Annotated in this window: 53 protein-coding genes (1 of these 53 only partly in view); 34 read left to right on the top strand and 19 right to left on the bottom strand. The window is 67.0% G+C overall.

The window, feature by feature from the left end; all coding sequences use genetic code 11:
• The 5 genes from rplK to HDC94_RS00250 all read left to right on the top strand — a co-directional run.
• Window positions 1-155, top strand: partial view of a 50S ribosomal protein L11 gene (rplK, locus tag HDC94_RS00270; RefSeq protein WP_179493805.1) — the end only. The gene continues 277 nt to the left of window position 1, outside the view; the window shows 155 of its 432 coding nt (coding positions 278-432); the start codon falls outside the window, past its left edge; the stop codon is at window positions 153-155.
• Window positions 156-157: 2 nt separating this feature from the next.
• A complete protein-coding gene (gene rplA / locus HDC94_RS00265; protein WP_179493803.1) occupies window positions 158-850 on the top strand; it encodes a 50S ribosomal protein L1 in 693 nt (230 codons plus the stop codon).
• Between the two features lie 84 nt (window positions 851-934).
• On the top strand, window positions 935-1,459 hold the full coding sequence (locus HDC94_RS00260; RefSeq protein ID WP_179493801.1) for a GNAT family N-acetyltransferase: 525 nt from the start codon (window positions 935-937) through the stop codon (window positions 1,457-1,459).
• A 49-nt stretch (window positions 1,460-1,508) separates the two neighbouring features.
• Window positions 1,509-2,057, top strand: a complete 549-nt coding sequence (locus HDC94_RS00255; RefSeq protein ID WP_179493799.1) for an RNA polymerase sigma factor — start codon at window positions 1,509-1,511, stop codon at window positions 2,055-2,057.
• Window positions 2,054-3,001 carry a hypothetical protein gene (locus tag HDC94_RS00250; RefSeq protein ID WP_179493797.1) on the top strand — a complete coding sequence of 316 codons (948 nt, stop codon included), beginning with the start codon at window positions 2,054-2,056 and terminating at the stop codon, window positions 2,999-3,001. The genes HDC94_RS00255 and HDC94_RS00250 overlap by 4 nt, the downstream gene beginning before the upstream one ends.
• On the opposite strand, the gene HDC94_RS00245 is transcribed toward HDC94_RS00250, so the two are convergent.
• Complete coding sequence (locus HDC94_RS00245) at window positions 3,002-3,958, bottom strand: NADP-dependent oxidoreductase (protein ID WP_179498721.1); 957 nt, start codon at window positions 3,956-3,958, stop codon at window positions 3,002-3,004. It lies immediately after the preceding gene.
• Window positions 3,959-4,059: 101 nt separating this feature from the next.
• Between HDC94_RS00245 and HDC94_RS00240 the strand changes: the two genes are divergently transcribed.
• Both HDC94_RS00240 and HDC94_RS00235 read left to right on the top strand, forming a co-directional pair.
• Window positions 4,060-4,689, top strand: a complete 630-nt coding sequence (locus tag HDC94_RS00240) for an NUDIX domain-containing protein (RefSeq protein ID WP_179493796.1) — start codon at window positions 4,060-4,062, stop codon at window positions 4,687-4,689.
• Entirely contained in the window at window positions 4,676-5,371 is a 696-nt protein-coding gene (locus tag HDC94_RS00235) for a DUF998 domain-containing protein (RefSeq protein ID WP_179493794.1), read from the top strand. The genes HDC94_RS00240 and HDC94_RS00235 overlap by 14 nt, the downstream gene beginning before the upstream one ends.
• Here HDC94_RS00235 and HDC94_RS00230 read toward each other — a convergent pair.
• The gene (locus tag HDC94_RS00230) at window positions 5,336-5,941 is read right to left on the bottom strand and encodes a YqaJ viral recombinase family protein (RefSeq protein WP_179493792.1); all 606 of its coding nucleotides are present in this window, start codon (window positions 5,939-5,941) and stop codon (window positions 5,336-5,338) included. The two genes, HDC94_RS00235 and HDC94_RS00230, sit on opposite strands and share 36 nt — an antisense overlap.
• A 64-nt stretch (window positions 5,942-6,005) precedes the next feature.
• Between HDC94_RS00230 and HDC94_RS00225 the strand changes: the two genes are divergently transcribed.
• Entirely contained in the window at window positions 6,006-6,752 is a 747-nt protein-coding gene (locus tag HDC94_RS00225) for a sugar phosphate isomerase/epimerase (RefSeq protein ID WP_179493790.1), read from the top strand.
• Window positions 6,749-7,849, top strand: a complete 1,101-nt coding sequence (locus tag HDC94_RS00220) for a Gfo/Idh/MocA family protein (RefSeq protein ID WP_179493788.1) — start codon at window positions 6,749-6,751, stop codon at window positions 7,847-7,849. The genes HDC94_RS00225 and HDC94_RS00220 overlap by 4 nt, the downstream gene beginning before the upstream one ends.
• Before the next feature lie 55 nt (window positions 7,850-7,904).
• On the opposite strand, the gene HDC94_RS00215 is transcribed toward HDC94_RS00220, so the two are convergent.
• Window positions 7,905-8,576: an ABC transporter ATP-binding protein gene (locus HDC94_RS00215; RefSeq protein WP_179493786.1), complete on the bottom strand. Its 672-nt coding sequence runs from the start codon at window positions 8,574-8,576 to the stop codon at window positions 7,905-7,907.
• 28 nt (window positions 8,577-8,604) lie between these two features.
• Window positions 8,605-10,107: an ABC transporter permease gene (locus HDC94_RS00210; RefSeq protein WP_179493784.1), complete on the bottom strand. Its 1,503-nt coding sequence runs from the start codon at window positions 10,105-10,107 to the stop codon at window positions 8,605-8,607.
• 172 nt (window positions 10,108-10,279) lie between these two features.
• Between HDC94_RS00210 and HDC94_RS00205 the strand changes: the two genes are divergently transcribed.
• The 5 genes from HDC94_RS00205 to HDC94_RS00185 all read left to right on the top strand — a co-directional run bounded on the left by HDC94_RS00205 (window position 10,280) and on the right by HDC94_RS00185 (window position 14,940).
• Window positions 10,280-11,032 (top strand): response regulator transcription factor, encoded by a 753-nt coding sequence (locus HDC94_RS00205; RefSeq protein ID WP_179493782.1) that lies wholly within the window; start codon window positions 10,280-10,282, stop codon window positions 11,030-11,032.
• Entirely contained in the window at window positions 11,029-12,543 is a 1,515-nt protein-coding gene (locus HDC94_RS00200; RefSeq protein ID WP_308495580.1) for an ATP-binding protein, read from the top strand. The genes HDC94_RS00205 and HDC94_RS00200 overlap by 4 nt, the downstream gene beginning before the upstream one ends.
• A gap of 224 nt (window positions 12,544-12,767) precedes the next feature.
• Window positions 12,768-13,280 (top strand): 50S ribosomal protein L10, encoded by a 513-nt coding sequence (rplJ, locus tag HDC94_RS00195; RefSeq protein WP_179493780.1) that lies wholly within the window; start codon window positions 12,768-12,770, stop codon window positions 13,278-13,280.
• A gap of 64 nt (window positions 13,281-13,344) precedes the next feature.
• On the top strand, window positions 13,345-13,734 hold the full coding sequence (rplL, locus tag HDC94_RS00190; protein ID WP_179493778.1) for a 50S ribosomal protein L7/L12: 390 nt from the start codon (window positions 13,345-13,347) through the stop codon (window positions 13,732-13,734).
• Between the two features lie 270 nt (window positions 13,735-14,004).
• On the top strand, window positions 14,005-14,940 hold the full coding sequence (locus tag HDC94_RS00185) for a hypothetical protein (RefSeq protein WP_179493776.1): 936 nt from the start codon (window positions 14,005-14,007) through the stop codon (window positions 14,938-14,940).
• Window positions 14,941-14,980: 40 nt separating this feature from the next.
• Here the strand turns inward: HDC94_RS00185 and HDC94_RS00180 are convergent, their stop codons facing one another.
• The 8 genes from HDC94_RS00180 to HDC94_RS00145 form a co-directional block, all read right to left on the bottom strand.
• Window positions 14,981-16,732 (bottom strand): cell wall metabolism sensor histidine kinase WalK, encoded by a 1,752-nt coding sequence (locus tag HDC94_RS00180; protein WP_179493774.1) that lies wholly within the window; start codon window positions 16,730-16,732, stop codon window positions 14,981-14,983.
• Window positions 16,729-17,127, bottom strand: coding sequence for a response regulator transcription factor (locus HDC94_RS00175; RefSeq protein WP_179493772.1), 399 nt, complete (start codon window positions 17,125-17,127; stop codon window positions 16,729-16,731). Before HDC94_RS00175 ends, HDC94_RS00180 begins: the two co-directional genes overlap by 4 nt.
• Entirely contained in the window at window positions 17,124-17,267 is a 144-nt protein-coding gene (locus tag HDC94_RS00170) for a hypothetical protein (protein ID WP_179493771.1), read from the bottom strand. Before HDC94_RS00170 ends, HDC94_RS00175 begins: the two co-directional genes overlap by 4 nt.
• Complete coding sequence (locus HDC94_RS00165) at window positions 17,264-18,760, bottom strand: glycosyltransferase family 2 protein (protein WP_179493769.1); 1,497 nt, start codon at window positions 18,758-18,760, stop codon at window positions 17,264-17,266. Before HDC94_RS00165 ends, HDC94_RS00170 begins: the two co-directional genes overlap by 4 nt.
• Entirely contained in the window at window positions 18,757-19,494 is a 738-nt protein-coding gene (locus HDC94_RS00160) for a PHP domain-containing protein (protein ID WP_179493767.1), read from the bottom strand. Before HDC94_RS00160 ends, HDC94_RS00165 begins: the two co-directional genes overlap by 4 nt.
• Window positions 19,491-20,474: an ATP-grasp domain-containing protein gene (locus tag HDC94_RS00155; protein WP_179493765.1), complete on the bottom strand. Its 984-nt coding sequence runs from the start codon at window positions 20,472-20,474 to the stop codon at window positions 19,491-19,493. Before HDC94_RS00155 ends, HDC94_RS00160 begins: the two co-directional genes overlap by 4 nt.
• A complete protein-coding gene (locus tag HDC94_RS00150; protein ID WP_179493763.1) occupies window positions 20,471-21,508 on the bottom strand; it encodes a response regulator in 1,038 nt (345 codons plus the stop codon). The genes HDC94_RS00155 and HDC94_RS00150 overlap by 4 nt, the downstream gene beginning before the upstream one ends.
• A 115-nt stretch (window positions 21,509-21,623) precedes the next feature.
• A complete protein-coding gene (locus HDC94_RS00145) occupies window positions 21,624-22,619 on the bottom strand; it encodes a LacI family DNA-binding transcriptional regulator (protein ID WP_179493761.1) in 996 nt (331 codons plus the stop codon).
• A gap of 331 nt (window positions 22,620-22,950) precedes the next feature.
• Here HDC94_RS00145 and HDC94_RS00140 point away from each other — a divergent pair, with 331 nt between their 5' ends.
• The 5 genes from HDC94_RS00140 (at window position 22,951) to HDC94_RS00120 (ending at window position 30,239) form a co-directional block, all read left to right on the top strand.
• Window positions 22,951-24,273: an ABC transporter substrate-binding protein gene (locus HDC94_RS00140; RefSeq protein ID WP_179493759.1), complete on the top strand. Its 1,323-nt coding sequence runs from the start codon at window positions 22,951-22,953 to the stop codon at window positions 24,271-24,273.
• 101 nt (window positions 24,274-24,374) lie between these two features.
• Window positions 24,375-25,508, top strand: a complete 1,134-nt coding sequence (locus HDC94_RS00135) for a carbohydrate ABC transporter permease (protein ID WP_179493757.1) — start codon at window positions 24,375-24,377, stop codon at window positions 25,506-25,508.
• Window positions 25,505-26,482 (top strand): carbohydrate ABC transporter permease, encoded by a 978-nt coding sequence (locus HDC94_RS00130; protein ID WP_179493755.1) that lies wholly within the window; start codon window positions 25,505-25,507, stop codon window positions 26,480-26,482. The genes HDC94_RS00135 and HDC94_RS00130 overlap by 4 nt, the downstream gene beginning before the upstream one ends.
• Before the next feature lie 145 nt (window positions 26,483-26,627).
• Window positions 26,628-28,793, top strand: coding sequence for an adenylate/guanylate cyclase domain-containing protein (locus HDC94_RS00125; protein ID WP_179493753.1), 2,166 nt, complete (start codon window positions 26,628-26,630; stop codon window positions 28,791-28,793).
• 12 nt (window positions 28,794-28,805) lie between these two features.
• Window positions 28,806-30,239 (top strand): mechanosensitive ion channel family protein, encoded by a 1,434-nt coding sequence (locus HDC94_RS00120; RefSeq protein WP_179493751.1) that lies wholly within the window; start codon window positions 28,806-28,808, stop codon window positions 30,237-30,239.
• 27 nt (window positions 30,240-30,266) lie between these two features.
• On the opposite strand, the gene HDC94_RS00115 is transcribed toward HDC94_RS00120, so the two are convergent.
• Entirely contained in the window at window positions 30,267-30,935 is a 669-nt protein-coding gene (locus HDC94_RS00115) for a DUF305 domain-containing protein (protein ID WP_257021605.1), read from the bottom strand.
• Entirely contained in the window at window positions 30,928-31,617 is a 690-nt protein-coding gene (locus tag HDC94_RS00110; RefSeq protein WP_308495579.1) for a DUF3105 domain-containing protein, read from the bottom strand. The genes HDC94_RS00115 and HDC94_RS00110 overlap by 8 nt, the downstream gene beginning before the upstream one ends.
• A gap of 124 nt (window positions 31,618-31,741) precedes the next feature.
• Between HDC94_RS00110 and HDC94_RS00105 the strand changes: the two genes are divergently transcribed.
• The 4 genes from HDC94_RS00105 (at window position 31,742) to HDC94_RS00090 (ending at window position 36,637) form a co-directional block, all read left to right on the top strand.
• The gene (locus HDC94_RS00105; protein WP_179493745.1) at window positions 31,742-33,103 is read left to right on the top strand and encodes a cystathionine beta-synthase; all 1,362 of its coding nucleotides are present in this window, start codon (window positions 31,742-31,744) and stop codon (window positions 33,101-33,103) included.
• Between the two features lie 47 nt (window positions 33,104-33,150).
• Entirely contained in the window at window positions 33,151-34,308 is a 1,158-nt protein-coding gene (locus HDC94_RS00100) for a cystathionine gamma-synthase (RefSeq protein WP_179493743.1), read from the top strand.
• A 156-nt stretch (window positions 34,309-34,464) separates the two neighbouring features.
• A complete protein-coding gene (locus HDC94_RS00095) occupies window positions 34,465-35,745 on the top strand; it encodes an APC family permease (protein WP_179493741.1) in 1,281 nt (426 codons plus the stop codon).
• Window positions 35,738-36,637 (top strand): cyclase family protein, encoded by a 900-nt coding sequence (locus HDC94_RS00090; protein ID WP_179493739.1) that lies wholly within the window; start codon window positions 35,738-35,740, stop codon window positions 36,635-36,637. The genes HDC94_RS00095 and HDC94_RS00090 overlap by 8 nt, the downstream gene beginning before the upstream one ends.
• A 75-nt stretch (window positions 36,638-36,712) precedes the next feature.
• Here HDC94_RS00090 and HDC94_RS00085 read toward each other — a convergent pair whose 3' ends face one another.
• Window positions 36,713-37,126: a hypothetical protein gene (locus HDC94_RS00085; RefSeq protein WP_179493737.1), complete on the bottom strand. Its 414-nt coding sequence runs from the start codon at window positions 37,124-37,126 to the stop codon at window positions 36,713-36,715.
• A gap of 110 nt (window positions 37,127-37,236) precedes the next feature.
• Between HDC94_RS00085 and HDC94_RS14710 the strand changes: the two genes are divergently transcribed.
• The 11 genes from HDC94_RS14710 (at window position 37,237) to HDC94_RS00025 (ending at window position 51,251) form a co-directional block, all read left to right on the top strand.
• Complete coding sequence (locus tag HDC94_RS14710) at window positions 37,237-38,844, top strand: helix-turn-helix transcriptional regulator (RefSeq protein ID WP_218870396.1); 1,608 nt, start codon at window positions 37,237-37,239, stop codon at window positions 38,842-38,844.
• Between the two features lie 26 nt (window positions 38,845-38,870).
• The gene (locus tag HDC94_RS00070) at window positions 38,871-39,878 is read left to right on the top strand and encodes a LacI family DNA-binding transcriptional regulator (protein ID WP_179493735.1); all 1,008 of its coding nucleotides are present in this window, start codon (window positions 38,871-38,873) and stop codon (window positions 39,876-39,878) included.
• A gap of 54 nt (window positions 39,879-39,932) precedes the next feature.
• Window positions 39,933-40,640, top strand: coding sequence for an L-ribulose-5-phosphate 4-epimerase (locus tag HDC94_RS00065; protein ID WP_179493733.1), 708 nt, complete (start codon window positions 39,933-39,935; stop codon window positions 40,638-40,640).
• The gene (locus HDC94_RS00060; RefSeq protein ID WP_179493731.1) at window positions 40,637-42,244 is read left to right on the top strand and encodes a xylulokinase; all 1,608 of its coding nucleotides are present in this window, start codon (window positions 40,637-40,639) and stop codon (window positions 42,242-42,244) included. Before HDC94_RS00065 ends, HDC94_RS00060 begins: the two co-directional genes overlap by 4 nt.
• A gap of 33 nt (window positions 42,245-42,277) precedes the next feature.
• Window positions 42,278-43,795 carry an L-arabinose isomerase gene (gene araA, locus HDC94_RS00055; RefSeq protein WP_179493729.1) on the top strand — a complete coding sequence of 506 codons (1,518 nt, stop codon included), beginning with the start codon at window positions 42,278-42,280 and terminating at the stop codon, window positions 43,793-43,795.
• A 132-nt stretch (window positions 43,796-43,927) separates the two neighbouring features.
• The gene (locus tag HDC94_RS00050) at window positions 43,928-44,935 is read left to right on the top strand and encodes a LacI family DNA-binding transcriptional regulator (RefSeq protein ID WP_179493727.1); all 1,008 of its coding nucleotides are present in this window, start codon (window positions 43,928-43,930) and stop codon (window positions 44,933-44,935) included.
• Between the two features lie 148 nt (window positions 44,936-45,083).
• A complete protein-coding gene (locus HDC94_RS00045; RefSeq protein WP_179493725.1) occupies window positions 45,084-45,794 on the top strand; it encodes an L-ribulose-5-phosphate 4-epimerase in 711 nt (236 codons plus the stop codon).
• Between the two features lie 112 nt (window positions 45,795-45,906).
• On the top strand, window positions 45,907-47,028 hold the full coding sequence (gene chvE / locus HDC94_RS00040; RefSeq protein ID WP_179493723.1) for a multiple monosaccharide ABC transporter substrate-binding protein: 1,122 nt from the start codon (window positions 45,907-45,909) through the stop codon (window positions 47,026-47,028).
• Between the two features lie 122 nt (window positions 47,029-47,150).
• Window positions 47,151-48,680, top strand: coding sequence for a multiple monosaccharide ABC transporter ATP-binding protein (gene mmsA / locus HDC94_RS00035; protein ID WP_179493721.1), 1,530 nt, complete (start codon window positions 47,151-47,153; stop codon window positions 48,678-48,680).
• 32 nt (window positions 48,681-48,712) lie between these two features.
• Window positions 48,713-49,936: a multiple monosaccharide ABC transporter permease gene (mmsB, locus tag HDC94_RS00030; protein WP_179493713.1), complete on the top strand. Its 1,224-nt coding sequence runs from the start codon at window positions 48,713-48,715 to the stop codon at window positions 49,934-49,936.
• A gap of 130 nt (window positions 49,937-50,066) precedes the next feature.
• On the top strand, window positions 50,067-51,251 hold the full coding sequence (locus HDC94_RS00025) for an ROK family transcriptional regulator (RefSeq protein WP_179498717.1): 1,185 nt from the start codon (window positions 50,067-50,069) through the stop codon (window positions 51,249-51,251).
• Here the strand turns inward: HDC94_RS00025 and xylB are convergent.
• From xylB to HDC94_RS00005, 4 genes are all read right to left on the bottom strand, one after another.
• Window positions 51,223-52,599: a xylulokinase gene (gene xylB / locus HDC94_RS00020; protein ID WP_179493711.1), complete on the bottom strand. Its 1,377-nt coding sequence runs from the start codon at window positions 52,597-52,599 to the stop codon at window positions 51,223-51,225. The genes HDC94_RS00025 and xylB overlap by 29 nt on opposite strands.
• Window positions 52,600-52,714: 115 nt before the next feature.
• On the bottom strand, window positions 52,715-53,911 hold the full coding sequence (gene xylA, locus HDC94_RS00015) for a xylose isomerase (RefSeq protein WP_179493709.1): 1,197 nt from the start codon (window positions 53,909-53,911) through the stop codon (window positions 52,715-52,717).
• 48 nt (window positions 53,912-53,959) lie between these two features.
• A complete protein-coding gene (locus HDC94_RS00010; RefSeq protein WP_179498715.1) occupies window positions 53,960-54,925 on the bottom strand; it encodes an ABC transporter permease in 966 nt (321 codons plus the stop codon).
• Window positions 54,926-54,993: 68 nt separating this feature from the next.
• Window positions 54,994-56,514, bottom strand: coding sequence for a sugar ABC transporter ATP-binding protein (locus HDC94_RS00005; RefSeq protein WP_179493707.1), 1,521 nt, complete (start codon window positions 56,512-56,514; stop codon window positions 54,994-54,996).
• Between the last annotated feature and the right edge of the window lie 282 nt (window positions 56,515-56,796).

Genomic DNA, 56,796 nt, shown 5'->3' with positions numbered 1-56,796 from the left:
CCCCGCACACCGTGAAGGTTGCGAAGCTCACCAAGGACCAGGTCCGCGCTATCGCGGAGCAGAAGATGGTCGACCTCAACGCCAACGACATCGAGGGCGCAGAAAAGATCATCGCGGGCACCGCCCGTTCGATGGGAATCACGGTGGAGGCGTAATCATGGCACGCAAGTCAAAGGCATACCGCGCCGCCGCGGACAAGATCGAAGAGGGCAAGTTCTACACGCCCACCGAGGCCGTTGCGGTCGCGAAGGAGACGGGGTCGAAGAAGTTCGACTCGACCGTCGAGGTTGCGCTCAAGCTCGGTGTCGACCCCCGCAAGGCAGACCAGATGGTTCGTGGAACCGTCATCCTGCCGCACGGCACGGGCAAGACCGCCCGCGTCATCGTGTTCGCGACGGGCCCCGCGGCCGAGGCAGCTCTTGCTGCCGGCGCCGACGAGGTCGGTGGCGCAGAGCTCATCGAGAAGGTCGCCGGTGGCTACACCGCGTTCGACTCCGCTGTCTCGACCCCCGAGCTCATGGGCCAGGTCGGTCGTCTCGGTAAGGTGCTTGGTCCCCGCGGCCTCATGCCCAACCCGAAGACCGGCACTGTGACGCAGGACACCGCCAAGGCCGTGTCCGACATCAAGGGTGGAAAGATCGAGTTCCGCGTCGACAAGCACGCCAACGTCCACTTCGTGGTCGGCAAGGCGGGCTTCTCGGCCGACCAGCTCAGCGACAACATCAAGGCCGCGATCGACGAGGTCAACCGCGCCAAGCCGAGCTCCTCGAAGGGCCGTTACATCACGAAGGGCACCGTGTCGACGACGTTCGGCCCGGGCATCCCGCTCGACGTGAACAGCCTGGTCTAACGACGTTCTGTTCGGTGGAGGGGTCGACTTCGGTCGGCCCCTCTGCTGTTTAAGGCCCCACCGGCAGTCGTCTAGCCTGAGACGGTGTTGATACGATCCGCCGTTGCATCCGACGCTGCCCTGCTCCACGAGATCGCCGCGATCACCTTCCCCCTGGCGTGCCCGCCCGACGCGTTGCCCGAGTCGATCCAGGCCTTCATCGACGAGAACCTCTCGGAGTCGGCCTTCTCCCGGTACCTCGCCGACCCCCAGCGCGAGCTCTTCATCGCCGAGGAGCGCGGGGTGGCCATCGGCTACACGATGCTCGTGCACGGCGATCCCGGCGATGCGGATGTCGCCGCGGTCGTGACGGTTCGCCCGACGGTCGAGCTGAGCAAGGTGTACGTGCACCCCGATCATCACGGCGGGGGAGTGGCATCCGCTCTCGTCGAGCACTCGGTGAGCGCGGCACGGTCCCGGGGAGCCGCGAGTGTCTGGCTCGGCGTCAACCAGCTCAACGCCAGGGCGAACCGCTTCTACGAGAAGAGCGGCTTCGAACAGGTGGGAACGAAGAAGTTCCTCGTGGGGGAGCGCTACGAGGACGACTTCGTGAGGTTGCGCCCGCTCTAGGGAACCTTCTGGCCGCAGCCGGACAGTACGGGGTGTGAGCGATGACGACATGACCGACGAGACGGACTGGGCGGCCGCGGCGGCGGGCGACGGCGAGGCTTTCGGCCGCGTCTTCGACAGGCACCGTGATCGTGTGGTGCGCCACAGCATTCGCCTGGTGCCCACGCCCACCGATGCCGACGATGTCGTGGCGATCACCTTCCTCGAGGCCTGGCGACGCCGGGACAGGGTGCGATTCGTGGATGGCTCGGCGTTGCCGTGGCTCCTGGTGACGGCCACCAACTCCGCGCGCAATCTCAGCCGCACCGCCCGCAGGTATCGCGCGCTCCTCGCCAGGCTGCCGGCGTCGGATGCCACGCCCGACCATGCTGAGCGCTTCGACGACAGCACCGCCGTCGCCGCACTGCGATCGCTTTCGGCGGCGGACCGGCAGATCGTCACGCTCTGCATCCTCGAGGGCTTCAGTGAGCGCGAGGCGGCGGAGGCACTCGGAGTCCCGCAGGGCACCGTCAAGTCGCGCCTGTCGCGCGCCAAGAAACGTCTGGCCGAGCGCATCGCCGCGCCGGCTCTCGCACGATCAAGGGAGAGCGAATCATGAGCACAGAGCGAGACGAAGCGCTGCGACGCGAGTTGGTGTCGGTTGCGGCAGCGGCCCCGTATGCCCAGCGCACGAAGCCGCGCACGCTCGTCGCGGGTGCTGTGGCTATCGCGCTCGCCAGTGCGCTCACCGGCGGCGCCGTCTCCGCGGTCGCGCTGGGGGCTGGCGGCGAGCAGCAGGCCCCGGTGGAGATCACCTCCTCGGACATCGCCGCGGTGACGGCCCGAGGTCTGGAGCTCGTCGGTACCCACGCGGAACTGTTCGGTACACCTTTCATCGTCTCCGGCCGCGGCAATGTGGTGGTCGAGTTGGGTCCGGTGCCGGAGGGGGCCTCCTCGGTCGCGTTCTCCCTCGCGTGCGTGAGTGAGGGAACGATCGGGGTGGCCGTGAACGGTGACCCTCAGAACGCCTGGGTCACCTGCGAGGACCCGGACGGTGACGGCAGGTACGGCGGTTTCGGCACCTTCATCGACACGGTCACGGATTCCGAGAACACCATCACCCTGGAGTCCAGCGCGAACCTCGTGCTCTGGGCCTCCTGGGCGAAGCAGGCCGAGAGGCCGGCCCAGTCCCAGGCCCAGCTGGACGCCCTCGCCGACGGAGCAGTGACGGCGGAGGAGTACGACGCGGGGTTCGAACGCTTCGCGTCGTGCATGGCTGGGGCGGGGCATCCGCTCGGAAGTGTCTTCAAGGGCACCACGGTGTACAGGTATGTGATGAGTAGCGAGGCCGTCAGCACGGGCACCGACGTGCAGTGCTACGAGGCTGAGTTCATGGAGATCGACAGCGCCTGGCAGATCGCGAACGCCGACACCTCCGAGAGCACGGAGTTCCTCCGCCAGTGCCTGCGCGGCAACGGGATCGAGCCGGCATACCCGGCCGTGGAGGTCGACCGGCAGATGCGCGAGGCCGGAATCGACCCGCGGGACTGCATGGGGGTCTAACTAGCCGTCGGAGACCTTGAGCACGACCTTGCCTCGGGTGTGGCCCGTTTCGAGAGCTCGGTGGGCGTCCGCGGCATCCTCAAGGTCGAAGACCTGGTCGACGTACACCTTCACGTCGCCCGATTCGAGGAGGCGGGAGATGATCGCGAGAGTGGATCCCTCGGGGGAGACGCGGAATCCGCTCGAACGCACGCCCGCCGCCGCGGCATCCTCGGCGATCGTCGGCCAGCTGCCGGTCGGCACGTTCACGAGCAGGCCGCCGGGCTTGAGCACCTTCAGTGAGCGGGTGCCCGTGTCATCCGACACGTTGCCGATCAGGTCGATGACGACGTCGAGGTCCGCGAGGGAGTCCTCGAAGCGGGTGGTGGTGTAGTCGATGACCTCACGCGCGCCGAGCTCCCTCAGCCACTCCTCGTTGCGGGGCGATCCCGTCGCGATGACGTGCGAGCCGAAGTAGGAGGCGAACTGGATGGCGAAGTGCCCGACACCCCCGGCGCCGGCGTGGATGAGCATCCGCTGGCCCTCGTGGGCCTTGGCCACGTCGACGACAGCACCCCAGGCCGTGAGCGCCGCGAGGGGAACTCCGGCGGCCTCGACATGTGAGAGCGACTTGGGCTTGCGCGCGATACACATGCCGGGGACCGTGAGGTACTCGGCGTACGCACCGGAAAGCCTCGGCACCATGGTCATGCCGTAGACCTCGTCGCCCGGCTTGATCGGATGCGACTCATAGGACGACTCGACGACGATTCCACTGAAATCGTTGCCAAGAATGGTCGGCCAGCTGGTGATGGCGGCCGACGCGCCCTTGCCTGCCCGGGTTTTCGTGTCGATGGGGTTCACCCCCGCCGCCACGACCTTGACGAGGAACTCCGCGTTCACTCGTGTCGGGACCTCGACGTCCGCGACATGGAGCACATCGGCTCCCCCTACTGAGTCCATGATGATGGCCCGCATTGTGGTCATTTCTGGCCTCCCCGCCGTACTACTGACAGTAAAAGCGGACAACAATTCGGCATTGTTACGAACTCGTCACCGCACTGCTAACTTTTGACCTGATGAGTGAAGGTACCCTGTCGCGCGCCGAGACCCCGCCCGACCGCAACCCGAGAGTTCGTGTCAACGAGGTTCGGCTGCTCAGCGACAACTGGTACCGGCTCCACACAACGAGCTTCGACTACCTCGGCGACGACGGACGCTGGCAGACTCAGCATCGCGAGACCTACGACCGGGGCAACGGTGCCACCATCCTCCTGTACGACCGTGAGCGTCGCACAGTGCTGCTCACCCAGCAGTTCCGGTACCCCGTCTACGTCAACGGGCATCCCGACGGCGTGCTCCTCGAGACCGCAGCGGGTCTGCTCGACGATGATGACCCCGAGACGGCGATCCGTCGCGAGGCGATCGAGGAGACCGGCCACGAGATCGGCGAGGTGGAGCACGTCTTCGATGTCTTCATGAGCCCCGGGTCGGTCACCGAGCGGCTGCATTTCTACGCGGCACCGTACGACGCGAGCACCATGCGCACGGGCGGCGGCGGGCTGGCTGAGGAGGGCGAGCACATCACCGTGATCGAGCTCGATATCGACGAGGCACTGGGGATGATCGAGACCGGTGCCATAGCGGACGCGAAGACCATCATGCTCCTGCAGTGGGCGAAACTCCGGGGTCCCTTTGCCCTCGGCTGAAGCGCCAGCGGCTGACCTGCGCTGGGCCGAGTTCGCCGCCGCGGTCATCGGAAGTGCCGCGGTCAGCGTCGCGCTCACGATCATCTGGGTCGCCAGGGCCACCGTGCCCAGGGAGCTCTACGTGAGCGAGCTCGGCGCCGAGGGTGAACCCACGGCTGCTGCGTTCGAGGTCGCGCTCCTCCTCATCGTGTTCGGTGGCAGCACGGTCGCGTGGGCGGGGCGGCGGGTCCGATCATCCGTGCGAGTCCTTGCCGCGTGGACCCCGGCGGTCTCGTTGTGGATCGGATGCGCGTTCTTCCTCTTCGCCTCTCAGGTCACCTGCACCTCGGGATGCCCGCTGCCGTACGGTCCGTCGTTCACCTGGCAGGACTTCTCGCATACGCTGGCTGCCGTGATCGCGTTCGCGGCCGCGTGCTGGGCGATGCTGCAGACATCCTTCGCCCGCGAGTCGCGGGTGCTCGCCCGTCTGTCGCTCGCCACGGCCGTGCTCGTCGCCGTGATCGCCGGAACGGGCGGACTGTTCTCGCTCTTCCGCTTCCAGGTGGCGCTAGGAAGTCGCATGGAGTTCGTCGCGACGACCATCGCCATCGCGTGGCTCGTCGTGTTCGGTGTGGTGCTCGCCGTGCGGGCAGCACAGGGGACCCACCTAGCGACGCATCGCGTCGAGCAGGCGGCTCGCTAGCACCACAAGCGTGTGGATCTGGTTGTCGTCGCGCTCGACCCACTGCCAGCGCGGCTCACCAGGAAGTGGTACGAAGTCCTCGTGCTGCTCCCAGACCACGAGCGTGCGCTCGGCGCCCAGCACGTACTGCTGCCACCAGACCTGGCGCAGGTAGGAGCGGGGGATGCTGCGCCACGCGTGACCCGTGGTCTTGATCTCGGCCAGCACTACCGCGCCGTCCTGCACGGCGACCCCGTCGGGGGTGGCGAGGTGCAGCGGTTCGCCGTCCGCGTGGAAGAGGGTGGACGACGGCATGATGCCGTGGCGGGCTCGGACCCAGCGGGCGATCTCCGGCTCGCGGGCCCTGCCGTGGTCGGTGAAGGCGTTGCCGCTGAAACCGGAGCCCATGATCTTGTCGCGTGCGACGGCCATCACCGATCGCTCGCTCGAGAGGCGCGCGGCATCCGTCGCGGTCACGCCCCTGCTGCGAGCACGGATCCAGGCGACCCGGTCGTCGGCGTGCGCGACAACCCTGTCGAGGTGGGTCGTCGCCACACGCTCCCAGAGGTCGAGTTCGGGATGCGGGGTCACTCGCCCATTCTCGCTCCCCGCGCCGACACGATCACGGTGCCGCGCCAGTGCCTAGGCTGGATGCATGACCACCACACCACTGTCCGTCCAGCTGTACACCGTGCGCGAGGCTTTTGCCGCGGACCCGGCATCCGCGCTCCAGAGACTGTCGTCCATCGGCTTCACGACCGTGGAGCTCTACGGCTTCGTCGACAGGGTGGCGGAGTTCGCCGATCTCCTGCCGAAGTTCGGTCTCACGCCCTCCTCGGCACACGCTTCGCTCATCGGCAAGGACTTCGTGCCGGTCTTCGAGGCTGCGCAGGCCCTCGGTGTGACGACGGTCATCGACCCCATGGTCGCCGAAACCCGCTGGACGACGTCTGACGATGTCGTCGCGATCGCCGACGAGCTCAACGCCGTCGCCGCCATCGCGGCCGACGCGGGCATCACGGTCGGCTACCACAATCATTGGTTCGAGCCCCAGAGCGCTCTCGACGGCACAAATGCGCTCGAGGCGTTCGCCGACAACCTCGATCCGGCCGTGATCCTCGAGGTCGACACCTACTGGAGCGCCGTCGGTGGTGTCGACCCGGTCGGGCTGCTCGAGCGTCTCGGCGACCGGGTGCACTTCATCCACGTCAAGGACGGCGACATCACGCGCGACAACACCAAGCAGGTTGCCGTCGGTGGCGGCAGGATGCCCGTGCTCGAGATCCTCGCGGCTGCACCCCAGGCGACCCGCGTCGTAGAGCTCGACGACCACGCTGGCGATGTCTTCGTCGCGCTCGAGGACTCGGTGCGCTTCCTTACCGCCCACGGGGAGACGCTGTGAGCGGCACCGGCCCAGTCGGTGTCGGCATCATCGGCGCCGGCGTCATCAGCACGCAGTATCTCGACAACCTCACGACCTTCCCCGATGTGCGGGTGCTCTTCATCGCCGACCTCGACGTGACGCGCGCCCAGGCGCAGGCCGAGGCCTATGCGGTCCCCGGGTTCGGCACCACAGAAGAACTGCTCGCGCACCCGGACATCGAGATCGTCGTCAACCTGACGATTCCCGCCGTGCACGTCGCGGTCGCGCTGCAGGCGCTCGCCGCGGGCAAGAACGTCTGGACCGAGAAGCCCATCGCGCTCGATCTCGCCAGCGGAGCCGAGCTTCTCGGCGAAGCGAGCCGGCTCGGGTTGCGGGTCGCCACGGCCCCGGACACGTTCCTCGGCCCCGGGTTGCAGGCTGGCCGTCGCATGATCGCCGGCGGGCGTATCGGGACACCCCTGACCGCGCTGACCCTGTTCCAGGTGCCCGGCCCTGAGGCGTGGCATCCGAACCCCGACTTCCTCTACGCGAAGGGGGCGGGCCCGCTCTTCGACATGGGCCCGTACTACCTCACCACTCTCGTGCAGAATCTCGGCCCCGTGCGCCGCGTCGCCGCGACGGCATCGACGGCGCGCGAGACGCGTGTGGTCGGTTCGGGCCCGCGCGAGGGGGAGACGTTCGCGGTGGAGGTACCGACGCACGTGAGTGCACTCCTCGAGTTCGAGGGTGGGGCCTCGGCGCAGTGTGTGTTCAGCTTCCAGTCGCACCTCAGGAGGGCGGGCTTCGTCGAGATCGCCGGCACCGAGGGCACTCTCGTCTTTCCCGACCCGAACATGTTCGAGGGTGAGCTCGTGCTGTGGGGCGAGGGCGACGAGCCGGAGACCATCGCGGTCACGAGCGACACCGGCCGTGGAACCGGAGTGGTCGATCTCGCCCGGGCCATCCGCGCTGGGGTTCCCGAGCGCGCGTCCGGCGAGCTCGCCTTCCACGTGCTCGACATCATGGTGTCGATCGGTGCGGCGGCGGAATCCGGCACCTTCGTGGATGTCGTGAGCACGGTCGACGTGCAGCCGCCGCTCCCAGAGGATTGGGATCCGCGGGCCGCGACGCTGTAGCCCGGCAACGACGAACGCCCCGCGAGGATGTCGCGGGGCGTTCGTCGTTCGCAGGTCAGCTCCGGTCGGTGAGCGTGCCCTGCTTGATGTGCAGTCGACGCTGCGCCCGGCGGGCGACCGCGGAGTCGTGCGTCACGACGACGAGCGTGAGCCCCTGGTCGCGCCAGAGCCCCTCGAGCAGCTCCATGATGTCGTCGCGGGTCTCCTCGTCGAGGTTGCCCGTCGGCTCATCGGCCAGAAGTACCTCGGGGTTCTTGACGAGCGCACGTGCGATCGCCACACGCTGCTGCTGTCCGCCGGAGAGCTCCGCGGGGCGGTGTGACCCGCGGTCTCCCAGCCCGACGGATGCCAGCGCAGCGGCCGCGCGCTCGCGACGTTCCGCTGCCGGAACCCGCAGGGGCTCCAGAGCGGTCTCGACATTCTCCTGCGCGGTGAGGGTCGGGATCAGGTTGAACCCCTGGAAGACGAACCCGATCTGCTGGGCGCGGATGCCCGCGAGCTGGCCGTCCGGCATGCTCGAGAGCTCGTTGCCGGAGAGCCCGACCGATCCCTTCGTGGGGCGCTCGAGCGCGCCGAGGAGTTGCAGGAGCGTCGACTTGCCGCCGCCTGTTGGTCCCTGGATCGCGACGAGCTGCCCCGAGGGGATCTCGAGCGACACGTTCTTGAGGGCGTTCACCGTGCGCTTGCCCTGCTGGTAGCTCTTGCTGACGTTCGTGAGTGTGTACATGGTGTCCTTCGAATTCTGGTCGTGGGGGTCAGGCGACACTGCGGAGGGCTTCGGCCGGGCGGAGTCGTGAGGCGCGCCATCCGCCGATCGCTCCCGCGAGGAGTCCGCCGAGCACGGCGAGGGCAACGGCGATGATGATGATCGTGAACGTCACGGGTGCCTGAAGTACGACCTCGGTCGTGGCAGCGGTCGCCTGTTCGCCGAAGCTCGCAGGGGCACCGCCGCCCCCGGGGATTCCGCCGCCACCCGGGATGCCGCCACCGCCCGGTCCGCCGAAGCCGGTGCTTGCGGTGGCGCTGCCACTGAGCGTCGGCCCGATGAGGTTGACGATGAGGATGCCGAGCAGGCCAACAGCAACACCGATGACGCCACCGATGAGGCCCTGCACGAGCGACTCGCCGGCGACCTGGCCGACGATGCGCCGGTTGCTCCAGCCGATGGCCTTGAGCGTGCCGAACTCGCGGGTGCGGCGCGTGACCCCGGAGATCGTGAACAGGATCGCGATGAGGAACGCCGCGGCCAGCACGATGATCGAGAGCCAGGTCCCGAGGCTCGACACGAGGCTCGAGGCTGTCGAGAGCGAGCCGGAGACGCTGGAGGCGAGGTCGGCCTGGGTGCTGACCGTGGCATCCGGGAGCGTCTCCTCGAGGTCGGTCTGCACCTGGGTGATCGCGTCGGCAGACGAGGCCTGCACGTAGATGGACGACACCTCGTCCTCGAGCCCCGCGAGCGTCTGGGCGGTATCGAGCGGGATGTACGTGTTCGAGGCTGTCGAGGCCTCGGACGACGTGGATGCCACGACCCCGACAACCTCGAACTGCTCCCCACCGATATCCATCGTGTCCCCCACGGCCAGACCGGAACTCGTGGCGTAGGTCTCATCGACGATGACCACGTTCTCGCCGGAATCGTCGGCCGTGAAGGTGCGCCCGTCGGAGAGGGTCACTGCGGTCAGTGGACCGACGGCCGCGCCATCCACCGCGATTCCCTCGACGGTGAACGAGTCGACGTCGAACGAACTGCCGCCCGCGCCGTCGGGCCCACCCCCTGCGGGAGGCGCTCCGCCCTCGCCCGGCTCCTGGATCTGGCTGAAGTCGGGCAGCTCACCGTTGAAGGTGGTGTTGGTGAGGGAGAGGGTCGCGGTGGCCGCCGACACGTTCTCGACGGCGAGGACGCTGTCGAGCGTCGAGGCCGAGAGCGTCGGCGTGCGGAAGTCGGCCATCAGTCGGGACTGGCTGAGTGAGGTGGTGCCGTCGCTGGTCTGGCCGTCGTCTGCTCCGAAGTCGAAGCGCGGCCTGCCGCCACCCTCGGCGAGTTCCTCCTCGGTGGGGACCTCGGCGGTGCCCGTGACCGTGACGTCAGTGCCCACGCCGTAGACGGATTCGAGCACACTCGCCTGGGCGTCCTTGACGCCGGCGGAGACGGCATTGACGACGATCACGAGCGCTATGGCGAGAGCCATTCCGAGCGCGATGATGATGGTTTGCTTCCTGCGATGGGTGAGCTCGCGTATCAGGTACGTGGCGAACATGTTTCTCCTAGTGACTGGTGTCGGAATCGGGAGGGTGGTCAGATTCGAGACGCTAGGGAGGCTCGCTATGGCGTTGCCATGGGCTTTCTGTGAGTCAGTTATGAACGAGGACTCACAGCGCAGGCCCGCGCCGCTCACAGACGGCTCATAGGAAACTCCCAATACTGGAACCATGGCCGAGTCTCGACACACCCCAGCGATCACCGCCCAGCCCCGCATCACGCGTGCGGATGGCTCGCCTATCCGAGCCGTCGTCGTCGACGACGAGGAGTCGCTCACCGACCTCCTGTCGATGGCGCTGCGGTACGAGGGCTGGGACGTGCGTCACGCTGCCGACGGTCAACGGGCGATCTCGACGGTGCGCGAGTTCCGCCCGGACGTGATCGTGCTCGACATCATGCTCCCCGACATCGACGGGCTCAGCGTGCTCACCCGGCTCCGTGCGGACGGTGTGCAGACGCCCATCCTCTTCCTGACCGCAAAGGACTCCGTGGATGACAGGGTCGCTGGCCTCACGGTCGGCGGCGACGACTACGTCACCAAGCCGTTCAGCCTGGAGGAGGTCGTCGCCCGGTTGCGCGGTCTCATCCGTCGCTCCGCCCTCGCGATCGCCTCGAACGAGGGTTCCCTCCTCGAGGTCGGTGACCTGACGCTCGACGAGGACAGCTACGAGGTCCAGCGCGCCGGGCAGCCCGTAGAGCTCACCGCGACCGAGTTCGAACTCCTGCGCTTCCTCATGCGCAACCCCCGTCGTGTGCTGAGCAAGGCGCAGATTCTCGACCGGGTGTGGAGCTACGACTTCGGGGGGCGTTCGAGCGTCGTGGAGATCTACATCTCGTACCTCCGCAAGAAGATCGATTCGCTCGGCGAACCCATGATCCACACGGTGCGGGGGTTCGGTTATGTGCTGAAGCCGACACTGTGAGTGACTCGACGGTCCAGGCAACTGGGGAGGGGAGGCCCGTCCCAGCCGGGAGAAGGCTGCACCCGCTGACCCTCCGGCGCACCCTCGTGATCGGCATCGTCGCGCTGCTCGCCGCCGTCACCCTCGTGATCGGTGTGCTCAGCGTTCTCGCCCTCCAGTCCTTCCTCGTCGGTCGCCTCGACAACCAGCTCACGGCAGCAACGGACCGTTCGCTCGACGCGCTCGACGGCAATCAGGGCGGAGGTGCCGGCCAGGTGCCGCCGCCCGCATCGCAGTTCCTCGGGATCCCCGGCCAGCGTGAGGGCACGCTCGCCGCGATCGTCAGCAATGGCGTGGTCTTCAATGCCGCCGTCATCTCGGCGGACGGCAGCTTCGAGCCCGTCGCCGAGGACCAGCTTCAAGGGCTCATCGGCCTCCCCGTCGACGGTGTGCCCCGCACGGTCGATCTCGGTGATCTCGGGCGTTACCGCGTCGTGGTGGCTGCGCCCGTGGCATCCGACACCCTCCTCGTCGGGCTCCCGCTCGCCGAGGTTGACGCCACCGTTCTTCAACTCGGCCTCCTCATCACGGGAATCGGCGTGGCCGGCGTGATCCTCGCGGCCGCCGCGGGGGCGCTCGTCGTGCGCCTCGCGCTGCGGCCGCTCGGGAGGGTGGCGGATGCCGCGACCCGCGTGGCCGAGCTGCCCCTCGATCGTGGTGAGGTGGCCCTCGCGGTGCGCGTCTCCGACGAGGACGCCGATCCACGCACCGAGGTGGGCAAGGTCGGTGCGGCCTTCAACGTGATGCTCGACCACGTCTCGTCAGCGCTGTCCGCGCGACAGGCGAGCGAGAACAAGGTGCGCACCTTCGTCGCGGATGCCAGTCACGAGCTGCGCACCCCGCTCTCGTCCATCCGGGGATACGCCGAACTCACCCGGCGGTCGGGTCACCAGCTGCCCGACGACATCGTGCATGCCATCGGACGCGTCGAGTCCGAATCGGTTCGCATGACCGCTCTCGTCGAGGATCTCCTCATGCTCGCCAGGCTCGACGAGGGCACCGAACTCGATCAGCGCCCCGTCGACCTCGGGCGGCTGCTGGTCGATGCGGTGAGCGACGCGCAGGCCGCCGGTCCCGAGCACGAGTGGGAGCTGCGTGTTCCGAAGCGCCGCGTGACCGTGCCGGGGGATGCCAGCCGCCTCCACCAGGTCGTGGCGAACCTGCTCACGAACGCCCGGGTGCACACCCCGGCTGGCACGCGGATCACGGCGACCCTCGGTCGACGCTCGACGGTCGAGGGGCGCGAGGCGGTTATCGAGGTGATCGACGACGGTCCCGGGATCGACGCCGAGCTCCTGCCGAGTGTGTTCGAGCGCTTCGTGCGGGGCGACGGGTCCCGGGCGCGCGCCACGGGCAGCACCGGTCTCGGCCTCGCGATCGTGTCCGCGGTCGTGGAGGCCCACGGCGGTCGGACCGAGGTCACGAGCGAGCCAGGTTCGACGGTGTTCCGCGTCATCCTGCCGATGGATTGACCCGGTGTTTGCGCAAGACCTTCGCGTGCCGTAGCCTTGTCGTAGCCAAAGACCGCAGGTCTTCGTCGTGCGTGCAAACGCAGGTCGATCTAAATCCAGCGCAGGTGACCGAAGTTACTCCGAGAAATCGGATCCCAGCTCCGTGCTCCTGTGCTCCTGCAGAAGCCGGGGCTTTTGTTTTTCTCCGGTGGTCGAGGCCAGAAACCCACCACTAAAGGAGCACCATGGCGAACAAGGAAGCATCCGTCGCCGAGCTTACGGACAAGTTCCGTACCTCGAGCGCCGTCCTGCTCACCGAGTACCGCGGTCTCACTGTTGCGCAGCTCAAGAGCCTGCGCAAGGAACTCAGTGAGGACGCCACCTACGCCGTGGTGAAGAACACGCTGACCAAGATTGCGGCGAACGCCGCGGGGATCTCGTCGTTCGACGACGACCTCGCCGGCCCGTCCGCCATCGCCTTCGTGCACGGTGACCCTGTCACCGTCGCGAAGAAGCTGCGTGACTTTGCCAAGGCAAACCCTCTTCTGGTTGTGAAGAACGGCTACTTCGACGGTAGCCCTCTCACGGCCGACGAGGTCAAGAAGCTTGCCGATCTCGAGACTCGGGAGGTGCTCCTCGCGAAGTTTGCAGGCGCCGCCAAGGCCTCGCTGTTCGGCGCAGCGTACTTGTTCAACGCACCGCTCTCGAAGGCCGTTCGCACGGTCGAGGCGCTGCGCGAGAAGCAGTCTGCGGAGTAACGCAGACGAATAAGCACATCGCGCTCCGTCTGGAGTGCGGACGATTCAACAACAAGGAGACATCATGGCAAAGCTGACCAGCGACCAGCTGATCGAGGCATTCAAGGAGCTCACGCTCATCGAGCTCTCGGAGTTCGTCAAGAAGTTCGAGGAGACCTTCGAGGTCACCGCCGCGGCCCCCGCCGCGGTTGCCGTCGCAGCGCCCGCCGGTGCCGGTGGCGCAGCAGAAGAGGTCGAGGAGAAGGACTCGTTCGACGTCGTCCTCGAGTCGGCCGGTGACAAGAAGATCCAGGTCATCAAGGAGGTGCGTACCCTCACGAGCCTCGGTCTCGGCGAGGCGAAGGCACTCGTTGACGGCGCTCCCAGCACCGTGCTCGAGGGCGCGAACAAGGAGACCGCCGAGAAGGCCAAGGCTGCCCTCGAAGAGGCTGGCGCAACGATCACCCTCAAGTAGTCGACGCCCTTTTCAGGGCTCACTTGCAGGTACTGGGCACCACCCCGAATTGGGGTGGTGCCCAGTCTTGTTCATGCGCTTGCACAAACATGAGGCTGTCGGCATAATGGGGGACAGCCGCTTCCAGTCCCCCCGAGGAAGCGGTGGTAAATACCCGAGCGAGCCTCCCCCACCTGCACACTAGACGGCCTTACCCTCTGGCTAGCGTGCTGCGGCGAAGTTCACTGATGAAAGTGCACATCCCCCGAGATGCGACTTGACTGTGGTCCGATGCGGACCGCCGAACCGGTGGCGTTACCCGAGCGCACACCGGCACGGCGGTCCCGCGGCCCCGTCGCCATTCTCGGCCTGATCGTTGCAGTTCTCGGCTCGCTGGCCCTCTCGATGGCCAGCGTCTCGGTGGCCTCGGCGGCCGACCTCCCAGCACCGGCCGAGCCGCAGCCCGTCCTCATCCTCAACGATGACTGCACGGCAACACTCTCCCTCGTTGACCTCGTGGTCGGTCGCTCGTACGACATCTCGATCGTCGAGGCCTCCGGCGCGAAGGTGCTCGACCTCACGCTCGCCGCGACGGACACCGTGCTCGACTCCTTCGCCACGGTGCCCGCGGGAAGCCACGTTCTGACCGTCACGGATTCCGACGCCCCGGACTTCACCGCGACCCGCGCCATCGACATCGCCCCGTGCGAAGCGCCCGCAGGCACCTCCACCCAGCAGTCGGCCGAGCCGACAGTCGTCGCAACCGCTCACGAGTGTGATCTCCTCGGTGCCACCGACGTGCGAGTGGATGCCACGGGCCTCGGTTCCGGCGCGTATCCGGTGGGGGTCGCCGTGGACGGCGCCCCGGTGCCCGGCGTGGTCGACATCGAACTCACGGCCGAGTCGAGCTCCGCCGTCATCCCCGATGTGCCCAACGGCGACAGCTACGTCGTCTGGATGAAGGACTCGACCGGTGGTGTCGTCAGCGCTGACCAGGTGACCCTGCCGATCTGCGACCTGCCAACACTCAGCGAGCCGGCGGGGAGTGCCGCCGGTCCGTCCACGGGGGAGACCACCGCGGGTCTCCCGGGAAGCCTGCTGGCGGCGACGGGAAGCATGCCCGTTCCGAACGTCGTTCTCACCGGTGTCGGAGCGCTCCAGGTTGGTGCACTCATCGCCGGTACCGCGCTCCTTCGCGGGCGTGGCCGGGGAGGGCACCGCGCCTGAGGCGCAGTGCTCCGGAGCCCGGTCTCGTGACGTGCTCCGCCTAGCGCGCCGGGACGGGGAGGAGCGGCAGGCGCATCCGGAACGTGGTTCCGATGCCCTCCTCGCTCTCGACCTCCATGGCACCGTCGTGAGCAACGACGATCGCCCGGGTGATGGTGAGACCGAGACCCACGCCGGGTACCGCGTTGCGTGTGGCCGTCGAGGCCCGGAAGAACCGCCCGAAGAGCTGGTCGAGTTCATCCTCGGGGATGCCGATACCTGTGTCGGTCACGGTGATGATCGCCTCGTTGTCCTCGACAGCAAGGCCGACCGTGACCGAACCCCCCTCCGGCGTGAACTTGATCGCGTTCGACAGCAGGTTGTCAACCGCCTGTCCCAGCCGAACGGCGTCGCCGCTGACCATCGGGTTGACATCGGGGAGCGATACGCGAACGCTGATGCCCGCAGCATCCGCCGCCGGCCCTGCCGACTGGACGGCGGTCGTGACGATGTCGGCGAGCTCGACGGGGGCGGCCATGAGGGAGAGCTTGCCCGACTCGACCTGCGCGGTGAAGAGCAGGTCGCCCACGAGGCGCAGAAGGCGGTTGGCATTGCGTTCGACGACCTCGAGGTACTGCTGCTGCTCGGCGGTGAGGCCGCTCTCGTCGTCGTCCCTCAGTAGCTCGAGGTAGCCGAGGATCGAGGTCAACGGGGTGCGCAGCTCGTGCGAGATGAGCCCGACGAATTCGTCCTTGAGCCGGGACGCCTCGAGGGCCGTGGTGATATCGGTCGCCACGAAGAGGTAGCCGGCGGTCTCGCCGGCCTCGTCGACGCGGGGGGTGACCGACACCGAAACCGGCAGGGTGCTTCCGTCGGCGCGCACGTAGGTCCACTCGCGGACGTCGACGCTGCCGAGCCTTGCGTTCTCGACGAGGGCGGAGAAACCGGGGTTGAGGACGGTTTCGCCCGGTGGGTAATTGCGCTCCTTTGCGTAATCCTCGAGCTCGTCGGCGACGTGGAAGTCGAAGATGTGCATCCTGTCCTCCGCGTCGATCCTGGCGACCCCGAGCATCTGGGTGGCCCCGGGGTTCCACGCATCGATGAGTCCCTCGGTGTCGGTTCCGATCACGGACTGCTCGGTGACTGCTCCCCACAACCCGCGGTACAGGCGGTCTGCTGCGCGATACCTGTCCTCGCTCTCCTGGAGGCGCACGGCGTACTCGACGGTGTCCTGGAGCATGCGCTCCTTGTCGTCGGCGAGCTTCTTGATCGACGCGACCTGCTCCCGGCCGAGCCTGGCCAGCTCGTTGACGATCCCTGCGGCCATCGCGAAGACGATGGGCGTGAAGATTCCGCGCAGCCACTCCGACGGCGTGCTGAGGTGAACGACGCCCGTGATCGTCGGTATCGACAGGGCGATGGAGGTGCCAGCGGCGGCATACAGGATGAATCGCCTGCCCTCACCCGCCGCGAGCCAGACGACGGGAAGGATGATGAGTGACGAGAACAGCGAAGCTACTCCGCCGGTCCCGGCCCGGAAAAAGCCGAAGGCGAGCAGGTCGATCGCCGGCACGATCATGACGACGCCCGAGTAGCGGTAGTCGTCACGCCAGAGGATGGCGAGGGCGCTCGCCACACCCAGCAGGGCGATCGCGATCCAGAAGTAGGCAGGCCCGGTCACCGTGAGGTCGGGGAACAGGGCGATGGCGATGAGCGCGAGTCCCAGGCCCAGGAGTGTCGCGGACTGCTTCACCGGCGTGCTTGGCCGGTCGACGATCCTCGCGAAATACGATGCGATACGACCGGAGGTCATGCTCTCGGCTCCTTGCCCACGGCGAGCCACGCTATGAGCTCTCTCGGACTGAATGGCTTGGAGAGGAAGTGGTCGGCTCCCGCCTCGAGGCTCCTCGCGCGTTCCGACTCATCGACCGAGGCCGAGAGGAGCGCGATGCGCACATCAGCGTCGGACGCCGAGCCACGCAACACTCGGCAGACGTCGAGCCCGGTGAGTCCTGGCATCTCGATGTCGAGGATGGCGAGGTCGGGTTGATGCGCGAGGATGGCGGCGAGTGCGGCATCCCCGTCGCCGACGATGGCCACGGGCGTGAGCCCGGCCCGCCGCGCGGCGAGCGCCACGAGATCGCGGATGTCCGCATCGTCGTCGGCGATCACGACCCGGTACGGCACGGCTTCCCCAGCGGTGGTCACAGGAAGTACACCGCCCTCACGATGAGGAGAACGGCGACGACGGCAAGCGCCAGGAGGGCCTTGGGGATGAGACGGCGTTCGTGGCGTCGATCGCGCTCCAGCTCCTCCCGCAGGAAGCTGCGCGTGTACTGGTCGCTCATGCTGTCACTCTCCCGACCTTCTCCGTCTTGTCCCACCGTGCTTCGGCGTGCCTGGCCTGCTTGATGTACGAGTCGATCGTGACGGCGCAGAGGATCGGCCCGTAGCCCACGATGTAGGTGAGCAGCGGCGAGAGGATGCGACCCGCCCTGGTGCCATCGATGAGCTTCGCGATCCACGCGAAGAGCATCGACACGGCGATCCACGCGTACGCGAAGATCGTCCACCCGGTCACGAAGGCCTGGGTCGCCTGAACGCCCAGGGCTGCGGGGAGCACGTCCTCGAAGAGACCGGGGAAGAACGCCGTGATCATGACGAGGATCGACAGGATGCCGGGGAACAGCAGCGCCTCAAGCCATGCCTGTCGCGCGATCATCCCGTCGAGCTGCAACGCGAGGATGATCGAGTAGAAGTAGGTGACGGTCGCGAGACCCCACAGCCCCTGGAAGGCGATGACCGCGAGGTTGCTGCCGAGGAAGAAGAGGCCGAGCAGACCGATCGACGAGGCGACCATGACCGCGGGCAACAGCATGATGCTGAACCACGACAGGCCGAAGATGAAGCCGCCGAGGTCGTGGGCCCGCCGCGGGCGGAACCAGACCCGCTTGTAGCGGGAGGTGACCTGCACGTTGCCCCGGGCCCAGCGCAGGCGCTGCTTCCAGAGCGCCGAGATGGTTCCTGGCTCCTCGGCGAGAACGATCGCGTAGGGGTCGAAGACGACCTCGCGTCCGCTCAACTGTGTCTCGAACGTCATGACAGTGTCCTCGGCGAGGCTGCTCGTGTCGATGCGCCCCCCGAGGTCGACGAGGTTGTCGCGCGAGTGCAGTTGCGCGCCTCCCGCGAGGCAGGCCTGGGCCCCCAGCACATTCTGGGCACGACGGGATGCCGCCTGAGCGAGCACGTACTCGATGCCGATGAACCGCATGAGGTAGTTCTTCTTCGGACTGCCCTCGCGGATGTACGCACTCACCGCACCGATCTTGGGGTCGGCGAGGTGCCGGGTCATCTTGCGGAGCGAGTCCGGCAGGAAGATCACATCGGCATCCGTGATGAGGAGTGCCTGCATCCAGTCGTCCTCGAGGATGAGCCGGAGGCCGTGGTTGATGGTGTGCGCCTTGCCCTGGCCGCCCTGCTCGCGACGCAGGTGGAACACCCTGCCCGGGTACCGCTCGGCGCGTTCGCGGATCACGTCGGGCGTCTGGTCGGTGCTCGCGTCATCCACCACGTAGACGCGGAGTGCCCAGTCCGGGTAGTCCATCGCGATGAGGCGATCGATGGTGGCGCCGATCACCACACCCTCGTTCCAGGCGGGGATCACGACTGCGACGCGGGGCATGTACGGCGCCGCCTCGCGGTAGTGGTTGCGGAACGCGTGGAAGGGGATGGTGATGAACTGCAGCAGGGTGGTGAGGATCGGGATCACGCCGGTGCCGACGAGGATCACGAGGAACCACTCGAGCACGTCGTGACCCAGCACGGCCCAGTCGATCGTCATCGCAGTGCCAACGCCCCGTCGAGGATCCGGCCGACGCGCTCGTACCGCCCGACATCGCCCGCGACGTGGGAGTCGGTGGATGCCACGAGTGTGACGCCGTTCGCGAGTGCTGCCCGCACGGCTCGCGCGCCCGGGCATCCCCATTTCTCGTTGATCTCGACAAGGGTGCCCGTCGCGCTCGCGGCGGTGGACCAGCGGTCGAGCTGCTCGTCGGTGAGGTCGTCCTCGCTGAGCCCGACCTTGGGCAGGATCGAGAACCAGTGTGCGAGCTGCAGCGTGCGCGCGGTGTGGTCGAAGGTTGTCATGGCCGCGATGGATGCCACGACGAACTGCTCGAGAGCGTCGGCGGGGGAGAGTCCGGCCGCGATCCGCTCTCGCGTCGCGGTCGGGCTCCACGGGCCGTCCGTGCCGGGGAACTGGTGGTCGGCGAGCACGAGTGCATCGATGCCATCGAGCTCCGTCGGCGCGTCGATATCGCCGGCCACCGAGAGCAGCTTGGCCTCGACGCCAGTGAGGACGGTGAGTGAGGAGGGCACCGGTTCGGCGGCGACCGCCGCGACGAACTCGGGCACCCACGCCGTATCGGCGCGCACGTGCTCGGTCAGGCGCACAACCGAGAGCCCCTGGGTCGTGGCGGCGGCGATGTTCTCCGCGAGCGTGCTGTGCGCGTCATCCGAGAACGTCGAATGAACGTGGTGATCGCCCAGGAGAAGCGTGCCTCGCAGGTCGGTCATTCGTCCTCCGGACCGTGTGCTGCGTGTTCGGAGACCAGGACTTCTGCCGGGTCGAGGATGAGGTCCTCGAGGAACCTCACCGTCGCGATCTCGCGGAAGTCGAGACCACTCGGAAGCTCCTCACCGAGGGCGAGATCGAGTGCGAGCACCGGGAGGTCGACGCCGGCCGCGATCGTGAGGGGGAGCGCGCCGGGGAACCGCGGGTTGACCTCGAGGAGCGCGGGGAGTCCGTCGACGTCGCGTCGGAGCTGCACGTTCGCGACACCGTCGAGCCCGATCGCCGCGGCGACGAGTCCCGCCTGGCGCTGCAGCTCGGGGTCGCGCACGGTCTGGCCGGCGATCGAGACGCCAGAGTCGACCCTCGCGCGCGTGCGCGGGACGGCGGCGACGAGGGTGCCACCGGACGCGATGACATCGACGGAATACTCCTCGCCCGGGAGGTTGGCCTGGATGATGATCGCCTCGTCGTCGGGCATTGCCTCGAGCCCCGCGCGGTCGGCGACGAGGTGGACACCCCGGCTGCCTGCCCCGCGGCGCGGCTTGATGATGACGGGGAACGTCCAGTCGGCCGCCTTGCCCGTGGCATCCAGGATCATCGTCGTCGGCACGCGTGCGCTGCCCGCGCAGGCCTCGGCGAGGGTGAGCTTGTCGAGGCAGGTCGCGAGCGTCGAGAGGCTGGGGGCGGCGAGAACGGTCGGTGCGAGTTCGGCCCGGCGTGCCGCGAGCGGTTCGAGCTCAACATCGACGGTGGAGAAGACCACGTCGATGTCGTCCTCACGCACGATGCTGAGCACGCCGTCCACGAACTCCGGTGATCGCCCGGGTTGGACGAGCCTGCGGCGCTCAGCAGGCACGAGATAGAGGCCAGCGGCCCAGCCATCCATGTCGGCGGCGAAGACGTCGGCGCCGTGGGCGACGAGCGAACGGATGACGGCGACTCCGGCAGCGCCCCCTGCTCCCGTCACGAGCACCCGGGTCATGACGTGGCCACCCGTCGGCGAACGGGAGTGGACAGGTCGGAGGTCTCGCGGATGATCTCGAGCGGCTCGACGAGCCTGCCGCCGCCGTAGCGCGACCAGTAGCGCGCGGTCGCGACGACGAAGTCCGGTTCGAGATAGCTGCGGATTCCGACCTGCGATTCGAAGCAGGCGAGGAGCTCGAGCTTGCGCTCCCAGAAGCCGTCGATGGAGACGAATCGCGTCGGTTTGTAGTCGACTGTGGACGAGGGGCTCTGGTAGCAGGCGACAGTTCCCACGAGCCGCGTCGCGACGAGGGACGCCTCGTGCACGGCGCGGTGGTCCTGGTGTCTGTCGTGCGACGTGTGCGTGTAGACGATCGTGGGCCCGATCTCGCTGACCACGCGTTCGATCGCCTTGACGGTCGGGCCGGTGCTGGTGATCTCGGTGTCGACGAAGTCCTCGAGGAACAGGCGGGCACCGAGGAGTTCGGCCGCCCGCAGTGACTCGTTCTGCCGGTTGTCGGCTCGGCCGCCCTGGGCCCCGCGGGACAGGGTCAGGATCACCACGGTGTCCCCCGCGGCGCGATGCGAGGAGAGGATGCCGCCCACTCCGATCTCGACGTCGTCGGGGTGGGCGCCGATGGCGAGCACGACCTCACGGTGCGGCTGGCTGTGGCCGGCCCTGCCGTTCTGGGCGAGGCGGAGCACGACGGCGGTGAGCTCCGTCGAGTTGACCGGCTTGGTGAGGAACTCGTCGGCGCGGGCGCGGAGGGCGCCGACCGCGTACTCGACGGAGACGTGGGCGGTCACGACGACGACGGGGAGGTCGGGGCGGATGCCGTTCATCTTCTCGATGAACTCGAGCCCCGTCATCCCCGGCATCTCGATGTCGGTGACGACGACATCTGGGCGGAAGTCGCTCACGGCGGCGATCGCCGAGGGGGCATCGGCGACGGCGCGGACGCTGAACGGCCCGCGGCGCTCGAGAACGGTGCGCATGTACAGTGCGACGTCCGGGTCGTCATCGACGACAAGTACTCGATAGGTCTTTTCCATCGTGCAGCCTCCCCCCAGCTACCCTGCAACTCTAGGTCGGGGCCACCCTGCGGGTACAGGGCAGTTGTACCCCGCTTTCCGGTGACAGCAGCGGGACGTTCGCACAATCATGCCCTCACTGCGGCGCGCGCGTGCTCCCCCGCACGACGAGTCGGGCAGGATGTTCGATCCACCCCGGGTTCGGATCCGCCCGCTCGGCCAGCGCGAGCCGAACCGCCTCCGCTCCCTGCGCCGCCGGGTCCTGGGCAAGGGTCGTGAGCGCGAACATCTCGGCCAGCTCGTGGTCGTCGATGCCGATGACCGACAGCTGGTCGGGCACCTGGATGCCGAGCTGCCTGGCGGCGATGATCACGCCGATCGCGAGCTCGTCACTGCCCGCCGCGATCGCGGTCGGGCGCGTGCGCGGGTCGGCGAGGATCGCGAGGCCGGCCGCATAACCTCCGGGAACGGACAGTGGTGCCGTGTGCACCGCGATGCGAGGGCCGAGTCCGGCATCCGTCATCGCCTCCCTGTACCCCGCGAGGCGCCTCGTGTGCACGGCGAGTCCTGCGTCGCCCGTTGCATCGGCCCCGAGGTGCAGGATGCGCTGGTGCCCCAGGCTCGCCAGGTGCCGGGTGATGAGGGCACCAGCGGCGTGGTCGTCGATCGAGATGCCGGCAGCTCCGCCGACCGGGCCGCCGACGGAGACGAACGGCCGATCGAGGGACTGCAGCAGGGATGCCACCTCGTCACCGGACTCGATGCCGACGGCGATCACGGCCGCCACTCCCGTGTGCATCATGAGTGTCTCGAACGCTCGACGTCGCTCTAGTGGGTTGCGCGTGAGCCTGCGCAGCACGAGTTCGGCGTCGGAGAGCGCCAGGGCGGCCTCGATGCCCTCGAGCACGCTGCCGAAGTACCAGTGGTTCATGTGCGGAACGACGACTCCCACGGCACGGGACGAGGGGAAGGGCATCGATGATGACGGGGTTCCGAAATAGCCGACCTCCGCAGCGGCGGCGACGACGCGGTCGCGCGTCTCCGCGGCGACGTACCCCCGCCCGCTGAGGGCGCGGGAGGCCGTCGCCGTCGAGACATCCGCCAGGCGGGCCACGTCACTGAGGGCGCTCACGGGATGCTCACCTCTTCACGTTCCAGTCGATGGTCAGCTCTGCTCTGAGCCGACGGGCGACAGCCTAGCGACGCTGCAAGCGTTTCCACAATGACGGGAGCGCTCCCACGATTCGGGAAGGCCCGGAAATGGCTCGACGCGACGAGCACGGTTTCCGTTCGGTATCGAAATATGCCAAGCGCTTGCATAAGCCCGAACAGTGCCCTACCTTGTGTTGTGGAACACGTTCGAGTGATATGGAATGCGTTCCACTGTGTAATGCACCGAGCAATTCACACCCACCCGCGCCGCTCTTGGCGCCGGTGACGGAGGACCTCAACGAGGAGGAAGTATGAGTTTCACCCTGCACCGCCGTCTCACAGCACCGATTGCCGTCCTGGCCATTTCCGGCCTCGCCCTTTCGGCTTGCTCCACGGGCGACACCGGTGGCGGTACCGTCGGCGAGGCCGATGGTGTTGTCACCGTCTACGGCACCATCAGCGACACCGAGGCAGAGCTCCTCAACGAGTCGTGGGCCGACTGGGAGGCCGAGAACGACATCGACATCCAGTACGAGGCATCCAAGGAGTTCGAGGCCCAGATCGGCGTTCGCGCCCAGGGTGGCAACGCCCCCGACATCGCGATCTTCCCGCAGCCGGGCCTTCTCGCGGATCTCGCCACTCGCGGCTACATCCAGCCGGCACCGGAGGGTGTCGCTGCGAACGTCGCCGAGGGCTGGAGCGAGGACTGGGCCGCGTACGGCACCGTCGACGACGTGCTGTACGGCGCTCCCCTGATGGCGTCCGTCAAGGGCTTCATCTGGTACTCGCCGTCGCAGTTCAAGGAGTGGGGCGTCGAAGTTCCCACGACATGGGATGAGATGCTCGCCCTGACCAAGACCATCCAGGAGAAGACGGGCACGCAGCCCTGGTGTGCGGGCTTCGGCTCCGACGCAGCAACCGGATGGCCCGGAACAGACTGGGTCGAGGACCTCGTCCTCCGCCAGTCCGGCCCCGAGGTCTACGACCAGTGGGTCAGCCACGAGATCCCGTTCACCGACCCGGCCATCGCAGACGCCTTCGACTCCGTCGGTGAGATCCTGCTCGACCCGACCTACGTGAACGCGAGCTTCGGTGACGTCAAGACGATCAACACGACGCCGTTCGGCGACCCGGCCCGTTCGCTCGGTGCTGGAACGTGTGCCCTCCACCACCAGGCGTCGTTCTACGAGGGATTCATCACCGACCCGACGAACGGCAATGCCACTGTCGGGCCGGATGCTGACATCTGGGCCTTCATCATGCCCGGTGAGACCGCAGGTGCACCCGCAGTGACCGGTGGTGGCGAGATCGTCGCAGCCTTCTCGAACGACGAGGACACCATCAAGGTTCAGGAGTACCTCTCGAGCGCGGAGTGGGCCAACAGCCGCGTCGCTCTCGGTGGTGTGATCAGCGCCAACAAGGGTCTCGACCCGAGCAACGCCTCGAGCCCGATCCTCGAAGAGGCCATCGCCATCCTGCAGGACCCGAACACGACCTTCCGCTTCGACGCATCTGACCTGATGCCCGGAGTCGTGGGCGCGGGTTCGTTCTGGACCGGAATGGTGGACTGGATCAACGGCAAGCCGACCGCCGACGTGCTCTCGACCATCGAGGCATCCTGGCCGGCTGAATAAGCACTGACGAACGATGAGGAGGGCCGGCGGGAACCTATCCGCCGGCCCTCCTCCCCCCTTACTCTGTTCCTGAGTCCACCGTCGTACTCGAAAGGATGTGTATGTCTGGTTTCCTGCAATGGATCGGCGACCTGCCGGCCCTCGCCCAGATTCCCATCATCGTCATAGCGTTCCTCGCCGTTGTCGGCGTCGTGATCTTCTTCATCGAGATCGCGCCTCGCACCGGGAGGAAGTACACGATCATCCGCCTTGCAGTGTGCATCCTCGCCCCCACGCTGATCTTCCTGCTTCTCGGCTCCGTTTGGTGGGCAGCGGCCGTCGCCGCAGTCCTCGGCGGGGTGTTCTTCATTCTCGACTTCCGCTCGCGGCAGGGGAGCGGGTATCTCTTCCAACTCATCGGGTTCCTGAGCCCGGCGATCCTCCTCCTCCTGATCGGACTCATCTACCCCTCGATCAGCACGTTCATCGCGGCGTTCCTCAACAACCGCGGCGAGCGCTTCGTGGGCTTCGACAACTTCGTCTGGATCTTCACCCAGGAGACGGGCATCCGCACGGTCGTCAACACGGTGATCTGGGTTCTCGTGGTGCCCGTCGTCTCGACGATCTTCGGCCTCGCCTATGCGGTGTTCATCGACAAGTCGCGCGGCGAGAAGGTCTTCAAGGTGCTCGTGTTCATGCCCATGGCGATCTCGTTCGTGGGCGCGAGCATCATCTGGCGCTTCGTCTACGACGCCAACCCACCCGGTACGCCGCAGATCGGCCTGCTCAACCAGATCGTGGTCTGGCTCGGTGGCCAGCCCGTCGAGTGGCTCCAGAACTCACCGTGGAACACGTTCTTCCTCATCGTGGTGCTGATCTGGGTGCAGACCGGATTCGCGATGGTCGTGCTCTCGGCCGCGATCAAGGGCGTGCCGGTCGAGCAGATCGAGGCGGCATCCCTGGATGGCACGAACGCCTGGCAGCGCTTCATCAATGTCACGGTGCCCGGCATCCGCAGCTCCCTGATCGTCGTGCTGACGACGATCTCGATAGCCAGCCTCAAGGTGTTCGACATCGTTCGCACCATGACGGCCGGCGCCAACCAGACCAGCGTCATCGCCAATGAGATGTACACGCAGTGGAAGGGATTCGAGCCAGGACGCTCGGCGGCCTTCGCGGTGGTGCTGTTCATCCTGGTGCTGCCGATCGTCGTCTACAACGCCCGTCAGATCAAGGCACAGAGGGAGATCCGATGAGCGCCGTAACCCCCATTGACCTGCCGCTCGACAAGAGCACCGAACGTCAACTCAAGCGAGGCGAGCGTGCGGAGGAACGCACCGCGGCCGGTCGCACCAAGAAGCGACTGACCAGTCGCGGCGCCACCATCGCCGCCCTGATCATCGCGGTGCTGTGGACCACGCCGACCTTCGGATTGTTCATCTCCTCGTTCCGGCCGGCCGACCAGGTCGCCACGACGGGGTGGTGGACGGTCCTCGCCAACCCGGGCTTCACGCTGCAGAACTACCAGGACGTGCTTGCGGCCGGTAACGACCAGCTGAACCTCGCGGGCGCCTTCATCAACTCGATCGCGATCACGATCCCCGCGACCGTGTTCCCGCTGGTGATCGCCTCGCTCGCGGCCTACGCCTTCGCGTGGATCGACTTCAAGGGCAAGAACTGGATCTTCATCGGGGTCTTCGCCCTGCAGATCGTGCCCCTGCAGATGGCTCTCGTGCCGCTGCTCAGCCTCTTCAGCAAGGGACTGAACATCGGGGGAGTCCAGATCTTCGACGGGCTGAATGCTGGCGGTTCCTACGCCCAGGTCTGGATCGCGCACACGATCTTCGCCCTGCCGCTCGCGATCTTCCTGCTGCACAACTTCATCTCCGAGATCCCCGGTGAACTCATCGAGGCCGCTCGCGTCGACGGTGCAGGGCACGGGCAGATCTTCTTCAGGATCGTGCTTCCCCTCACCCTGCCGGCGATCGCGTCGTTCGCGATCTTCCAGTTCCTCTGGGTGTGGAACGACCTGCTCGTCGCTCTCGTCTTCGCCGATGGCTCGGTCGCCCCCATGACCAAGCTGCTCGCCGAGATCACGGGCAAGTACGGCCAGGAGTGGCACCTGCTCACGGCCGGAGCCTTCATCTCGATCCTGGTTCCGCTCATCGTGTTCTTCTCGCTGCAGCGCTTCTTCGTGCGCGGCCTGCTGGCGGGTTCCACGAAGGGCTGATCACACAGATCCCCTCATCAGTTCGGCGTCGGCCCCTTCGGGTCGGCGCCGAACTCGTGTGTGGCTGCCTCATTCTCCCGATGGCAGCCGGTGCCCTCGAATCGCTAAGGTGAACAACACACAGCACCGATCCGCCGGAGCAGCGATGTCCAGCACAGGAGAGTCCAGTCCCTCGTCGGAGGGTGGTTTCACCCTGCCGACGCGCACGGGACTCGGCATCCGTTCCGCGCTTCTCATCACCCTTCTTCTCGTGAGCATCACCTCCAGTGTCGTGGTGGGCTACATCGGCTTCGTCAATGGTCGGAGCTCGCTGCAGGATGCCGCGTTCGATCGCCTCACCGAGGTGCGCGACTCTCGGGCCCGCGAGATCACCGCGCTCTACGAGACCATCGAGAACAACCTGCGCATCACCGCGCGGGGGCAGAGCGTCGCGGAGGCGATGCAACTCTTCTCCGCCGGATTCGCCGAACTCGAGAACACCGAACTCACCGCTCAGGAGCGGGCGGAGCTCGAGGCGTACTTCACCGACCAGTTCGGCCCCCGGCTCTCGGAGGCCAACGGCGAGCCGGTTGATGCCTCGACCTTCATCCCCACGGGTGCAGCGCAGTCCTATCTCGCGCTCCACTACACGGCCCCGCACGAGACCTTCGACGACGCGATCAAGGTCAACGACGCTGGCGATGGCAGCGCGTGGTCCGCGACCCATGCAGAGCACCACGACTTCTTCCGCCGGCTGACACAGATCTTCCACTACGAGGACGTGCTGCTCATCGACGCGAGCGGCAACATCGTCTACACGGCCTTCAAGGGAGTGGACCTCGGCAGCAACCTCGACAACGGTCCCCTGCAGCGCACCAACCTCGCACAGGCCTACTCCGAGGCGATGACGGGCAACCTCGCGGACAACGTCGTGCTGACCGACTTCGCCCCGTATCCACCGTCGCTCGGCAAGCCGGCATCCTGGGCAGTAACGCCGGTCGTGATCGACGGGGAGATCGTGGGTGCGCTCGCCGCCGAGATGCCCATCAGCCAGATCGACTCGGTCATGGCTGGCGGAGGTGACTGGTCCGAGAGCGGCATGGGCGACTCGGGCGAGACCTACATCGTGGGCGCGAACGATCAGCTCATGCGCTCGCTCTCCCGGGTGCTCGTGGAGGACCCGGCGCGGTTCGAGCGGGAGTCCGTGGCATCCGGAACCCCGCCGGAGGTCACGGAGCAGGCGATCGCAACGGGAAGCACCCTGCTGCTGCAACCCGTGCGCACCGAGGCGGTGTCCGCGGCGGCGGCGGGAACATCCGGAACCAACCTCATGGCTGGATACCTCGGGGGCTCATCGCTGACCGCCTACGCCCCGCTCGACATCCAGGGACTCGACTGGGTGATCGTCGCCGAGCTCGACAGCGAGGAGGCTTTCGCGCCGGTCGACGACTTCACGCGCAACCTCGTGCTCTCGTCCGCCGTGATCGTGTTGCTGGTGTCCGTGCTCTCGCTCGTGATCGCGGGGGCGATCGTGCGCCCACTCCGTCGACTCCGGGACGCCGCGCGCAGGATCGCGGCGGGGGAGTCCGGCGTGCAGGTGGATGCCGGCAGCAGCTCGGAGCTCGCTGACGTCGGTGCCGCCTTCAACGACATGAGCAGGAGTCTGCAGGTGAAGGCGCAGCTGCTCGAGGAGCAGCAGAAGGAGAACGAACGCCTCCTGCTCACGCTCATGCCCGAGGCCCTCGCCAAGCGGTACAAGGAGGGCGTGCGCACGATCGCGCTCGACCATCAGGAGGTCACGGTCATGTTCGCCGACATCGTCGGGTTCGAGGCGTTCAGCAGCGACAAGAGCTCCGAGGCGGCCCTCGAGATCCTCAACGAGATCCTCCGTGCATTCGACGATGCCGCCGACTCCCTCGGTATCGAGAGGGTGCGGAGCACGAGGGCCGGCTACCTCACGAGTTGTGGTCTCATCGTGCCGCGCGTCGACAACGCTCGGCGCATGGTGGACTTCGCGATCGAGCTGCAGCGCATCCTGAACCGGATCGGCGCGAAGTACGGCACCGCCCTCGCCCTGCGTGCCGGCATCGACACCGGCGCAGTCACCAGTGGCCTGATTGGGCAGAAGCAGGTCTCGTACGACCTCTGGGGCGACGCCGTGAACCTCGCCTTCCGCGTGCAGGCGACCGAGTCCGAGAGCGGGATCTTCCTGACGCAGTCGGTGGTCGACCGCATGCCGGACACCGTCAACGTGCGGGACTGGGGCATGGTCGAGACGCCCTCGGGCCCGGAGCGGGTCTGGCGCGTCGAGCGCGCGGAGAACGACGAGTAACGGCGACGCGAGATGCAGATCTGGAACGAACCCTGGTTCTGGCCGGCAGCGGGGGTCATCGTCGGACTGCCGATCGTGCTCCTCGCGCTCACCGAGGTGCAGAGCATGCTCGAGCGGCGCCAGAACCGCGCGGCGAAGATCGTTCTGCTCCTGCGCAACTATGTTGCTCCGGTCGGAGCACTTCTTCTCCTCCTGAACCAGGCGACCTACGCCGATATCGATCTCACCTGGACGCAGGTCACCGCGACCGTCTTCGGGTTCCTGTTGATCCTCGTGCTGCTCAACAGTCTCAACTTCGCCCTCTTCGTGACCGCGCGGCAGGGCAGCTGGCGCAGCAAGGTGCCCTCGATCTTCGTCGACATCGTGCGGGTCATCCTGATCGTCGTCAGTCTCGCCATCCTCTTCTCGGTGGTCTGGAGAGCGGATGTCGGCGGCCTCTTCGCCGCTCTCGGCGTCGGCTCGATCGTCATAGGGCTCTCCCTCCAGAACGCCGTCGGTTCGGTGGTCTCCGGACTCTTCCTCCTCTTCGAGCAGCCGTTCACGCTCGGGGACTGGATCGAGGTGGACGGGCTGCGCGGTCGGATCGTCGAGGTCAACTGGCGTGCGGTGCACCTCAACGACAGCAACGGCATCCACGTCATCCCCAACGCGACCCTGGCCGGGAGCACGTTCCTCAACATCAGCCGCAGCGAGGCAGCGTTCGAGGCTGGGATCGTCGTGAAGTTCGCGACCGATGATCCTCCGCAGGACGTCATCGACGTGTGCGTCGAGGTGGCTGCGGACCTCCCGGCGGCGCTGCCCGATAACCCGGCGTCGGTGAAACCCCTCGAGAAGGCGAAGTACGAGGTCGGTATTCCGATCAGGAGCCCGGCGGACAACTACTCGACGCTCAGCGCGTTCCGCACGCGCATCTGGTACGCCGCACGCCGCGCCGGGTTGCACCTCGACGGCGACCTCACCGACAACTACAACACCCCCGACAACATCCGGGCCGCCCTCCGTCACCTCGCCCCTGCGCTGTACCTGTCGGAGGAGGACGTGGAGGCGATCGCTCCCCAGGTCACCCTCGAACGCTACGGGGAGGGCGAGACAGTCCAGCACATCGGGCAGGTGCCCAACGGCATGCGCTACGTGGTGAGCGGCTCCGCCATCCTCTCCGTCATGGCCACGACGGGGCAGGAGGTGAGCTTCGCCCTGCTGGATCGCGACGATGTGCTGGGGCTCACCGCATTGACGCGGCAGGGAGTCGCCGCTCGGGCCCGGGCCACGAGCGACCTGGCCGTTCTGTTTGTGCCCGTCGCCGTGCTCGACCTGCTCGTGAAGACGAGACCCAGGCTCGCGCGCGACGTGGGGCTCGCGATCGATCACCGAGCTTCACAGGCGGCCGCGGCCTTCGCGGCTGCCGGCGTCGACTCGCCCCAGCAGCACCGCGACTTCCTCAGCTGAATCGGTCGGTGCTGGCAGTGACCCCGCCTACTGCCGCTCGGCGAGCATCCCCTCCATGAGGTCGATCTCCGACTGCTGGGCCTTCACGATGCTCGTCGCGAGATCGCGCACGACCGTGGTGTCGGTGCGTGCGAGGACCGCCTCGGCCATCTCCACACCGCCGCGGTGATGGGCGATCATGAGCTCGAGGAACAACCGCTCGGCCTCGACTCCTGACAGGTTCGAGAGCGTATCGAGCTGGGCGTACGTCGCCATGCCCGGCATCGCCTCGCCCGGGACATGGGCTGGTTCGTCCGAGTCGTGACCGTGCTCGGACCCGTCGAGGGCCGGCCGCGTCATCCAGGTCATCGCCGGCTCACCGAACTGGGGGAGGTTCCAGGAGGCGAGCCATCCGAACATCTGGCCGGACTGCTGCGCCTGCGAGGTCGCGATGTCGTAGGCGAGCTGCCGCACCGCGGGGTCGTCCGTGCGATCGCGGATCATCATCGCCATCTCGACAGCCTGCTGGTGGTGCACCTGCATGTCACGGGCGAACCCGGCATCCGCGCTCGTCGTCGACGGGAGCGTGATGACGGGAGCGGTGAGGCGACCGGTGAGCGCCGCCAGGGCAACCAGGATCACCCCGGCCACGATGATGATGACAAGCGCGCGGCCGCGCCGCGGCGCCGGGGCGCTCACCTCAGTCGAATCAGGCAATCCGGTCGGGTCCCTCAAGGCCACCGCTGCACGCGGCGCCGGGCTCCGGCGCGTTGGGCGACTGCCAGTACTTCTGGAGGAACTGCTCGAGTCGCTCATCGTCCACACCATCGAGCTCCACCTGTGCGCCCCAGGCCGAAGCGACGACAGGCGTCTGCAGGTCGGGGTACGGCGACAGGATGATGTAGCTGGAGGGAAGGAACGTGCGCAGCTGTGCCACGCCATCGGCGTCGACCTCGTCCGGGTTGTAGGTGACCCAGACGGCGCCGTGCTCGAGAGCGTGCACGGCGTTCTCGTTCGGAACGGCCTCGCCGTACACACCGCAGTTCAGCCACGTCGCGTTGTGGTCGCCGCCAGCGGGGGGCGACATCGAGTAGGTGACGGCCGTCTCGACATGCTTGTTGCCGAGCCCCTCGAAGATCTGCTCTCCGGCGATATCTATGTCGCTCGCGTCGCCAGAGGCGACCGGGTCGGGCGCGGGCTGAGGAGTGGTGGCCGGGATGACCACGACGAAGGTCACGATGACCGCGACAACCGCAACAGCGCCGATGATCGCAGCACCGATGCCGATCCTGCGATTGCGCTTCTCCACCGCCTGCTTCTTCTTCAGGGCGGCAACCTTCGCGGCGCGCTGCGCCTCGCGTTGCTGCTTGATGGTGGGCTTGTCTGCGTTGTTGGTCACGGCATCCTCGTCGGTCGCGGGGCAAGTCTGATCCGAACCATTCTGCCGCATGGATGCTCGAAGAACGGTGAGAGGCTGCGGCCCCCGTAACACGCAGGAGCCCGCTGGTAGATTGGCCGTCACCATGAAGTTCGCAAACACGGTCATCGACCTCGTCGGAAACACCCCGCTGGTTCGCCTCAACAAGGTGACGGAGGGCATCTCGGCGACGGTGCTCGTGAAGGTGGAGTACCTCAATCCCGGCGGCTCGTCCAAGGACCGCATCGCCACGCGCATCATCGACGACGCCGAGCGCCAGGGGCTGTTGAAGCCCGGCGGCACCATCGTCGAGCCGACAAGCGGAAACACCGGCATCGGCCTCGCGCTCGTGGCCCAGCAGCGCGGATACCGTTGCATCTTCGTGCTTCCCGACAAGGTCGGCGAGGACAAGCGCAACGTTCTCCTCGCGTACGGGGCCGAGATCGTCGTGACCCCGACGGCCGTCGCTCCCGAGAGTCCAGAGTCTTACTACAGCGTGAGCGATCGCCTGGCGCGCGAGATTCCCGGTGCCTACAAGCCGAACCAGTACTCCAACATGAACGGCCCCCTCAGTCACTACGAGACGACCGGTCCCGAGATCTGGCGCGACACCGAGGGCAAGGTCACTCACTTCGTCGCCGGCGTCGGAACGGGCGGCACCATCAGCGGCGTCGGCAAGTACCTCAAGGAGCAGAACCCGAACGTCGTCGTCATCGGCGCCGACCCCGAGGGCAGCGTGTACTCGGGGGGCACCGGGCGGCCGTACCTCGTCGAGGGCGTCGGCGAGGACTTCTGGCCGACCGCCTACGACGGCAGCGTCGTCGACGAGATCATCGCGTCATCGGATGCCGAGTCCTTCGAGTTCACTCGCAGGCTTGCCCGTGAGGAGGGGCTCCTCGTCGGCGGCTCCAGTGGCCTCGCCGTGGCATCCGGACTCAAGGCGGCCGCGAAGCTGGGCCCCGACGATGTCATGGTCATCCTCCTGCCGGATGGCGGGCGCGGCTACCTCGGCAAGGTCTTCAGCGACAAGTGGATGCGCTCCTACGGGTTCCTGCCCGCCGAGGAGGACCGTTCGGTCGCCGACCTCGTGGGCACGAAGGACCCGGATCTCGCGGGGCTCGTGCACGTGCATCCGAGCGACACGGTGCGCCACACGATCGACAAGATGCGCCAGTTCGACATCTCGCAGATGCCCGTGCTCACCGCGGAGCCGCCCGTCGTCATGGGCGAGGTCGTCGGGTCGATCGACGAGCGCACCCTCATCGACGCGGTGTTCAGTGGTCGCGCGCAGCTCACCGACGCCCTCGAGGAATTCGTGGGCCCCCCGCTCGGTTTGATCGGCATGCAGGATTCCATCGCTGCGGTACGCGATGCGCTCGCGCAGTCCGATGCACTACTCGTGACGAGCGACGGAAAGCCTGCAGCAGTGGTGACCCGTCACGACCTGCTCGCCTTCCTCAGCGCCTGACGGCGCCCCACCCCACGCATCACCAGCGCTTCAACAGAGAGAACCCCGTGACCGACTCCGAGTACCAGTTCGCCACCCGCGCCATCCGTGCAGGGCAGGACTTCGACCCCACCACGGGTTCCGTCGTGCCGCCGGTCTACATGACCTCGACGTTCGTGCAGGACGGCATCGGAGGGTTCCGGGGCGGCTACGAGTATGCCCGTGGGGGCAACCCCACGCGCGACTCGCTGCAGGAGCTCCTCGCCTCGCTCGAGGGTGGCGCGAAGGCGTTCAGCTTCGCGTCGGGACTCGCAGCGGAGGACACCCTGCTGCGCGCCATCCTGAAGCCCGGCGACCACATCGTCATGGGCAACGACGTCTACGGCGGCACCCACCGTCTCGTCAGCCGCGTCCTCGTGCCGTGGGGTGTGTCGATCTCCACGGTCGAGATGAGCGACCTCGACGCGGTGCGTCACGCGATCCGTCCGGATGCCACGAAGATCATCTGGGTCGAGACCCCCTCGAACCCGCTCATGAAGATCACCGACATCGCCGCGCTCGCTGAGCTCGGTCACGAGTTCGGCGCGACGGTCGTGGTGGACAACACGTTCGCCTCCCCCTACCTCCAGCGCCCGCTCGAACTCGGCGCCGACGTCGTCGTGCACTCGACAACGAAGTACCTCGGCGGCCACTCCGACGTGCTCGGTGGTGCCGTCGTGCTGAACGATGCAGAGCTCATCGAGAAGGTCGGATTCCTGCAGTTCGGCGTTGGTGCCGTCTCCGGCCCGATGGATGCCTGGCTCACCGTTCGCGGAATCAAGACGCTCGCCGTGCGCATGGATCGGCACTCGTCGAACGCTGCCGCCATCGCGGAGCGCCTGGTCGGGCATCCGAAGCTCGAGACCGTGTACTACCCGGGCCTTCCCAGCCACCCCGGACACGAGCTTGCCGCTCGTCAGATGAAGTCGTTCGGCGGCATGATCTCGGTCGGCGTTGCCGGTGGCCCCGCCTCGGCGAAGACGTTTGCAGAGTCCACGACCCTCTTCCAGCTCGCCGAGTCGCTCGGGGGTGTCGAGTCACTCATCGGCTACCCGTCGGAGATGACGCACGCCTCCGTCAAGGGCACCGCGCTCGAGGTCCCCGAGAACATCGTGCGCCTCTCGGTGGGCATCGAGGATGCCGACGACCTCATCGACGACGTGCTCGGAGCGCTCGACCGGCTCTAGCCCGCTCTCCTCAACCGTGAGTTGCCGACTTCGGACCGTGTTGGGCGACTGCGACTGGCCGAAGTGGGCGACTCACGGCGAGCGCTGGCGGGTTGTTGCGGGAGGGTGGCAGAAAACCGCTAGACCGCGTGATCCTGCCACTGCCACTCTGGAGCCATGACCACCACCGCTGCCCCCGAGGTGTCGACGCACACGGGCCGCCTGGGACTCGTGCAGGCATCCGCGCTGTACATCGCCGCGGTGCTGGGCACGGGCATCCTCGTGCTGCCCGGGCTCGCGTCGCAGGCTGCGGGACCCGCGTCGATTCTCGCCGTCGCGGCCGTGTTCGTGCTCTCCATCCCCCTCGCCGGCACCTTCGCCGCGCTCGCCGCCCGGTACCCGGATGCCGGCGGTGTCGCGACGTTCGCACGCCTCGCCCTCGGGGACACAGCCGCGCGTATGGCCGGCTACTGGTTCCTGTTCGGGGTGCAGTTCGGCGCCCCCGTCGTGGCGACCCTGGGCGCTGAGTATCTCGCGGCCGCCCTGGGTGCCGACCGTTCCGTGGTGTGGATGATCGCCCTCGCGTTCCTCCTTGTGCCCCTCGGCGTTGCCTTCTTCGGCCTGCGCGTCAGCGGAAAGCTCCAGCTCGGACTCACCGGACTGCTGGTGCTCGTCGTCGTCGGGGTCGTCTCGGTGACCGCCTCCGAGGTGCGCGCCGTGAACTTCGAGCCCTTCCTGCCGCACGGCTGGGCCGGGGTCGCGACGGCCGTGAGCCTCTTCGTCTGGGCCTTCGCCGGCTGGGAGGCCGTCACTCACATCGCGGGCGAGTTCCGCAACCCACGCCGCACGATCCCGCTCGCGACGGCCATCGCGGTTGTGGTGGTGGGTGCTGCCTATCTCGCGCTGCAGATCGTGACGGTGGGAGTCCTCGGGTCAGACGACGAGTTCAGCGTCGTTCCGCTCATCGACCTCGTGGCGGTGAGCGTGCCCGATGTGGGGCCCGCGGTCGTGGCGGCGATCGCCGCGGTGGTTGCGGTGGGCGTGTTGAACGCGTACGTTCCGGCGTTCGCCAACCTCGCGGCATCCCTCGGTCGTGACGGCCACCTTCCCGGGTGGCTCGCGAAGGGCGCCGAACCCGGCTCGGTTCCGCGGCGAGCACTCGTGCTCGTCTCGATCATCACGCTCACCTACTTCGCCATCGCGGCATCACAGGGCTTCGACCTCACGCCCTTCATCCTCATCCACACGTCGTCGATGGTTGCCGTTTATGCGGTCGGTTCCCTCGCCGCGGTCCGCCTGCTCGATCGGTTCACCCCGGGATGGTGGATGGCGCTCGCCTCCGTCGTGCTCACCCTCGGGCTGCTCGTGCTCGCCGGCACCCACCTGCTCGTGCCCGCCGCGCTCGGGGTCGTGGCCATCGCCGTGACCGTCATCAAGAAACGGAAGAACAATGCCTGACTACCGCGCCCACCTCGACGCCTCGATCGCCTTCGTCAACGGGGGTTCGCTGAGTGTCGAGGGGTTCCGTCTCGACCTGCCCTCCGCCGACCTCGATGAGGCCGCCATCGAGCGCCTGCTCGTGCAGCACCTCGGGCTGACGCTCGTCGGCTCGGTCGACCTGCGCAACCTCAGCATCGTCGAGGAGGCCCACCGCGGGTCGCGGGATGTGCCGCGAGCCGGTGAGCGCGAACGACGGGTCGTCGATCTGAGCCATGTCATCCGTGCTGGCCTCGTCACGTACCCGGGCCTGCCAGAGCCGACGATCACGCCGTTCCTCACGCGCGAGGCGTCCAAGGCGAACTATGCGCCGGGCACCGAGTTCGCGATGGATGTCATGACCCTCATCGGCAACACGGGCACCTACCTCGACAGCCCGTGGCACCGCTACGAGGGTGGCACCGATCTCGCGGGGCTCGAGCTCGCAACGCTCGTCGACCTCCGCGCCGAGGTGTTCCACGTGCGGGACTCCACCGAGCGCGGCGTGCCCGCGAGCGTGTTCTTCGAGCGCGACGTGCGTGGCGCGGCCGTCCTCATCGACACCGGCTGGGACCGTCACTTCGGTACGCCCGCCTACGCGGTGGATGCCCCGTTCCTCGCGCCCGACGCTGTCGACTACCTCATCGGCGAGGGTGCCACCCTCGTGGGGATCGACTCGCTCAACATCGACGACACCCGCGACACGAAGGAACGACCCGCGCACACGCGACTGCTCGCGGCGGGCATCCACGTGGTCGAGCACCTCACCCGGCTCGACGAACTCCCGCCGAGCGGTGCGCGATTCACGGCGGCACCACCCGCGATCGAGGAGTTCGGGACCTTCCCCGTGCGGGCGTACGCGATCGTGGGGTAGCGGCTACTCGAACTGCGCGGCTACTCGAACTGCGCGGCTACTCGAACTGCGCGGTGCTATTCGAACTGCGCGGTGCTACTCGAATTGCTCCCAGTCCGGGCACCCGTCCGTGATGAAGGTCACGGCCTCGGGGATGTCGGTGAGGAACACGTAGCCCCCCTGGTCGGCGAAGGCAACCGCGCCATCCGCGTCCACGATCGACCAGGTGCACCCTGCTGGCACCTCAACGGGCTCGCCCGTCAGCTGGTACCCGCCGTACGGAGCCTCGGTGCCGATCGCGTAGCTTCCGGTGCCGGGGAGCACGACCATGCCCGCGTCGGCGGGCGTGTCCTCCATCGTTTCGTCCGTCGACTCCTCGGTCGTGGACCCGGCACCGGAGTCTGAGGGCGGCGCATCCGTACCGGCGTCGGGAGCGCACCCGGCGAGCGCGGCGAGAAGCAGGAGCACCGATGCGGCAGCGAGGGCCGGGCGAGCGGTTCGAGCGGACATGACGACCCTTCGACGAATGCGGACGGACTCCTCTGACGGTACGGCGGGGCGATCCTCCGGCGCATGGCGGAATCGTCGTATTCGCTGTACTCCCGCAGTACGCTGACCGGGTGCAGCGAGAAGCGCGCCTCGACAACGCCCTCCGGGTGCTCCTGGGCCAGCGCCCGGCCGTCACCCCGCCGAGCGATGACCCCTTCGCGCTGGCGCTTGAGGCCTTCTCCCTCCTGTGCGGCGATCACTTCGAGCCCGGCGCGGAGGCCGCGGCCCTGCCGCTCGCCCTCGCGGTTGATCCGGATGCCCGTGCCCTCGCCCGCGTCGTGGCCGGTTTCGCGATCGCCTGCTGGCCCAGTGCGTCCGACTCCTTCGCTGACCCGCTTCGTGATGCGCTCGAGGACACGGAACAGCTGTCCCCCGATGTCGGCCCTGTGCTCCTCGGGCTGCTCGCCGAGGCAGCGCTCGCCTGTGCCCGCCTCGAGATGGCCGCAGCGTTCTCCGAGCGTGCGGGCGAGTCTCCCCGGTCGTTGTTCGGCTCGCACGAGCATCCGTACCTCACCTTCATGCGCACGTCGCGCGCGCGGGTTCTTGCTTTCCGAGGTGACATCACGGGAGCGGAACGGTGGGCAGCGGAGGCGATCGAGCACGCGATCACGCCGACCGAGGTGTTCCTCGCGAGAGGAACCGCGGCGCTCGTCCGCGGCAACGCCGACCAACGCCGCGACGCCCAGGACCTCGTCGCCGAGGTGTCGCGGAGCGGTCTCGATCCGGTCGGCATCGTGGCCCGCGGATGCTACGTGCTCGCCTCGTACGGGGCGATCGCCATCGGTGACCTTGACACGGCCGCGCGGCTCATGCTGGTCGCCGGGGACGACGCCGACCTGAGCCAGCTCCGGATCATCGACCGCATCCTGGGGCTCGAGATGCTCGTCGCGCTCGCCGCCGCCGCGGGGGACCGGGTGGCCGCCGAGGCGTGGCAGACGCGCGCCGCGGTGCTGCGGTCGCATCCCATCGCCGATTCCACCGTTCTGAGGATCGACAGCCGCGTGGCCTTCGTGCGGGGCGACGGGGCTGCGGCGATCGCAGCAGCGGAGCTCGCGATCGAGCGGGCACGCTCCGAGGGCCGGGCCGTCGAGGAGGCCGAGGCCCAGATCCTCCTCGGCAGGGCGCGCATTCTCGAGGACCGTCGCAGCGAGGCGGCGCGCGGGCTCGCCGATGCGGCATCGTCAGCCGAGAGCTCTGGCTACCTGGCCGTGCGGCGGGCCGCCACCCGGGAGCTCCGTCGCGTCGGGCGACGTCTGCCGCCCGGCCCGTCGAGCGGATGGCAGGGCCTCTCCGATCGCGAGCGGGAGGTGGCCGCCCTCCTCGTCACCGGCGCATCCAATGCCGACCTTGCGAGAACCCTGTTCCTCTCAGAACACACCGTCCGGATGCACGTCTCGCGTGTGCTCCAAGCGTTCGGTGTCGCGACCAGGGCCGGCGTCGCCGCCGCCCTCGGCGGTACGACGGACGTGTCGCCGCCGCCGTTGACCGCCCGCCAGCGTGAGGTGGTCGCTGGACTGGTCGCCGGGTGCAGCAATCGAGAACTCGCCGAGCGGCTCGGGATCGCGGAGGCGACAGTGGAGAAGCACGTCAGCGCGATCCTCGAACGCTGGGGGGTGGCATCCCGCGCGGGAATCGTGGGGATGGCGGTCTCGGCAGGAGTCACGGACGTGGGGGACTGAGGCCCCGAACCACTAGTGTCGGGGGAATGGCGACGGCAGGAGGCGGGCAGAAGCCCAACATCCGACAGGTGGCCATGCTCGCTGGCGTGTCGCACATGACGGTCTCCCGGGTCATCAACGACCACCCGAGCATCGCCCCTGCCACTCGAGAGCGCGTGCTCACGGTCATGCGCGAGCTCAACTACCAGCCCAACAGTGCTGCCCGCGCGCTCGCGAGCCGCAAGACCAACCGCATCGGCGTCATCGTCGACAGCGTCGTGGAGTTCGGGCCGGGAAGCACCGTCCGCGCAATCGAGGAGGCCGCCCACGAGCGCGGGTACACGGTGAGCACGATCGCCGTCGACCAGCGGGTGTCGGCGGCCGACGCCCTCGTGACGCTCGGCGCGATCGGCGTGGATGCGCTGTGCCTCATCACCCCGCGGTCCGAGTCGGTCGAGCTTCTGCGCGAGGGGTCGCTCGAGGTTCCCACGCTCGTGGTCAAGCCGGAGCCCGAGGCCGACTTCTTCACCGTGGCGGTGGATCAGCGGCGGGGTGCGCGGCTCGCGGTGGAACATCTCGTGGAGCTCGGGCACCGCGACATCCTGCACCTGGCAGGCCCGCTCGACTGGCTGGATGCCCGTGCGCGTGAGCAGGAATGGCGCGACTGCCTCGCCAGGGCTGGTCTCCCGGCGAGACCAGTGGTGGTCGGCGACTGGACGTCGGACTCCGGTTACGCGTTCGGACGCGGCCTGGGGGCACCCGAGTTCACGGCAGTCTTCGCCGCGAACGACCAGATGGCGCTCGGCCTCATCCACGCGCTGCACGAGTCGGGCGTTCGTGTGCCGCAGGATGTCAGCGTCGTGGGCTTCGACGACCTGCCCGATGCGCGCCACTTCCTTCCGCCCCTCACCACCGTTCGACAGGACTTCCGCGCCCTCGGTGCGCTCAGCGTCGAGACCCTGCTCGCGGACCTCGGGGCGCGGGATGCTCCCACTCGGGCCCTCATCGAGCCAGAACTGGTTGTGCGTGCCTCGACATCACCGCCCGGCGCCTAACACCGGCACGGCACTGCTTGCCCGAGCACGATGTGACCGGTAACATCAAGCAACGTGAGCACCTTCAGCCTCGAGGTAGAGGCATCCATCTCCGCCGTCCGCCGCGATGTGGCCGAACTGCACGGCGAACTCGTCCGCAACAATCTCGTGGTCTGGACCGGCGGCAACGTCTCCGGTCGCGTCCCGGGCGCCGACCTCTTCGTCATCAAGCCGTCCGGCGTGAGCTACGACGACCTCGCCCCGGAGAACATGATCCTGTGCGATCTCGACGGCTCCGTCATCCCCGGGACTCCGGGCTCTGAGCGATCACCCTCGAGCGACACGGCGGCCCACGCGTACGTCTACCGCACCATGCCGGAGGTCGGCGGGGTCGTCCACACGCACTCGACCTACGCGGTCGCGTGGGCCGCGCGGGGCGAGGAGATCCCCTGCGTCATCACGGCCATGGCCGACGAGTTCGGCGGGCCCATCCCCGTCGGTCCGTTCGCGATCATCGGTGACGACTCCATCGGTCGCGGCATCGTTGAGACCCTCACGGGCCACCGCTCGCGCGCCGTGCTCATGCAGAACCACGGCCCCTTCACGATCGGGGTGTCCGCGAAGGATGCCGTGAAGGCCGCCGTCATGGTCGAGGATGTCGCGCGCACCGTGCACCTCGCGATGCAGGCCGGCCCCGTCATCCCCCTTCCCCAGGAGGCCATCGACCGCCTGTACGACCGCTATCAGAATGTCTACGGACAGGGAGAGGACGAGCGCCGATGAACGCCGCTGTCGACACCGCATCAGGGGCCGAGGCCATCCGGGACGGGCGCACGTCGCTCGGTATCGAGTTGGGGTCGACCCGTATCAAGGCCTGCCTCGTAGGGGAGGACCCGTCGGTCATCCTGGCGGTGGGCGAGCACGAGTGGGAGAACCAGCTCGTGGACGGCCGGTGGACGTACTCGATCGAGTCGATCTGGGCCGGACTGCAGGCCGCCTACGAGGCGCTCGCGACCGACGCGGAGCTGCGCTTCGGCCTGCGCCCCGTGACCTTCGGTGCGATCGGCGTCTCCGCGATGATGCACGGCTACCTCGCCTTCGACGCCGACGGCGAGCTGCTCGTGCCGTTCCGCACGTGGCGCAACACGTCGACTGGCCCGGCCGCGTCAGAGCTCACGAGAGTCTTTGGCGCCAACATCCCGCTCCGCTGGTCGGTCGCGCACGTCTACCAGGCGGTGCTGGACCAGGAGCCCCACGTGCCCGAGATCCGGTCCCTCACCACACTGGCGGGCTACGTGCACTGGAAGCTCACGGGCGAACTCGTCCTCGGCGTCGGCGACGCGTCCGGAATGTTCCCCATCGACGACGCGACGCGCGGATACGACGCCGGGATGCTGGCGAGCTTCGACGAGCTCGTCGCCGACAAGGCGCCGCAGCTCACGCTCGCCGAGGTGCTGCCCGCGGTGTTGCCCGCTGGCGCGAAGGCCGGCACCCTGACACAGGACGGTGCGGCCCTGCTCGACCCCACCGGCACGCTTCAGCCCGGCATCGTGCTCTGCCCACCGGAGGGCGACGCGGGAACCGGCATGGTCGCGACGAACGCGGTCGCTCCCCGCGCCGGCAACGTGAGCGCGGGTACGAGCATCTTCGCGATGGTTGTGCTTGAACGACCGCTCGCGCACGTGCACGAGGAGCTCGACCTTGTCACCACCCCGGCCGGTGACCCCGTCGCCATGGTGCACTGCAACAACGGCGCGAGCGAGCTCGCAGCCTGGGTCTCGATGTTCCGCCGATTCGCGGATGCCGCCGGCGCAAGCCTCACGGCGGACCAGACCTACGCCGCACTCTTCGGAGAGGCGCTCGAGGGTGACGCCGACGCGGGCGGACTCCTCGCCTACAACCAGCTCGCGGGCGAACCGATCGCGGGCCTCGCCGAGGGTCGACCCCTCGTCGTGCGCGGGGATGACAGCCGCTTCACGCTCGCCAACTTCATGCGCGCCCAGCTCTACGGGGTCTTCGCCACGCTGAGTCTCGGCATGTCAGTGCTCGACGAGGAGGGTGTCGCCCTCGATCGCATGTTCGCGCACGGTGGCATCTTCCGCACCGCGGGCGTTGCACAACGCTTCCTCGCCGCAGCACTCAAGGCTCCCGTCTCCGTCGCGGACACCGCGTCGGAGGGTGGAGCGTGGGGCATCGCCGTGCTCGCCGCGTACACGGCATCGGGTGCTCGGCAATCGCTGCCTGACTACCTCCGCGACCACGTGTTCCGCGGCGCGAGCCTGCACGTCGTCGAGCCGTACTCCGACGATGTGGACGGATTCGCCACCTACATCGACCGATACCGCGCGGGCCTCGCCATCGAGCGTGCCGCGATCGAAGCACTCTGAAACCCCACACCGCAGAAACCAGAAGGACACCCCATGACGAGCATCATCCCCGACCTCAAGACCAAGACCGTCTGGTTCCTCACCGGTAGCCAGGACCTCTACGGCGAGGAGACCCTGCGCCAGGTCGCCGAGCAGTCGCAGGAGGTCGCTCGCGTGCTGGGCGAGTCCTCCGAGATCCCCGTGACCATCGAGTGGAAGCCTGTGCTCAAGTCGAGCGACGCCATCCGTCGCGCGATGCTCGAGGCGAACTCCAACGACGACGTCATCGGCGTCATCACCTGGGCGCACACGTTCAGCCCGTCCAAGATGTGGATCCACGGTCTGAGCGCGCTCGACAAGCCACTGCTCCACCTCCACACGCAGGCGAACGTCGCGCTGCCCTGGGCCGACATCGACTTCGACTTCATGAACCTCAACCAGGCGGCGCACGGTGACCGTGAGCACGCCTACATCCTGAGCCGCATGAATGTTGCCCGCAAGACCGTCGTCGGTCACGTGAGCAACCCTGCCGTCATCAAGCAGGTCGCCGACTGGACTCGCGCGGCAGCCGGATGGGATGCCGCGCAGAACATGAAGCTCGCGCGTTTCGGCGACAACATGCGCTTCGTTGCCGTCACCGAGGGTGACAAGACCGAGGCCGAGATCCGCTTCGGCGTGCAGGTCAACACGTGGGGCGTGAACGAGCTCGCAGAGGCTGTGCACGCGGCATCCGATGCCAAGATCGACGCCCTCGTCGACGTGTACCTCGCCGAGTACGACGTGGTGCCGGAACTGCTCAAGGATGGCGCCCGCCACGAGTCCCTTCGGTACGGCGCTGCGATCGAGCTGGGCCTTCGCAGCTTCCTCGAGGCCGGCGGATTCACCGCCTTCACGACGAGCTTCGAGGACCTCGGCGCACTCCGCCAGCTGCCTGGTCTCGCGGTGCAGCGCCTCATGGCCGACGGCTACGGCTTCGGCGCGGAGGGCGACTGGAAGACCGCCGTGCTCGTGCGCATCGCCAACGTTATGGGTGCCGGCCTTCCGGGTGGGGCGAGCCTTATGGAGGACTACACCTACCACCTCACACCGGGCGAGGAGAAGATCCTCGGTGCCCACATGCTCGAGGTGAGCCCGTCACTGACGACCAGCAAGCCGAGCCTCGAGATCCACCCGCTCGGCATCGGCGGCAAGGAGGACCCTGTACGCCTGGTCTTCACGGCCGACAGTGGCCCGGCCGTCGTCGTGGCCATGAGCGATATGCGCGACCGCTTCCGCCTCGTGGCCAACGTCGTGGAGAACGTGCCGCTGGACGCCCCGATGCCCAAGCTGCCGGTGGGCCGCGCGGTGTGGAAGCCCGCCCCCGATTTCGCCACGAGTGCAGCGGCATGGCTGACCGCCGGTGCTGCCCACCACACCGTCATGACCACGGCCGTGGGCGTCGACGTGTTCCGCGACTTCGCTGAGATCGCCGGTGCCGAGCTTCTCGTCATCGACGAGGACACGACGCTGCGCGACTTCCAGCGCGAGGTCAAGTGGAACGCGGCCTACTACCGCCTGGCACAGGGACTGTAGGTCCGCACAGCCCTCAGCGAGTCGCAGCTGGGAGCGAGGGCAGAAATGGCCCTCGCTCCCATCGTCGGCGCGCCATAATGAATGTGAACGTACACACGGTCACGCGAACGCAGCCCGAGCAATGGAGCGCACATGGAGCCAGAGAAGGTCCGCGCGCCCAACATCCGTGATGTGGCGAGGCTTGCGGGGGTCAGCTACCAGACCGTCTCGCGCGTGCTCAACGAGCATCCGAGCATCCGCGAATCCACGAAGCAGCGCGTGCTCGACGTCATTCGCGAGATCGGATACCGGCCCAACCAGGCGGCCCGTGCACTGGTGACGAGCCGCTCGCGGACGATCGGCGTGCTCACGGCCCAGACTGTCAACTACGGGCCCCAGACGAGCGTCACGGCGATCGAGCAGGCGGCCCGCGAGGCGGGCTACCGCATCACGATCACGAGCATCGCCTCACGCGAGTACCCCTCCATCAAGGCAGCGCTCGACCACCTGCTCACGCAGTCGGTCGAGGCGCTCGTCGTGATCGCCCCGCAGGTGCGCGTGCTCGAGGCGATCCGCGAGATGGAGATCAACGTGCCCTACGTCACGCTCCAGAACGCGGACCTTGGCGCCCACAGCATGTCGATCGACCAGGTGGCTGGCGCCCGCATGGCCACGCGCCACCTCATCGACCTCGGTCACACCGAGATCATGCACATTTCCGGCCCCCAGGACTGGATCGAGGCCGAGGCGAGGATGCAGGGCTACCTGGAGGCCGTGAACGAGCGAGACCTGCGCACCCGGGCTCCCATCCTCGGTGACTGGACCGCGCACTTCGGCTACTACGCGGGTCTCGAGCTCCTGAGGTTCCGCGACTTCACCGCGCTCTTCGCGAGCAACGACCAGATGGCGCTCGGCTTCATCCACGCCTGCCTCGAGTCCGGGCTGAGCGTCCCCGGCGACATCAGTGTCGTCGGCTTCGACGATATTCCGGAGGCCGCACACTTCTACCCGCCGTTGACGACGGTGCGCCAGAACTTCGCCGAGATCGGTCGCCGAGCCGTGTCGCTGCTCCTCTCGGAGCTCCAGGGCGACCCCGTCGATCACGCCCAGATCGAGCCGGAACTGGTCGTTCGCCGGTCGACCGCGGCGCCCCGTTTCTGACCGTCACCGTTTCGTGACCTGACCTGGTCGACGTTCGCTTGACAAATGTGACCGTTTCGCGTGTAGTGTGATCTCCGGCATGCGAAACGGTCACATCGCTTCACATGCTGGCATCACGAATAATCGGAACCTTTGACGATGGAGTCGCATGAGCGCGTTCAGCCCCGAAATCGAGGTCGCCATTGCGCGCACTCGTGACGAGGTCGCTGCCCTCCACGCCGAGCTCGTGCGCAACGGACTCGTCACCTGGACCGGCGGCAACGTCTCTGGTCGTGTTCCCGGAGCCGATGTCTTCGTGATCAAGCCCTCCGGCGTCAGCTACGACGAGCTCCGTCCGGAGAACATGATCGTCTGCACGCTCGACGGTGAGATCGTCCAGGACACTCCCGGCAGTGAGCGCGCCCCCTCGAGCGACACCGCGGCCCACGCCTACGTCTACCGTCACATGCCCCACGTGGGCGGGGTGGTCCACACCCACTCGTCCTACGCCACAGCATGGGCGGCGCGCGGCGAGGCGATCCCGTGCGTCATCACGGCCATGGCCGATGAGTTCGGCGGCGAGATCCCGGTCGGGCCCTTCGCGATCATCGGCGACGACTCGATCGGTCGTGGCATCGTCGAGACCCTCAGCGGACACCGGTCGCGCGCCGTACTCATGCAGAACCACGGCCCGTTCACGATCGGCAACAGCCCGCGGGACGCCGTGAAGGCGGCCGTCATGGTCGAGGATGTCGCGCGCACTGTGCACCTCGCACGCCAGGGTGGCGAACTCCTCCCCATTCCCCAGGACGCCATCGACTCGCTTTTCGACAGGTACCAGAACGTCTACGGCCAGGTCCCCCAGGAGGCCTTGTCGTGACCCCACAGGACTCCCCGGGCCTCGCCCCGGTCAGAGACCCGGCCTTCATGGACGAGGCCGGGAAATTTGCACCACCAACGACAACGATGTCCATCAATTGAAAGGAAACACAGTGAAGAAGAGAGCACTTCTTTCGCTCGTAGCTAGCGGAGCCCTGGTACTTGGCCTTGCGGCCTGCGCCCCGGCCGGCGGCGACAGCGGATCCGGTGGCGGCGAAGGCGGCCTCATCGGCGTTGCCATGCCCACCAAGTCGTCGGAGCGTTGGATCGCTGACGGCAACGCAGTGAAGGCCACGCTCGAGGAGCAGGGCTTCACCGTCGACCTGCAGTACGCAGAGGACGACATCCCCACGCAGGTCAGCCAGATCGAGAACATGATCACCAAGGGCGCCAAGGCCCTCATCGTCGCCTCGATCGACGGAACCACGCTCTCGGAGGTCCTCCAGACCGCCGCGGACGCTGACATCCCCGTCATTGCCTACGACCGTCTCATCCGTGACTCCGAGAACGTCGACTACTACGCGACGTTCGACAACTTCCTCGTTGGCCAGCAGCAGGCATGGACCGTTCTCAACGGCCTTGGCCTGACCGAGCTCGACGGCACCCCGATCGAGGGCGCGCCCGCCGGCCCGTTCAACATCGAGCTGTTCGCCGGTTCGCTGGACGACAACAACGCGTTCTTCTTCTTCGACGGTGCGATGGACGTTCTCCAGCCGCTCATCGATGACGGAACGCTCGTCGTGAAGTCGGGACAGACCACCATCGAGCAGGCTGCAACGCTCCGCTGGGATGGCGAGACCGCCCAGAGCCGCATGGAGGACCTCCTCACGGCCAACTACTCGGACGGCAGCAAGGTCAACGCCGTGCTCAGCCCGTACGACGGCATCTCCCGTGGAATCATCTCCGCTCTCACCGACGCCGGCTACACGGTCGGTGCCGAGTGGCCGATCATCTCCGGCCAGGACGCCGAGGTCGACTCGGTCAAGGCGATCCTCTCGGGCGAGCAGTACGCGACCATCTTCAAGGACACGCGTGAGCTGGCCAAGGTTGCTGCAGGCATGGCCGTCGCGATCCTCAACGGCGAAGAGCCCGAGGTGAACGACACCGAGACGTACGACAACGGCGTCAAGGTCGTTCCGTCCTACCTCCTCCCGCCGGTTCCGGTTGTCAAGGACAACGTCGTCGAGGCGCTCGTCGACACCGGCTACTGGACCGAGGCCGACCTGGGCCTGTAACCCCCGGTCGTCTCATCTGAGACACACCCCGCTGGTGGTGGGGGAGGCCACGGCTTCCCCCACCACCAGCACCCCAGTACGCTCCCCCTACCAAGTCCCTCAGCAAGGAAGACGGCACAGACGTGACAACGAACATCCTGGAGATGCGGTCGATCACCAAGACCTTCCCCGGTGTCAAGGCACTGTCGGACGTGACCCTCGAGGTGGCACGCGGCGAGATTCACGCCATCTGCGGCGAGAACGGTGCAGGCAAGTCCACCCTCATGAAGGTTCTGTCCGGTGTGTACCCGCACGGAACCTACGAAGGCGACATCGTCTTCGAGAACGAGGTCATGGCCTTCCGTGACATCCGTGATTCCGAGGCCAAGGGCATCGTGATCATCCACCAGGAGCTGGCACTCAGCCCCTACCTCTCGATTGCCGAGAACATCTTCCTCAACAACGAGGTGAAGGGCCGCTTCGGTCTCATCGACTGGAACAAGGCCAACCAGGAAGCCAACGCCCTGCTCGCGCGGGTCGGCCTCCGCGAGAACCCCACCACGCGCATCATGGACATCGGCGTCGGCAAGCAGCAGCTCGTCGAGATCGCCAAGGCCCTCTCCAAGCGCGTGAAGCTGCTCATCCTCGATGAGCCCACCGCTGCCCTCAACGATGAGGACTCCGACCACCTGCTCGACCTGATCCTGCACCTCAAGGAGCAGGGCATCACGTCGATCATCATCAGCCACAAGCTCAACGAGATCAAGAAGATCGCCGACTCGGTCACGGTCATCCGCGACGGCAAGACTATCGAGACGATTGCCAAGACCGATGTCACCGAAGAGCGCATCATCAAGGACATGGTCGGTCGCGACCTCGAGCACCGCTACCCCGATCACACGCCGCACATCGGCGACGAGATCCTGCGTGTCGAGGACTGGACAGCCCACCACCCGCAGGATGTCACGCGCGTCGTGGTCGACAAGGTCAACCTCAACGTGCGTCGCGGTGAGATCGTCGGCATCGCCGGCCTCATGGGCGCTGGCCGCACCGAGTTCGCGATGAGCCTCTTCGGGCGCAGCTACGGCACGCGCATCACGGGCAAGGTCTTCAAGAACGGCCAGGAGATCAACACGAAGACGGTCTCCGAGGCGATCCGCAATGGACTCGCGTACGCCACGGAGGATCGCAAGACGTACGGCCTCAATCTCATCGAGGACATCAAGCGCAACATCTCGGCTGCCGCCCTCGGCAAGCTCTCGCGTCTCGGTCTCGTCAACGACAACGAGGAATTCAAGGTCGCGAACGAGTACCGCAAGAGCATGAACATCAAGTCGCCGACGGTGCTGGCCAAGACGGGCAAGCTCTCCGGTGGTAACCAGCAGAAGGTCGTGCTGTCGAAGTGGATCTACTCCGACCCCGACGTCCTGATCCTGGACGAACCGACCCGCGGTATCGACGTGGGTGCCAAATACGAGATCTACACGATCATCAACCGGCTCGCCGCCGAGGGCAAGGGAATCATCGTCATCTCGTCGGAGCTCCCTGAGCTGCTCGGCATCTGCGACCGCATCTACGCACTCTCCGAGGGTCGCATCACGGGAGAGCTTCCGATCGCGGAAGCCAACCCCGAGTCCCTCCTCAAACTCATGACCATGGAATCGCCCCGCTAGGGCTCGCCACACCCACAAGGAGCACACGAACTATGACGAACACCGACACCCAACTCGTTGAAGAGGTTGGGCCACCCCGGAATCGGTTCACGAACGCACTCAGCCACATCGTCACCGATCTCGGCAAGAACGGTATCTTCCTCGCCCTGGTCGCGGTTGTTGTCCTGTTCTCGTTCCTCACCAACGGCATCCTGCTGAGGCCGCAGAACATCTCCAACCTGATCGTGCAGAACGGCTACATCCTGATCCTCGCGATCGGTATGGTGCTCGTCATCGTCGCCGGTCACATCGACCTGTCGGTGGGTTCTGTCGCCGCGTTCGTGGGTGCGGTCTCCGGTGTGTTCGCGGTGAACTGGGGCATGCCGTGGTGGCTCGCGATCATCCTCTCGCTCGCTGTCGGAGCGCTGGTGGGTGCGTGGCAGGGCTTCTGGATCGCGTTCGTCGGTATACCGGCGTTCATCGTGACGCTCGCGGGCATGCTCATCTTCCGAGGCCTCGCGCTCGTCGTTCTGGGCAACGCCAACATCGGCTCGTTCCCGGTCGAGTACCGCGCACTCGGCAACGGCTTCCTCACGAACGTCTTCGGCGAGTTCGAGATCGACCCGCTCACGATGGGTATCGGTGTCATCGCGATCATCGGCTTCTGGGTCCAGCAGATCCGGTCGCGCCGCGCCCGCCAGACCTACGGCCAGGACGTGGAGCCCATGGGCTGGTTCATCGGCAAGCTCGTTCTGCTCACGGTGGGTGTGCTCGCGTTCGCCTACGCGCTCGCCACCTTCAAGGGCATCCCGATCACGCTCATTATCCTCGCCGTGCTCGTCATGGTCTACGGCATCATCACCAACCGCAGTGTCTTCGGCCGCCACATCTACGCGATCGGTGGCAACCGCCACGCGGCCGAGCTGTCCGGCGTGAAGACCCGCCAGGTCGACTTCTGGATCTTCGTCAACATGGGCTTCCTTGCGGCGCTCGCGGGTCTCGTCTTCACCGCACGCCTCAACCTGGCTGGCCCGAAGGCCGGTGACGGGTTCGAGCTCGAGGCCATCTCGGCGGCCTTCATCGGTGGAGCCGCGGTGCAGGGCGGTGTTGGAACCATCGGCGGCGCCATCATCGGTGGTCTCATCATCGGTGTGCTCAACAACGGTATGTCGATCCTCGGAATCGGCATCGAATGGCAGCAGGCCGTCAAGGGTCTCGTGCTGCTGTTCGCGGTCGCCTTCGACGTCTTCAACAAGCGTCGTGCGGGTGGTCGCTAGCCCGTAAACAACACGTTTCCAGCGGACGCCGCCGGGGTACGACATTGGTAGAAAAATGTCGAACTTCCGGCGGCGTTTGTGGTTAGATTCAGACGTGACTGACATAACTACCCCCACCTTTCGACTCCCCATGGATCTTTTCCAGATCCTCCGGGATGGAAGGCCTCGCACCCGAAGCGAGTTGGCGGCGATCACCGGGCTCGCCCGATCCACCGTTGCGGCCCGCATCGAAGCCCTCATGGACCTGCAGCTGATCGGACCGATCGAAGACGCCGTGTCCACCGGCGGGCGACCATCATCCCAGTTCGCCATCTCCGGCAGCCACCGCATCGTCGCGGGAGTCGACATCGGAGCATCGCACGTGCGTGTCGCGCTCGCGACCCTCACCGGCTCGATCCTCGGTGAACTCAAGAAGACCATCACCGTCGACCGCGGCCCGGAGGAACTGCTCGGATGGGTCACCTCCGCGCTCCAGCAGCTCCTCGACGAGTCCGACTACTCGAACTCCGATCTCCTCGCCATTGGCGTCGGCCTGCCCGGTCCGGTCGAGTACCGCACCGGACGCCCCATCAACCCGCCGATCATGCCGGGGTGGGACAAGTTCGACGTTCCCGGCTGGATCGGCAAGTCCTTCGACGTGCCGGTGCTCGTGGACAACGACGTCAACATCATGGCCCTCGGTGAACGCCACGTCGCCTGGCCCGGCGTCGACCAGCTGATCTTCGTCAAGGTCGCGACCGGCATCGGTGCCGGAGTCATCTCGGGCGGCGTGCTGCAGCGCGGCGCGCAGGGCACGGCCGGTGACATCGGGCACATCAACGTGAGCCGCGGCGCCGAGGTTCCGTGCCAGTGCGGAAACCGTGGATGCCTCGAGGCGCTCGCCTCCGGACCGGCCATCGCCCGCGTCCTCGAGACCGAGGGCGTCGAGGGCATCGAGTCGCAGACGAGTGCCGAGGTCGTCGGACTGGTCAAGCAGGGTAACCTTCAGGCCATCCAGGCCGTGCGTCAGGCCGGCCGAGACATCGGTGAGGTTCTCACCACCTGCGTGAGCCTCATGAACCCCCAGGTCATCGTGATCGGCGGGTCCATCGCGCAGGCGGGAGAGCACATCATCGCCGGTGCCCGCGAGGTCGTCTACGCGCGCTCCATGCCGTTGGCCACCGAGTCACTGCACATCGTCCAGTCGAGGACGGGAGCGGACGCCGCCATTGTCGGCGCCGCGCTCCTCGCCCTCGACCACGCGCTCTCGTTCTCGAACGTCGAGCGGATGATCCTGGAGAACGCCCCTAGAGTGCCAAGTACTGTTCGCGGATGATCGGACGGTAGTCGACCGAGGGCTCGGCGACGACGGGGACCTCCCACGCCGGGCGCTCGCCCGTCAGTGCCCACGCGGCCTGAACCGCGGCACCAGCGGCCACGTACTCGCCGGGCTCCGGCACAACCACGGGAACGTCGAACACCTGCGCGGCGATCGCTGAGACCGCGGGGTTCTGGGCAGCACCACCGATGAGCAGGATCCGGGATGCCGTGACCCCGTTGCTGCGCAGGGCGTCGAGTCCCGCGGCGAGACCGCAGAGCAGACCCTCGATCGCGGCGCGTGCGAGGTTGTCGCGGGTCGTCGATGCGAGCGTCATGCCGAACAGGGTTGCCGTGGCATCCGGCAGGTTCGGCGTGCGTTCTCCCTCGAAGTAGGGCTGGAGCACGAGGCCATTCGACCCCGGCTCGGCCTCGAGCGCGAGACGTCCGAGCTCGTTGTGGTCGACTCCGAGGAGCGCCGAGATCGAGTCGAGCACGCGTGCCGCGTTGAGGGTGGCGACGAGCGGCAGGAAGAGCCCGCTCGCGTCGGCGAAGCCAGCGACGGTGCCGCTCGTGTCGCGACTGGGGGTCTCGGTCACGGCGAACACGGTGCCGCTCGTGCCGATCGAGACGACGACGTCGCCCGCAACCGCACCCAGACCGAGGGCCGCGCCCGCGTTGTCGCCGGCACCGGGGCCGACAACGAGGTTGCCGACGGTTCCCGCGGTGTCCGACGGGCCGATGACCCGGGGAACGATCGCCTCGTGGCCGAGAGCGATCGTGAGCAGCTCGTAGTCGTAGTCACCGATGGTGGGGTTCCAGTAGCCGGTGCCGCTCGCGTCCGAACGGTCGGTCGTGAGCGTGTCGAGGCGGGGGTTCTCCGGACCGAAACCACGCAGGCGCCAGGTCAGCCAGTCGTGGGGGAGCGCCACCGCGGCGACGCGGGCCGCGTTCTCGGGCTCGGCATCGCGCAACCAGCGGAGCTTGGTGGACGTGAAGCTCGCCACGGGCACCGATCCGGTGCGCTCGACGATGTCGGGTACCTCTGCCGCGAGATCGCGGGCGGCCTGGGCCGAGCGCGTGTCGTTCCAGAGCAGCGCGGGGCGGATGACACGGCCGCCCGCGTCCAGCACGACCATGCCGTGCTGCTGACCGCCGACCGAGATGGCGGCCACGTCGTCGAGGCCGCCCGCGCCAGCGATGGCCTCCTGGAGGGCGTCCCACCAGGCCTGGGGGTCGACCTCGGTTCCGGCGGGGTGGGATGCGCGGCCGGAGCGTACTACGGCGCCGGTTGTGGCATCCACGATGACAACTTTGCAGGACTGGGTCGACGAGTCGACACCGGCGACCAGGGTGCGGTCACTCATGGGAACCTCCGATGGTTCTGGTTGGTGGTGAAGGATGTGGTGAAAGAAAACCGCCCCGTCTGGGGCTCCGAGGAGCTCACCCAGACGGGGCGACGATTCTGGAGCGTGCGAGGGGTTAGCCGCGCGCGCCCATGAGGTGCTCCATCGCCAGCTGCTGCAGGCGAACGAAGCCGAAGCCCTTGCCGTTGAAGTAGGCGGTGGCGTCGAAGTCCTCGAATGCGGACTTGTCAGCGAGGAGCTCCTTGTAGGTCTCGCCCTCGCCGAGCGTGGGAACGGAGATCTCGTCGACCTTGGCGGCCTTGAGGGCCTCCTGGACCTCGGGGTCGGCGCGGAATGCAGCGGCGCGCTCCTTGAGGAGCAGGTACATCTGCATGTTGGCCTTGACCGACTCCCAGACACCCTTCTCATCCTCGGTGCGCGAGGGCTTGTAGTCGAAGTGACGCGGGCCGGTGTACGAGGGGCCGCCGTTCGGGCCGCCGTTCTCGAGCAGGTCGACGAGCGAGAACGCGTTCTGCAGGTCGCCGTGACCGAAGACGAGGTCCTGGTCGTACTTGATTCCACGCTGGCCGTTGAGGTCGATGTGGAAGAGCTTGCCGTGCTCCAGCGCCTGGGCGATGCCGTGCGTGAAGTTCAGGCCAGCCATCTGCTCGTGGCCGGTCTCGGGGTTGAGGCCCACGAGCTCGGGGCGCTCGAGCGTGGCGATGAAGGCCATCGCGTGCCCGACCGTCGGGAGCAGGATGTCTCCACGGGGCTCGTTCGGCTTCGGCTCGATCGCGAAGCGGATGTCGTAGCCGTTGTCCACAACGTAGTCACCGAGCGAGTTGACCGCCTCGCGGTAGCGCTCGAGCGCACCGCGGATGTCCTTGGCTGCGTCGTACTCGGAACCCTCGCGGCCACCCCACATGACGAACGTCTTCGCACCGAGCTCGGCGGCGAGGTCGATGTTGCGGAGAACCTTGCGCATCGCGAAGCGGCGGACCTCGCGGTCGTTCGACGTGAAGCCGCCGTCCTTGAAGACCGGGTGGCTGAACAGGTTGGTGGTGACCATGGGGATGATCAGACCGGTGTCCGCGAGAGCCTTCTTCAGGCGGTCGATCTCGTGGCGGCGCTCGGCCTCCGTCGACTCGAACGGGAAGAGGTCGTCATCGTGGAAGGTCATTCCATAGGCACCGAGCTCGCTGAGCTTGTTCACGGCGAACACCGTGTCCACGGGCGCCCGGGTCGGTCCACCGAACGGGTCGGCGGCCTGCCATCCGAAGGTCCAGAGACCGAAGGAGAACTGGTCTTCGCGGGTGGGGGTCAGAGAGCTCATTTTGTTCCTGTTTCTTGTTGTGATGAGTGCCGGTCGAGCGGTGTTCGACTATCGCTTTCGAGCGCTGCCGCGGTCTGCGACTGCCTGCTGGAGCATGACGGCGAGCACGATGATGACGCCCTTGACAACCGCCTGCAGCGACGTGTCGAGGTTGTTGATGGTGAAGATGTTGGTCAGGGTCGCGAAGATGAGCACACCCAGAACCGTGCCGATGATCGTTCCGCGACCACCCGCGAGGAGTGTTCCACCGACGACCACCGCGGCGATCGCGTCGAGCTCGTAGAGCTGTCCGTGCGTGGACACACCGGCGGTCGTGCGACCGAGGATCATGACCGCACCGATACCGGCGGCCAGGCCAGCAAGCACGTAGAGGTAGACGGTGTGGCGCTTCACGTTGATACCGGCGAGACGGGCGGCCTCACGGTTACCACCGATGGCGACGGTGCGGCGACCGAACGTGGTCTTGTTGAGGAGCACCCAACCCACCGCGGCGACGATGATGAAGATCCACACGAGGGACGGGATGAAGAGGAACTCTCCACGCCCGATGACCTCAACGAAGTTGTTGTCGCGCACGATGAGGCTGCGGCGCTCGGAGAGGATCTCCGCCAGACCACGTGCTGCCACGAGCATGGCCAGCGTCGCCATGAAGGCGACGACCTTGCCGTAGGAGATCACGATTCCGTTGACGAAGCCGGCGAGTGCGCCGACCGCGATGGCGATGAGAACCATGACGATCCAGGATGTCTCGGCCGCGAACGTCTGAACCGCCGCGAGGGTCGCGACGACCGAAGCCAAACCGAGTACCGAACCGACGGACAGGTCGATGCCGCCACCGATGATGACGAAGGTCATGCCGATACTCAGGACCCCGATGATCGAGGCGAAGCGCACGAGCGTGAGGAAGTTGTTGAAGTCGAAGAACCGCTCGCCTCCCGTGATGGAGCCCACCAGGACCAGGAGCAACAGGGCCATGATCAGACCGAGGTTGCGGCCGAGACCCGTGCCCATCATGCGGGAGAAGCGAGCTTTGAAGCTCTTGTCGTTCTTCTCCTGAGTCTCAATATCGATGGTCGTCGTGTTCACGCGGCCTTTCCTTCCATTACGAGGTCGAGCACTCCATGCTCGGTAATTTCATCTGAGCCCACGGTGGTGAGCACACGTCCATCTGCGACAACCAGCACCCGGTCGGCAAGACCGAGCACCTCTTCGATCTCGCTGGAGACCACGACAACGGCCGTGCCTGCAGCGGTGAGCTCACGGATGAGCTGGTAAATCTCGGCGCGAGCACCGACGTCGACGCCACGCGTCGGCTCGTCGAGCAGGAGCACCTTCGTTCCGTGCACGACCCAGCGTGCGAGGAGGATCTTCTGCTGGTTTCCGCCCGAGAGAAGACCGGCAGCGCGGTCCGGGTCCGCAGGGCGGAGCTCGAACGCGTCGATCTGCTCCTGGGAGACCTTGCGCTCCGCGTTCTCGCGGAGGAACGGGCCAGCGGCGAAGCGGGAGAACGTCGAGAGCGTGATGTTCTTGAAGATCGGCTCGCCGAGCAGGAGGCCCTGGCTCTTGCGCTCCTCGGGGGAGAGGCCGATTCCGTTGTTGACGGTCGCCTTGAGCGAACCGGCCGGGAGTACCTTGCCCTCGAGGGACACGGTCCCGCTGGTGCGCTTGATCGAGCCGTAGATCGTCTCGAGGATCTCGGAACGGCCTGAGCCGACGAGACCGGCAAGGCCAACAACCTCGCCAGCGCGAACCTCGAAGTTGACGCCCTCGAACATGCCAGCCGCGCCCAGGTCCTCGACCTTGAGAACCACCGGCGCATCGGCCGGAACCGGCGTCGCGGGCGGGAACACGTTCTCGATGTCGCGGCCCGTCATGAGCTTCACGAGCTCCTTGGTCGGGGTGTCGGCCACTGCGAGGCCGCTCGCCATGCTGCGGCCGTCCTTGAGCACCGAGATGCGGTCACCGATCTGGCGGATCTCGTCGAGACGGTGGGAGATGTACACCACGGCGATGCCCTGCGAGGTCAGCTGCTCGACGACGCGGAACAGGTTCTTGACCTCTTCGGAGTCGAGCACTGCGGAGGGCTCGTCCATGATGATGAGCTTGATGTCGTGGGAGAGGGCACGGGCCATCTGCACGATCTGCTTGTTGGCGGCGGAGAGCGAACCGACCTCGCGCGTGGGGGAGAGGTCGCCGTGACCGAGGCGCTGGAGCAGCTCACGGGTCAGCTTGTTCGCCTGGCGAGCCTTCAGCATTCCGCCGGTGGCGAGCTCGTGGCCCAGGAAGATGTTCTCCGCGACGGTCAGGCCATCGACGACGTCGAGCTCCTGGTACATCGTGGCGATACCGAGGTCGAGGGCCGCGGTAGGACCCGAAATGGTAACGGTTTCGCCGTTCCAGACGAACTCGCCCTTGTCAGGTGTGTAGGCACCGGAGAGAATCTTGATGAGTGTCGACTTTCCCGCACCGTTCTGGCCGAGGATGCAGTGCACCTCGCCCGGGGCGATGGAAAGGTCGACCCCTTTAAGGGCGCGCACGCCTGCAAAGGCTTTTGTGACGCCCTTCACCTCGAGCAGGGGTGTTTCATGGTCGGCTTTGATCATGAGGGCAACATAACAGAACTCACTGCAATTCGCAGCACTGGGGTTGCCAGCGAGGGGGCGGTGAGTGCTGAGACTCCCCAGTATTGGGGCTCGGCGTGTGGCAAATATCGATCGTCCTGCAACTTCTGCCGGATTATCCACATCTTATGCATTATTGACAACCCACACCCCAGTGCTTATGTTGCATGAGACGTCAATGAGGACGAAGTGGTTATCCCGGGTTTCTGCCTGTTGCCTCCTTCTTGTTGATGGTCGTTTTGCATTTCACATTCAATTCAAGGA

Source organism: Leifsonia sp. AK011, from assembly GCF_013410945.1.
Taxonomy (GTDB): domain Bacteria; phylum Actinomycetota; class Actinomycetes; order Actinomycetales; family Microbacteriaceae; genus Rhodoglobus.
Note: the sequence above shows the minus strand (reverse complement) of the source record. Positions and strands in the feature narration are given on the sequence as shown.

What these genes read in the sequence shown, in the direction of transcription:
- HDC94_RS00010 (WP_179498715.1), bottom strand. Translation starts at nt 54,925, where the DNA reads ATGATGGGCACGGGTCTCGGCCGCAACCTCGGTCTGATCATGGCCCTG.
- araA (WP_179493729.1), top strand. Translation starts at nt 42,278, where the DNA reads ATGACGAGCATCATCCCCGACCTCAAGACCAAGACCGTCTGGTTCCTC.
- HDC94_RS00105 (WP_179493745.1), top strand. Translation starts at nt 31,742, where the DNA reads ATGAAGTTCGCAAACACGGTCATCGACCTCGTCGGAAACACCCCGCTG.
- HDC94_RS00210 (WP_179493784.1), bottom strand. Translation starts at nt 10,107, where the DNA reads ATGTTCGCCACGTACCTGATACGCGAGCTCACCCATCGCAGGAAGCAA.
- rplJ (WP_179493780.1), top strand. Translation starts at nt 12,768, where the DNA reads ATGGCGAACAAGGAAGCATCCGTCGCCGAGCTTACGGACAAGTTCCGT.
- HDC94_RS00050 (WP_179493727.1), top strand. Translation starts at nt 43,928, where the DNA reads ATGGAGCCAGAGAAGGTCCGCGCGCCCAACATCCGTGATGTGGCGAGG.
- HDC94_RS00180 (WP_179493774.1), bottom strand. Translation starts at nt 16,732, where the DNA reads ATGACCTCCGGTCGTATCGCATCGTATTTCGCGAGGATCGTCGACCGG.
- xylB (WP_179493711.1), bottom strand. Translation starts at nt 52,599, where the DNA reads ATGAGTGACCGCACCCTGGTCGCCGGTGTCGACTCGTCGACCCAGTCC.
- HDC94_RS00130 (WP_179493755.1), top strand. Translation starts at nt 25,505, where the DNA reads ATGAGCGCCGTAACCCCCATTGACCTGCCGCTCGACAAGAGCACCGAA.
- HDC94_RS00140 (WP_179493759.1), top strand. Translation starts at nt 22,951, where the DNA reads ATGAGTTTCACCCTGCACCGCCGTCTCACAGCACCGATTGCCGTCCTG.
- HDC94_RS00155 (WP_179493765.1), bottom strand. Translation starts at nt 20,474, where the DNA reads ATGACCCGGGTGCTCGTGACGGGAGCAGGGGGCGCTGCCGGAGTCGCC.
- HDC94_RS00160 (WP_179493767.1), bottom strand. Translation starts at nt 19,494, where the DNA reads ATGACCGACCTGCGAGGCACGCTTCTCCTGGGCGATCACCACGTTCAT.
- HDC94_RS00215 (WP_179493786.1), bottom strand. Translation starts at nt 8,576, where the DNA reads ATGTACACACTCACGAACGTCAGCAAGAGCTACCAGCAGGGCAAGCGC.
- rplA (WP_179493803.1), top strand. Translation starts at nt 158, where the DNA reads ATGGCACGCAAGTCAAAGGCATACCGCGCCGCCGCGGACAAGATCGAA.
- HDC94_RS00150 (WP_179493763.1), bottom strand. Translation starts at nt 21,508, where the DNA reads ATGGAAAAGACCTATCGAGTACTTGTCGTCGATGACGACCCGGACGTC.
- HDC94_RS00205 (WP_179493782.1), top strand. Translation starts at nt 10,280, where the DNA reads ATGGCCGAGTCTCGACACACCCCAGCGATCACCGCCCAGCCCCGCATC.
- HDC94_RS00120 (WP_179493751.1), top strand. Translation starts at nt 28,806, where the DNA reads ATGCAGATCTGGAACGAACCCTGGTTCTGGCCGGCAGCGGGGGTCATC.
- HDC94_RS00185 (WP_179493776.1), top strand. Translation starts at nt 14,005, where the DNA reads ATGCGGACCGCCGAACCGGTGGCGTTACCCGAGCGCACACCGGCACGG.
- HDC94_RS00045 (WP_179493725.1), top strand. Translation starts at nt 45,084, where the DNA reads ATGAGCGCGTTCAGCCCCGAAATCGAGGTCGCCATTGCGCGCACTCGT.
- HDC94_RS00095 (WP_179493741.1), top strand. Translation starts at nt 34,465, where the DNA reads ATGACCACCACCGCTGCCCCCGAGGTGTCGACGCACACGGGCCGCCTG.
- HDC94_RS00225 (WP_179493790.1), top strand. Translation starts at nt 6,006, where the DNA reads ATGACCACCACACCACTGTCCGTCCAGCTGTACACCGTGCGCGAGGCT.
- HDC94_RS00245 (WP_179498721.1), bottom strand. Translation starts at nt 3,958, where the DNA reads ATGCGGGCCATCATCATGGACTCAGTAGGGGGAGCCGATGTGCTCCAT.
- HDC94_RS00135 (WP_179493757.1), top strand. Translation starts at nt 24,375, where the DNA reads ATGTCTGGTTTCCTGCAATGGATCGGCGACCTGCCGGCCCTCGCCCAG.
- HDC94_RS00255 (WP_179493799.1), top strand. Translation starts at nt 1,509, where the DNA reads ATGACCGACGAGACGGACTGGGCGGCCGCGGCGGCGGGCGACGGCGAG.
- xylA (WP_179493709.1), bottom strand. Translation starts at nt 53,911, where the DNA reads ATGAGCTCTCTGACCCCCACCCGCGAAGACCAGTTCTCCTTCGGTCTC.
- HDC94_RS00250 (WP_179493797.1), top strand. Translation starts at nt 2,054, where the DNA reads ATGAGCACAGAGCGAGACGAAGCGCTGCGACGCGAGTTGGTGTCGGTT.
- HDC94_RS00090 (WP_179493739.1), top strand. Translation starts at nt 35,738, where the DNA reads ATGCCTGACTACCGCGCCCACCTCGACGCCTCGATCGCCTTCGTCAAC.
- HDC94_RS00060 (WP_179493731.1), top strand. Translation starts at nt 40,637, where the DNA reads ATGAACGCCGCTGTCGACACCGCATCAGGGGCCGAGGCCATCCGGGAC.
- HDC94_RS00240 (WP_179493796.1), top strand. Translation starts at nt 4,060, where the DNA reads ATGAGTGAAGGTACCCTGTCGCGCGCCGAGACCCCGCCCGACCGCAAC.
- HDC94_RS00005 (WP_179493707.1), bottom strand. Translation starts at nt 56,514, where the DNA reads ATGATCAAAGCCGACCATGAAACACCCCTGCTCGAGGTGAAGGGCGTC.
- HDC94_RS00085 (WP_179493737.1), bottom strand. Translation starts at nt 37,126, where the DNA reads ATGTCCGCTCGAACCGCTCGCCCGGCCCTCGCTGCCGCATCGGTGCTC.
- HDC94_RS00165 (WP_179493769.1), bottom strand. Translation starts at nt 18,760, where the DNA reads ATGACGATCGACTGGGCCGTGCTGGGTCACGACGTGCTCGAGTGGTTC.
- HDC94_RS00070 (WP_179493735.1), top strand. Translation starts at nt 38,871, where the DNA reads ATGGCGACGGCAGGAGGCGGGCAGAAGCCCAACATCCGACAGGTGGCC.
- mmsB (WP_179493713.1), top strand. Translation starts at nt 48,713, where the DNA reads ATGACGAACACCGACACCCAACTCGTTGAAGAGGTTGGGCCACCCCGG.
- HDC94_RS00025 (WP_179498717.1), top strand. Translation starts at nt 50,067, where the DNA reads ATGGATCTTTTCCAGATCCTCCGGGATGGAAGGCCTCGCACCCGAAGC.
- HDC94_RS00125 (WP_179493753.1), top strand. Translation starts at nt 26,628, where the DNA reads ATGTCCAGCACAGGAGAGTCCAGTCCCTCGTCGGAGGGTGGTTTCACC.
- HDC94_RS00170 (WP_179493771.1), bottom strand. Translation starts at nt 17,267, where the DNA reads ATGAGCGACCAGTACACGCGCAGCTTCCTGCGGGAGGAGCTGGAGCGC.
- rplL (WP_179493778.1), top strand. Translation starts at nt 13,345, where the DNA reads ATGGCAAAGCTGACCAGCGACCAGCTGATCGAGGCATTCAAGGAGCTC.